Origin of the sequence: Martinezella lusitana (genome assembly GCF_010668395.1) — a bacterium.
Lineage (GTDB): Bacteria > Pseudomonadota > Alphaproteobacteria > Rhizobiales > Rhizobiaceae > Rhizobium > Rhizobium lusitanum_A.
Genome location: NZ_WUEY01000002.1, coordinates 574,086 through 631,756, shown reverse-complemented (window position 1 = coordinate 631,756; position 57,671 = coordinate 574,086). Strand labels below are relative to the sequence as shown.

Sequence of the window (57,671 nt, the reverse complement as noted above, 5' to 3'; positions counted from 1 at the left end):
GCGCGTCAGCGTCGATCTCTGGTCGGGCCATCTGGCCGGCAAGACGACGACACGGCAGATGATTGGCCAGTTCATGCGGCCGCCGTGGTTCCCCGTCGAGCCCGATATCTGTCGCGCCGAGATGAGCTTTCGCGATTTTGCCGCAGGCGACACGCTGAAGCCGCATCCGGGCATCGTCATTCATACGGCGCGGCTGAACCATCCGGGCGGGTGCATCGGCTATCGCATCGAATGGTCCGGCCGGGTCATCGCCATGGTCTACGATACCGAGCACGTAGCCGGGCAACTGGATGAAGCCGCGCTAGCCTTGATGGCCGACGCCGATCTCGCGATCTACGACGCGACCTACCTCGAAGCCGAGATGTCGAAATATCTGGGCTTCGGACATTCCACATGGCAGGAGGGCGTCAAGCTCGCCAAGAAGGCTGGCGCCAAGCGGCTTGCCCTTTTCCATCACGCGCCCGGCCGCACGGACAGCGAGCTCGACGAGATGCAGCGCGACGCGCAGAAGAGCTTTCCCGAAGCGTTCGTCGCCTTTGACGGACAATCGCTGCAGCTCTGAGGGCCCGCCGCGACAAGCCGAAGCTGCGGATCGATGCCGGAGCGGGTCCGCGCTTAACGGAACCGCGGACCCGCTCTATCTCCTTGCTTTTACGCGATTCCAGACGGGAAACCGCCGCTCACTTTTCCCGGAATTGTTCTAATGTACGAACTCTCCGACCGGCCGCCATTCGATGGCGGCATGGCCGGCCGTTTCCTCAAACAGCGTCTCGACGAGACTCCAGGCGAGATCGTCGTGGACGAGATGATGCGTCATCACGCCGATAGGCTCGTCATTGCCGTCGAAGCGGTTCTGAAGTTCTTCCACGAGGCGCCCGATCACTTCGTCATGCGGTAATCCTCCGCGCGCGCCATGCCATCTCATGATGTCGATATGCGTGTTGATGAGACCGATGGGAGCCTGCCTTGCCAGTCCGAAGACGGAAACGGCGCGATAGCCGAAGGGAGCGAGGTGTGGCAGCAGCGCGTCGTCGATCCTGTTCCATGGCGGCACCAGCAACGGAACGAACTGCGAGGGATAAAGCGCCTTCAGCTTGTCGAAGCCGCGGTGAAGCTCGTCAAGCACGACTGCCTGGGGCCTGTGCAGGCCGAGTTCCTGCTTCTTGGTGTCGTCGGGAGCATAGTTCCGGTGTGTCCAGCCATGCACCGTGGCCGTGATGCGGTCTTCGCGGGCCAGCCGTTCGGCCAACGCTTCTCCGGTAGGGCCGGGGATGATCGCCAATGCCATTGGCACATCGAAACGATCGGAAAGCGACAGCAGCCGATCGAGGGCAGGGGTCGGTTCGATAGCGTCGTCATCACGGAACCAGAACTTCGCCTTTCGTCCGGCGTCGCTCCATCGCCGAAGCTCGTCGCGCAAGGGCTGCCATTCGGCCTTATCGCTCATAACAGGTATCTCCCAGATAGTTTCGAAGAATGGTTTCAAGACGCTTCGACGCGGCGGTCAAGGAGCGCTCTTGGTGGACGAAGTCGTAGGCTGCGTCCGCCATCGTCTGCCGTCGGGTCTGATCGTTCAAAAGCTGGGCGATGGCCTGGGCATAGGCATCAAGGTCGCCTTCCGGCGTCAGCAGGCCCGTCCCGCCGGCCATCACCACTTCCGGCACGCCGGCCGTCGCCTGCGCGATCACGGGCAGGCCTGCTGCCTGTGCCTCGAGGTAGGCAAGGCCGTACGCCTCGTTGCAGCCGGGCCAGACATAGAGGCCGGCCGTTGCAAGTTCCCCGGCGATCTCGGCGGTGGAGCGTTCCCCGCGCCAGATGATCCGGCTTTCGCCGAAGGTGGAGAACAGCGACCTTACCTCGGCTCGCATCGGCCCGTCGCCGATGATGGTCAGACTCCAATCCTGATCGCGGATGATATCGAGCGCGCTTGCCAGCATGGCATAGCTCTTGAACTTATCCCCCTTCCTGAGCATGGCGACGGTGATCAGCCGCCGTGGATCCGGCAGGTGGCGTGAGAAGGGCGCAATATCGATGAAGGGCAGGAAGCGCTCGTAGCGGCCATCGGGGATTGCATCCGACAAGCCGATCCGGTCCCGTTCGGTAAAGCACAGGTTGACGGCGGCAAGCCGCACCGCATCGGCAACCAGGCGCTGGTTTTCACCCCAGCCATTGTCGTCATGGCGGCGGGAATAGGAAGCTTCCGCCGTAACATAGGGAATGTTGATCTCGCGGGCGATTCGCGGGCCGATGAGATCGGGCGTCTTGTAATAGGGATGATAGGTGAACCAGAGGTCGGGCGGCTGCTCGCCTTGCCAGCGCTCCCGCAACCGGATGAGTTCCTTCTCGGCCAACAGGGCAATCCCCGCCAGCGATCCCGCCTCGGGCGTCGGCGTGAAACTGCGCAGTTCGGAGGCGATCTCGACCTGATGTCCCGCCATTTTAAGCGCCGCGATGATCTGCCGTGCCATCAGGCGGTCGCCGGACGGGACAGGGTGGCTGGGAGACTTCAAGGGGGCGTAGAAGGCGATCTTCATGCTGCCGGCACACGGTTGACGATTAAGTGATGGCACGAGCCCGAATTGTGAGAGGATTGCCCGAATTCCGACCGGTTGCGTGACAATAAGGTCCCTGCTTCAAAAGGCCGCATTCTCGACAGCATGCGGAGTTGCGGCTAGATGAGTAGGCGATAGCCGTTTTCCCACCTGTTGTGAACGGGCAATATACATTGGGTTTGATGACCAGCGAGGCAAGAAAGCCAATCATTTCCGACCGTCTCGTGCGAAAGTTCCGCCTTGGCTCGGGTCTGGTCGTTTTTTCCTTCGTGATCATGCACCTGGCCAATCATTCTCTCGGGCTGATTTCGATCGGCGTGGCCGAGCGCGCGCAACACTGGTTCCTGGTGGTTTGGCGCAATCCCGTGGGAACTGCGCTTCTTTACGGGGCATTGATCGTCCATATCTCGCTGGTGCTGCGGCTGCTGTATATGCGCCGGACGCTGGTCATGCCTGCGGGCGAGGCCTTCCAGATCGTCACCGGCCTTTTGGTGCCGCTGCTCCTGATCGATCATATCGTCGGCACCCGCGTCGTCCACGAGGTTTACGGCTACCACGACACATACCGGGCCATCGTGCGCACTTTGTGGATAACCTCGCCCGTTATGGGCGTACGTCAGTCGCTCGTGCTTCTGGTCGTATGGCTTCATGGCTGCATCGGCGTTCATTTCTGGCTGCGGTATCGTTCCTGGTACATGACCATCGCCCCTGTCATGCTGGCCTTCGCCATCGTTTTGCCGGTTCTTGCCTTGCTCGGCTTTGCCGCTATGGGCAAGACCGTTGCGCATGAGGCAGCCCAGGAGGATGAGCGCGGCTACCCCGGCGGCTATTACAGCGACGTGCGAAGCTACGGCGAGGCCGGTTCCGCGCCGGGTAACCGGATGACCGAGGCCACATGGCCATATCGGGCCGGGTTCTACGGCGCCTTCAGCCTGTCGATCGTCACTCTCTTTGCCTTTCGGGCGCATCGCAGGCTGCGCGAACGGCAGCACCAGGTCGCCATCCGCTATGCGGGCGGAGAGGTGGTGCATGCGCCGCGCGGCTTCAGCGTCCTCGAGGCAAGCCGCCTCGGCGGCATTCCGCATTACTCCGTCTGCGGGGGCAAGGGCCAATGCTCGACGTGCCGTGTCCAGATCGTCGAAGGCGCCGAAAACCTGCCGCCGCCGGAGCCGATGGAACAGAAGACGCTGAACCGTATCGGTGCCACCCCGGATGTCCGGCTTGCCTGTCAGCTGCGCCCGACGGGCAACATCAGCGTCATCCCCCTCCTGACGCCGATGGCGGAAGCGACGATCCCCGTCTACAGCCAGACCGCCAGCCCCGGCCGCGAACGCGAGATCGTGGTCTTCTTCTGCGATCTGCGCCACTTCACGTCGCTGACGGAATCGCGCCTGCCCTTCGATATCGTCTTCCTGCTCAATCGCTATTTCGCCATCGTCGGCCGCATCATCGAGGAAAATGGCGGCCGGATGGACAAATTCATCGGCGATGGCGCCATGGCGCTCTTCGGTCTTCGCACGACCCCGAAGGAGGCCAACCGCCAGGCGTTGAAAGCAGCCGCCGCGATCATTCAGGAAATCGACAAGCTTAGTGCCGAGCTGGCCGATGAACTGGCCGCCCCCCTCGAAATCGCCATCGGCCTTCACACCGGTTCGGCCGTTGTCGGTTCCATGGGATATGGCAGCGTCAAGAACGTGACGGCGATCGGCGATACCGTCAATGTCGCCAGCCGGCTGGAAAGCGTTGCCAAGGAATTCAACAGCGCGCTCGTCTTTTCCGAGCCGGTCGCACAGCTTTCCGAGGTCGATACCGCCGGTGTCGAAAGCCGCGAGATCGCCGTTCGCGGCCGTGGCGAGCCCTTGCGGGTTTATATCGTTTCGAAGGAGGCGAGCGGCCGTTTCGCCTGACGATCCGGATAGCGAACCGGCGGCGCATCCGCCGATGTTCTCCGTTTGCAACGGCAAGGCCCTCGTGTAGGGATGCTCCTCATGTTCGACCGCAAGTTCCTCTCGAAAAAATACTGGAAACGTGCCTTCCGTAGGAAGCGGGATGCGATCGCCGTGCGCCTGTTCGACACGCGCCTGGGCCGGGACATCCTTGTCAGCGCGCTCGGCCCGCGCGTCAGGACCGTGACGGTGGATTGCGGCGATCATGTCCTGAGCTTCTCGCCGGCTGACTACATCGGCCGCAAGGTCTTTCGCAAAGGTCATTTCGAGCGGGACCACGTCGATCGGCTGCTGGGCGTGCTGCGTGAACGCGGCCTGTTGCGCAAGGGCTCGGCCCTGCTGGAACTCGGCGGCAATATCGGCACGCAGACATGCTATTTTGCTCTCAGCGGCGCCTACGGCCGTCTCGTCACTGTCGAGCCGGATCCGCGCAATTTCCGGCTGTTGTCGATCAACATCGCCGACAACGGCCTGGAGGGGAGAGTGACCGCGGTCAACTGCGCCGCCGGCGATCGCGAAGGGCAGCTCGACTTCTACCTCAATCGTAAAAACCATGGCAAAAGCAGCGCCTTGCGCCAAAGTCCGACTGACGAAAAGATCTCCGTCCCGGTCCGTCCTGTCCCGGATATTCTTCTGCAGGCTGGTGTCGATCCCGCCGATGTCGGGCTGATCTGGATGGATATCGAGGGCTATGAGCCGGTGGCCTGCCGATCGATGGTCGCGCTGATGGCCCGCAAAGTGCCGCTCTACATGGAATTCACGCCGGCCTTCTACGGCAAGGATCAGACCAGAGGCTTCATTGCCGACCTTGCCGCGCACTACAGCGAATGCCTCGCCTTTTTCGAAGATGGTGAGCGGGCCATGAAAGTGATCGAACTGCCCACCGAAGGCGAGCAGTTCGACGTTCTGTTTCTGGGGTGAGGCTGAACCGTTTTATCGGCGGCGATAGATGAAATAGCGTCCTTCCTTGACGCTCGATGGCAGAGGCAGCGCCTGGAGATCGGGGTGATCGAGAGGAAGGCCGCTGACCGCGAGCCCCCCCGATGCCAGCACGCCGGCCATGATCTGAGGCAGCCAGGTCAGCGTCACCGCATCCTTGTCTTCGTAGCCGGTGCCGATATCGGCATGGGCAAGCGAGGCGTTCGCGCCGACGAAGGTCCTGGCCGTATCCTTGATCTCGCCGAGAATGAGATTGTCGGCCGATGGCATGGAGGGGCCGTAGGCATTGGCCGCGCGATCGAATGCGACGATGCGGCGATCCTGGAAGAGCTCGCGCAGATGGTCGAAGGTACGGCCATTGCCGAGACCCAGTTCCAGCACGGGGCCATCGATCGCCCTGACCTCATCGGCAACGGCATTGAGGATGTCGCGTTGTGCGCTCAGGCGGCGAATGAAACTATCCAGGCGGCTCATCGTATCTGAAGTATCCTTGGCGTGTTGTGCCTCTCCGTCAGCGGGAGTAGCACGGCCTGCATCGTGGCGTCGACCGTCGGCTGGCTTTTCGATGCATTTGCTGTAGGGATAGATTGTCGCGGCGCTCACTGAAGGGGGAAACGTCATGGCCGGGCCATCCAGAGATGATTTCTTCCACGGGATTACGGGGTTCACCCGTTTCGAGGGCGTCACCGATGGCGCCAACTATCAGCCTCTGCCGGATGACTGGCTGATTGCGATCGCCGATATTGTCAGCTCGACGAAGGCGATTGCCGCCGGCCACTACAAATCCGTCAACATGGCGGGCGCGAGCGTGATTTCCGCCGTGCTTAACGCCCTGGACAGGGGCGACTATCCCTTTGCCTTCGGCGGGGATGGTGCGTTGGTGGCCATTCCGCCAACGGGAGAGGAGCGGGTTCGCCGGGCGCTTGCCGCCGTTCGCGGCTGGGTGATGGCGGAACTGCATCTCGATCTGCGCACGGCTTTGGTGCCGATGAGCGCTATCCGCGGCGAAGGCCTCGATGTGCGGGTCGCCCGCTTCAGCCCGAGCGACTATGTGTCCTACGCGATGTTTTCCGGCGGCGGGACGAGCTGGGCGGAAAAGCAGATGAAAACAGGGCACTTCATCGTCGAAGCGACGACGATCGACAGCGAGCCGGACCTGACGGGCCTTTCCTGCCGCTGGAATCCGATCAAGGCGCAGAACGGCGAGATCGTTTCCATCATCGCCATTCCCGGCGATGCCGGCAATGGCCCGAAGTTCCGGCAGCTGGTTGCCGATATCATCGCCATTTCCGCCGAACAAAATCGCGACGGCCATCCCGTACCCGTCGAGGGGCCGACGCCGGCGCTCAACTTCGATGGTGTCGACATGGAGGCGCGTGCCGCCGTATCGCCCCCCCATCGCCGGTGGCGCAAGCTCGCCATCGATGCCCAGATTGCGCTTGTCTGGGTGCTCGACAAGTTCGGCGTGAAAACGGCAACCTTTGATGCCAAGATCTACCGGCGAGATCTTGCCGCGAATTCCGATTTCCGCAAATTCGACGATGGCCTGAAAATGACCATCGACGTCGATGCCGCGCATCGCGCCCGCATCGAGGAGCGTTTGCGCCAGGCCGAGGCTGAGGGGATCTGTCGCTACGGGCTGCACCGACAGGATAGCGCGCTGATGACGTGTTTCGTGCCCACTCCGCTCATGCGGGATCATATGCATTTCATCGATGGCGCAAGTGGAGGGTATGCGATGGCGGCCATGGCCTTGCGGCAGAAGAGGCCGCCTGAGCTGGCCGCAGGCGAGTGACTTTTCGGATAGCACCTGCAGCTGGCTACGGGTCGTGGTCTTGATTTTCTCGATCACTGTTATTTTTGCCCATTGTTTCAGCGGCATATGCGCCTTATCTGAAAGAGAACAAAACGAGAGTCGCTGCTTGCTGCGGCTGTCATCTGCTGCATTTCGTGTGCGGGGGCGCGGGAAAACGTAGTCGAATTTTCTGATGTCGATGCTCTCTGGTGAAAGAGGGTGTCGCTGATTTAGCATGATGGTTTCATCCGGCCTTACCGACAGGCCGGAGGTTCTGGAAATGGGCGCCGGCGAAATCATCGGCGTTGCATGGCCGGGACGGGGCATCAGGCACTGCAGGATAGGCCGCGGGGATAATGACTATTCATTCGAATGTTTCTGATATTCTTCTCGATAAAGTGGCGGAATGGTTGACGCAGGCTGCGTTGACCGGCGAAAATCTCGAGACCATCGTTCGAGGCTTCTGCGAGCGCATGGCGGCGACGGGAATGCCGATCGCCCGCGTGCATCTCACCTTTTCCATGCTTCACCCGCTTTATGACGCGCTCGGTTTCACCTGGCGGCGCTCCGGCGGTCTGACGATCGAGGGCTACCGGCATGTGAACGAGAAGCCGGAGCGCTTCATGCAGAGCCCCTACTACTATCTCCTGTCCAATAATCTTCAGCATCTGCGCCGCAGGATCGATGTGGACGGCGCGGTCGAGTTTCCGATCTTCGAGGACCTGCGCAGGGAGAGCGTCACCGACTACATGGCCTTCGTGCAGACCTTCGGCGCAGGCTCGGTCCAGGGCATGATGGGCTCCTGGTCTACAGATAGTATCGGTGGGTTCAGCGAGGATATGATCGGCGCTTTGATGCGCATGCAGAACCATCTGGCAATGGCTGCCAAGATGGCGGTTCTCGGCAGGCTCGCCAACAATATGCTGACCACCTATCTTGGCGGCGACGCCGGAAAGCGTGTGTTGAACGGGCAGATCCGCCGCGGCGACGGCGAGACGATCCGTGCGGCGCTGGTCATGGGCGATATGCGGCAATCGACCGTCTATGCCGAAAAGGAAGGGCGTCAGGCCTATATCGATACGCTGAACGAGTTCTTTGACGCGATCGCAGCCCCGTTCAATCGCAACGGAGGCGAAATCCTGAGCTTTCTCGGTGATGGGTTTCTTGCCGTCTATCCGTGCGGACGGCACAAGGACCCGTCCAAAGTGGCCTGCGAGGCGGCTTTGTCGGCTGTTTTCGAGGCGCAGCGTCGTGTCGTTGCGCTCAACAGCGACCGCCAGTCGCGCAACCTGAGCGAAGTCCGCTATGGAATAGGCCTTCATGTCGGCAACGTCATGTTCGGCAATGTCGGATTGAAGGACCGGTTGACGTTCTCGGCCTTCGGGGCAGCCGTCAACGAGGTGGAACGGCTGCAATCCCTGACCAAGAAATATTCGACCGAGGTCGTCGCGAGCCAGGCATTCTCCAGCTACACCGATTGCGAATGGGGAAAACTCGGCGAAGAGAAGCTGCGTGGCGTGCGCCAGCGCTTTACCGTCGTCTACCCGAAAGCCGCCACCGCGGCCAATGGCGCGATGGAAATCTTTCAGGAAACGGCGGCGGACAGCCTGTCGGAGGCTGAACAGGTCATTCTGTTGCACAGGGACGCCAAGAAGTTCGAAGGGCGTGTTCAAGTCGAAAATCTGACCTCGCGGCCCCTGTCGTCCCCCGGTTCAGCATAGACCGATATATCACTGGAAAGACGACAGTTTTTTTAAAGTCTCTGCATTGCTTTGACCAGCTAGACACCCGTTATGGCCTACGTTAGTGTGCCGCGAAGGCCACAAAGGTCATGTGAGCGGGAAGTAATATGTATGGCGTCAGGGACTGATCTACTGCGTATCGAGGACCTCGACGTCTCGTTCTCCCTTTATGGGGACAAGCTGCGCGTCGTCAAAAATGCCAGTCTGAGAGTGCTTCCCGGCAAGGTCACCGCCCTGGTCGGCGAATCCGGCTCCGGCAAATCGATCATCAGCCAGTCGATCATGGGAATCCTTCCGGCGCCGGCAACGGCGACCGGCCGAATACTGTTCACCGATCCGCTCGACGGCCAGACCACCGATCTTCTTCAGCTGCCGCGTGACGGCGTGGCCATGCGCAGGCTGCGCGGAGCACGCATCGCCAAGATTTTTCAGGAGCCGATGACGTCGCTGTCGCCGCTGCATACGGTGGGAAACCAGATCAGCGAAGCGCTCCGTATCCACAGTCCCGGCATCAGCAAGGCGGAGCAGCGTGAGAAGACCGAGGAAATCCTAAGCCTCGTCGGCTTTCAGGATCCCTTTCACACCTTCGACAGGTATCCTTTCGAACTCTCCGGAGGCATGCGCCAGCGCGCGATGATCGCCATGGCGCTGATCTGCAATCCGGCGCTCCTGATTGCCGACGAACCGACGACGGCGCTTGATGTCACCATCCAGGCTCAGATCCTCGGCCTGTTGCGCAATCTTCAGCAGACCTTCAACATGGCGATGCTCCTCATCACCCATGACCTCGGCGTCGTCGCCAACATGGCAGACGAGGTCGTCGTCATCTATCACGGCGAGATCATGGAGGCGGGGCCGGTCGAAACCATCTTCCGTCAGCCGCAACACCGCTATCTCAAGGCTCTGATGTCGGCGGTGCCGCATTTCGACATGAAGCCCGGCGAGCGATTGAAGTCCCTGCGGGATGTCCCCGTCAATCTCGGCACCTTCTCCGGCAAGAAGAAGCTGATCGGCAACGGTTCGAGCGCTACGGCTTCAGCGCCCGATGTCATGCTGAGCGTGCGCAATCTGACCAAGACCTACACCTCGAAGGCCGGCGGCCTGTTCGGAACGCGGGGTGGCGGAAAGTTCCGCGCGGTCGACGATGTCAGTTTCGATATCCGCCGCGGCGAGTGTCTCGGCCTGGTCGGCGAAAGCGGCTGCGGCAAGACGACGGTGAGCAAGATCCTCATGCGGGCCATCACGGCCGACAGCGGTTCCGTCAGCTTCGATGACGGCAGCGGCAAGATCGACGTCCTCGCCGTCAAGGGCGATGAACTGATGGATCTGCGCACGAAGATACAGATGGTCTTCCAGGATCCGGTCTCGTCGCTTTCGCCACGCATGACGATCCGCAACATTCTGAGCGAGCCGCTGGAGATCCATGGGCACGGCGACAGCGCCGAGCGCAAGGAAAAAGTCAAGGCGCTGATGCAGGCGATCGGCCTCGACAAGCACTATCTGAGCCGCTACCCGCACAGCTTCTCCGGCGGCCAGCGCCAGCGCATCGGCATTGCGCGTGCATTGGCGCTGGGGCCGAAACTTCTCATTCTCGATGAACCGGTCTCGGCCCTCGATGTGTCCGTGCAGGCGCAGATCCTCAATCTGCTCAAGGATCTGCAGAAGGAACTCGGCCTGACCTATCTGTTCATTTCGCATAATCTTGCCGTGGTCGATTACATGGCCGACCGGATTGCCGTCATGGCGCGCGGGCGCATCGTCGAGATCGCGCCGCGGGAAGTCATCCTGCGGGAGCCCGTCCATCCCTATACGCGGTCGCTTCTGGCCGCCGTCCCGTTCCCCGATCTCGACCGGCAGCTCGATTTCTCCGTGTTGAACAGCGAAGGGCCCGCGGCCAAGCAAAAATGGGGGCCGCAATTTGCCGAGGGCGGCGAGGGAGAGCTTGCCTACGCCGATCTGGGCGGCGGACACTTCGTTCGCGCCCGCCGGGGCGTCGATGCCCAGGAGCTGCGGAAATGATCGATCGGCGCACTTTCCTCGGCCTGTTGGCCTCCACCGTTCTGCCTCAGCCTGTTCTGGCGGCTGATGTCGACAACGAGCCGGAATATTTTGCCGAGTGGCTGAGGGCGGGCCAGATGCCGCATCTTGCCAAGCGCCTGCCGAAATTCCCGCGCATCGTCAACGTCGCCGCCATGGGCCGCACGCCCGGCCGGTATGGGGGATCGGTACGCACGATCATCGGCAGCCAGAATGATATCCGCTTCATGACGATCTACGGCTATGCCCGTTTGGTCGGCTATGATCGCATGCTGACGCTGCAGGCGGATATTCTGGAGTCCTGCTCGGCAGTGAACGACATGGTCTTCACCTTCAAGCTGCGCGATGGGCACAGATGGTCGGACGGACACCCGTTTACGGCCGATGATTTCCGCTATTGGTGGGAAGACGTCATCCTCAACAAGCAGCTGACGCCCGGCGGGGGTGCGCTGGAGCTGCGCCCGCATGGCAGCCTGCCGCGCTTCGAGCAGCTGGATGAACTGACGGTGCGTTACTCCTGGGACGATCCCAATCCGGATTTCCTGCCGAGCCTTGCCGCGCCGCAGCCGCTCGTCATCGCTGGCCCCGCGCATTATCTGAAGCAGTTCCATAAGAAATATCAGGACAGCATCCGCCTTTCCTCGCTGATGCAGGAAAACCGGGTGAAGAAATGGCAGGATCTGCACATCAAGATGGGTCGGGCCTATCGGCCGGAAAATCCCAATCTGCCGGTACTCGATCCCTGGCGGAACACGACGGCGCCGCCTGCGGAGCAGTTCGTTTTCGAGCGTAATCCCTATTTCCACCGCGTCGACGAAAATGGGCGGCAGTTGCCCTATATCGACCGCATGATCCTGAATATCAGCTCGTCTTCGATCATTGCCGCCAAGACCGGTGCGGGGGAAAGCGATCTGCAGGCCACCGGCATAGACTTCAACGACTATACCTTCCTGAAGGATGCGGAGAAGCGCTACCCGGTCAAGGTCAACCTCTGGAAAATGGCGCGCGGCTCGCGCATCGCCCTGTTTCCGAACTTGAACAGCGCCGATCCCGTCTGGCGGGACGTCATGCGCGACGTCAGGGTGCGGCGGGCCCTGTCGCTGGCGATCGACCGCCATGAAATCAATATGGCCGTCTTCTACGGCCTCGGAGCGGAGAGCGCCGATACGGTCTTGCCGGACAGTCCGCTCTACAAGCCGGAATATGCTTCGGCGTGGATCGCGCACGACCCGGATCAAGCCAATGCCCTGCTCGATGCCGCCGGTCTCGCGAAACGCGACGAAGATGGCATCCGCATTCTGCCGGACGGGCGGCGAATGGAGATCACCGTTGAGACGCCTGGCGAAAGCACGCTGGATTCCGACGTTCTGGAATTGATCACGGACCATTGGCGCAAGGTCGGCATCGCACTTTTCACCAGAGTATCGCAACGCGATGTCTTCCGTAGCCGCGCCATGGGCGGCCGTATCCTGATGTCGTTGTGGTATGGCCTCGACAACGGAGTGCCGACCGCCGACATGAACCCGGGCGAATTGGCCCCCACCATGGACGACCAGATGCAATGGCCGCTATGGGGAATGTACTATCTCTCGCGCGAGACGCAGGGCGTGGCGCCGGAAGTCTCCGAGGCGGCCGAACTCGTCAAGCTGCTGCGCGAATGGGAAACGGCGGCGTCTTCCTTCGAACGGGCGGATATCTGGCACAAGATGCTGGCCATCTATACCGACCAAGTCTTCTCCATCGGCCTCGTCAACGCGACCCTGCAGCCGATCGTTCATTCGGCGCGCATGCAGAACGTGCCGGAAAAGGCGCTCTACGGCTTCGATCCGACCTGCTATCTCGGTGTCTATATGCCGGATACCTTCTGGATGAAGGGGGATGGGCAGAATGCTTAGATACATCCTCTGGCGCATCGCCGTGATGATCCCGACCTTGATCGTCATTTCGATGCTGGTCTTCACCATCATCCAGCTTCCGCCCGGCGACTTTTTCGAAAGCCAGATCGCCGAACTGCGGGCTCAGGGCGAGACCGCGAACCTTCAGGAAATCGAGAATCTTCGCCACGAATACGGGCTGGACCGACCCTTGCCGATCCAGTATGTCCGCTGGGTCGCCGGCATGCTGCATGGTGATTTCGGCTATTCCTTCGAGTATCAGCTGCCGGTCTCGGATGTCGTCGGCGACCGCCTGTGGCTGACCATCCTCGTATCGATGACGACGATCCTCGTGACGTGGTTGATCGCGTTTCCGATCGGCATCTATTCTGCCACCCATCAATATAGCTGGGGCGACTACGGCCTGACCTTCCTCGGACTGCTCGGCATCGCCATTCCGAACTTCATGCTGGCGCTGATCCTGATGTACTTCGCCAATGTCTGGTTCGGGGTATCGATCGGCCATCTGATGGACCAGAAATATCTGTCGCAGCCGATGAGCTGGGAAAAGGCACAATCGATCCTGTCGCATCTGTGGATCCCGGTCATCATCGTCGGCACAGCCGGCACTGCGGGCATGATCCGCCGCCTTCGCGCCAACCTGCTCGACGAAATGCAAAAGCAATATGTCGTCACGGCTCGCGCCAAGGGACTGCACCCTCTGAAGGCCCTGGTGAAATATCCGCTGCGGATGGCATTGAACTTCTTTGTCGCCGATATCGGCTCGATCCTGCCGTCGATCATCTCCGGTGCCGAAATCACGGCCATCGTGCTGTCGCTGGAGACGACCGGGCCGATGCTGATCAGGGCCCTGCAGAGCCAGGACATGTACCTTGCCGGCTCGTTCCTGATGTTCCTGGCCTTTCTCAACGTCATCGGCGTGCTGATTTCGGATATCGCCCTCGGCTTCCTTGATCCCCGCATCCGCTTGCAAGGCAGGAGCACGAAGTGAACTCACCCCTGCCACGCCCCGGCGCGCCCCTGGAGCACTATGTCTCGAATGCGGATTTCGATCCGGACCAGTTCGAGGCGATGTCTGCCGGTCAGCAACGCTACTACATGGCTTCGCAAAAGAAGCTGATGTGGTGGAAGTTCAAGAAGCATAGACTTGCGCTGGCGTCCGGCATCTTTCTGCTTCTGTGTTACGGGACGATCCTGATTGCGGAATTCCTGGCGCCCTACGGGCTGCATACCCGCAACGTGGACTATATCCATTCGCCGCCGCAGGGGATCCATTTCTTCGACAAGGGCGATTTCGTCGGTCCGTTCGTCTACGGCCGCAAGATGACCCTCGACATCGATACGCTGCGGCGGATCTACGCCGATAATCCCTCCGACGTGCAGCCGATCCGCTTCTTCTGCCGCGGTGACGCCTATCGCTTCTGGGGAGTGGTGGATTCGAACCTTCATCTGGTGTGCCCGGCTGTCGGCGGCCAGATGTATCTGCTGGGAACCGATCGCCTGGGCCGGGATGTGCTTTCGCGCATCATCTACGGCGCGCGCATTTCGCTCACCATCGGGTTGATCGGCATAGCCATCAGCTTCGTGCTCGGCATCGTCATCGGCGGTCTTGCCGGTTATCACGGCGGCCTTTTCGATCTTCTCGTGCAGCGGGTGATCGAGGTGCTGCAGTCGCTGCCGAGCCTGCCTTTGTGGATGGCGCTGGCGGCGATCATGCCCGTGAGCTGGAGCCCGATCATCGTCTATTTCGGCATTACCATCATTCTGGGCATTCTGGACTGGACCGGTCTTGCGCGCGCGGTACGCTCGAAGCTGCTATCCTTGCGCGAGGAAGACTATGTACTCGCCGCTCAGTTGATGGGGGCAAGCACGCCGCGTATCATCGGACGCCACCTTGTTCCCGGCTTCATGTCGCATCTGATCGCCACGGCGACGATTTCGGTCCCCAGCATGATTCTTGGCGAAACTGCGCTGAGTTTTCTCGGATTGGGCCTTCGTCCGCCGATCACGAGCTGGGGAATTTTGTTAACCGAGGCGAGGAGCGTCAGCGTCATCGCCTTTTATCCATGGCTCCTTTTCCCTATGGTGCCGGTGATTTTGGTTATTCTGGCGTTCAACTTTTTAGGAGACGGCTTGCGCGATGCTGCCGATCCCTACAAATAGCAGGGTGAATGGCGAAGACAGGATTGCAATTCGAGAAGCGGACGTGGATGTCGTGTGCCGACAAACCACGTACATGACTTTCATCCCCCAGAGGTTTTGCCCATGAAGCGGCGCTTAGAAGATGCTCGAATCCTCATGTACAGCCACGATACGTTCGGTCTCGGCCATCTCAGGCGATGCCGTACCATCGCGCATGCGCTGGTAGAAGATTACCGCGGGCTGAACGTGCTGATCATCTCCGGCGCAACGATTGCCGGTGCTTTCGACTATCGATCGCGCGTCGATTTCGTCAAGGTGCCGAGCGTCATCAAGCTGCGCGACGGCGAGTATACGTCGATGGCAAGCCACGTTGCTCTGCAAGAGACGCTAAAGATGCGGCAGTCGATCATCCGGCATACGGCGGAGACCTTCCAGCCGGATGTCTTCATCGTCGACAAGGAGCCGATGGGCCTCAAGGGCGAAGTCGAGGAGACGCTGACCTATCTCAAGGCGCGGGGCACGACGCTGGTTTTGGGCATGCGCGACGTCATGGACGCGCCGCACCTGCTGGAAGCGGAGTGGAAGAAGAACAACGTCCTGCAGAAGATCGATCAGTTCTACGATCGCGTCTGGGTCTATGGACCGCCGGATTTCCATGATCCGCTTGTGGGCCTCGACGTACCGGCGGGCGTGCGCCGGAAGATGGAGTTCGTCGGCTTCCTCCAGCGCAGCGTTTCCACTCTGGGAACGAAGTCGGAGCATGTGCCCGACGAGGATTATATTCTGGTGACGACCGGCGGCGGCGGCGATGGCGCCGATCTGGTCAGCGATGTCGTCGGCGCCTTCGAGCAGGACAAGTCCCTGACGCAGAAGACGCTGATCGTCCTCGGCCCCTATATGCCGGCCAAGGAGCGCAGCCAGTTGCTGGAGCGTGCAAGCAAGGTCGACTGTCTGCAGGTGATCGAGTTCGACAACAAGATGGAAGAGCTGATCGCCGGTGCCAAGGCCGTCGTCGCGATGGGCGGCTACAACACCTACTGCGAGATCCTGTCCTTCGACAAGCCGGCGCTGATCATTCCGCGCACGCGTCCGCGCGAAGAGCAGTTGATCCGCGCGCAGCGGGCAAGCGAGCTCGGCCTCGTCGACATGCTGCTGCCGGAAGAGTCCGCCGATCCGAGCAAGCTTGCCGCAGCCCTGAAGCGCCTGGCGCACCGTGCGCCGCCGTCGGCGAGCAGCAGCAACATGCGTCTCGAGGGACTGGTGCATATTTCGCGTACGGTTGGCGAATGGTTCGATGATCGCGAGCGCTACCCGCCGCTATCGATCGTGGCCGAATAGATCGCCGGAACCTGTCGATGCGGAAGAAAATACTGGTGGTCCTGAAAGGCTATCCTCGCCTGTCGGAAACATTCATTGCGCAGGAGCTGCTCGGCCTGGAAAAGGCCGGCTTCGACCTGACGCTGATTTCGATGCGCAAACCCACCGACAAGAAGCGCCATCCGGTCCATGACGAAATCAAGGCGCGTGTCGTCTACCTGCCGGAATACTTGCACGACGAGCCGCTGAGGGTTTTGCGGGCATTCCTTGCCGGCATCGGCAAGCCGGGTTTCAAACCGCTCGTGAAGCAGTTCTGGGCCGACCTGAAACGGGATCTCACCCCGAACCGGGTGCGCCGTTTCGGGCAGGCCCTGGTGCTGGCGCATGAATGGCCCGATGGCGGTGAGTGGCTGCATGCCCATTTCATCCACACGCCAGCCTCGGTGACGGCCTATGCCAGCATCATGACCGGCATTCCCTGGACATGCTCGGCCCATGCCAAGGATATCTGGACCTCGCCGGACTGGGAGCTTTCGGAAAAGCTTGACCGGGCCCGCTGGGCGGTGACCTGCACGCGCACCGGCTTCGAGCACATGCGCGATCTGATCGCCGAGGGCGACAAGGTGCATCTAAGCTATCACGGCCTGGATCTCGATCGCTTCGGCCCCTTCGCCGGTGGACACTCCAATCGCGATGGCACGGACACCTCCGATCCCGCCTTCATTCTCAGCGTCGGGCGTGCCGTGGAGAAGAAGGGATACGATGTGCTGCTGAGGGCGCTTGCGTTGTTGCCCGGCGATCTGCACTGGCGTTTTACCCATATCGGCGGCGGTGACGGCCTGTCGAAATTGAAGGCCCTTGCCGACACGCTTGGCATTGCCGGCCGTATCACCTGGAAAGGCGCACTCGCGCAGGAAGACGTGCTTGCCCACTATCGCCAGGCCGATATTTTCGCGCTTGCCTGCCGGGTAGCGGCCGACGGCGATCGCGACGGCCTGCCGAATGTGCTGGTGGAGGCGTCGAGCCAGCGTCTCGTCTGCGTCTCCACCAATGTCTCCGGCGTCCCCGAACTGCTTGATGATGGCGAAAACGGCCTCGTCGTTCCCTCTGAGAATCCGCAGGCGCTCGCCGCCGCACTGGAATCGACCATTCGCAACCCGGCGCTGCGCCTGAGACTTGGCGAGGCGGCCGAACGGCGGGTGCGTGAGCATTTCGATTATCACGCCAGCATCCGGCAGTTGACGCGGCTGTTCGAGGAGCAGTGGCAAAAGGAAGATCAATGGCGGAAATCCGCATGACGGCTTCGCATTCTTCGCCCTTGCGCGTCTTCTTCTACGTTCAGCATCTGCTCGGCATCGGCCATCTGGCGCGAGCCAGCCGCATTGCCAGCGCCTTGGCAAGCGACGGTTGCCAAGTGACGGTCGTCACAGGCGGCTTGCCGGTGAACGGATTTCCCGGCGCGGACGTGACCTCCGTCACATTGCCGGCCGTGGTTGCCAGCAGCGCCGGTTTTTCGGGCCTTGCCGATCAGTCCGGAAAGCCCGTCGACGAGGAGTTTCTGTCTCGCCGCCGCGACCTGCTGCTCGATGCGTTCCGGCAGGCTGAACCCGATGTCGTTGTCATCGAAGCCTTTCCGTTCGGCCGCAGGCAGATGCGGTTCGAGCTTCTGCCGCTGCTCGACGCCATTGCCAAGACCGATCCGAAGCCGAGGCTTTACACCTCGGTGCGCGATATTCTGCAGCAGCAGAAGAAACCGGGGCGCGACGAAGAGACGGTCAGCCTTCTTCGCGATCACTTCGATGGTGTTCTTGTTCATGGCGATCCGCATTTCGTCCGGCTGGAGGAGACCTTTCCCTTGACCGGAGCGATCGCCGACAAGATCGTCTACACGGGTCTGGTCGCACCGACCTTGCCGCCGGAGCCGACCGAAATCTTCGATATCGTCGTCTCGGCAGGCGGCGGGGCGGTCGGGCGCGACCTCATCCGCGCGGCGCTGAAGGCGGCAGGCCGCGTGGCGACCGATCGCCGCTGGCTGTTGATTGCCGGGCCGAACCTGCCCGAGCAGGATTATGCGGATATCGCCACAGACGCGCCCGGCAATGTCGAGCTTGTTCGCTTCCGCAAGGATTTTCCATCTCTCCTGCGGGGAGCAGCGCTGTCTATTTCGCAAGCCGGCTACAATACGGTCGGAGATCTTCTTGTCGCCGGATGCCGCGCCATTCTGGTTCCCTTCACGGCAGGCGGTGAAACCGAGCAGTCGGTCAGGGCCGAGCGGCTGGAGAAGCTGGGCCTTGCCTTGGCCTTGCCTGAGGCGGGATTGACCGCCGATTTGCTGACCGAGGCCGTGAAGACCGCTTTGTCGCGACCCAAGCCAAACGACACGGACATCGATCTGGGCGGTGCCGCCAGAACATCCGCCATCTTGCGCCAATTCGCATAGGCAGGCACTGCGGCCATCGGAGATGTCCGGTCGCTTTATCCTCCTAGATTCCTGCAATCTTGTGATATAAATCAGGAAATCGATGAATCGGGAGGGGCGTGGATGCAAGACCGGGCCGTGTTCCCGTTCACACATGGGGCCACATATCCGCAACCAAACCTTCCCGCATCCCTGCAACATCGGTGCCGGCGCCTGGCAGGCGCTGGGCGTTGAATTTGAAAGCCTGCAGTAAGCAATGGAAAAAAGCCTAGCGCGTTATATTTGGTCGAATACCCGGCTGGAGCAGATTTGGATACTGCTTGTCGTCGCGGCTTCGATGATCCCATACTTCCTGTCTTTCGACCTGCCGAAGCAGATCGTCAACGGGCCGATCCAGGGCAAGGGTTTCGAGCATCCCGGCGACACGCAGACTTTCATGCATATCGCCCTCGACATTCCGTTGATCGGTCACATCGAGGTGTTTCAGGGCCTGCAGCTCACCCGCGCGTGGATGCTGATTGCGCTCAGCCTCGTGTTCCTGGCGCTGGTCGTGCTCAACGGCCTCTTCAAGCTTTACATCAATACCTACAAGGGCCGCCTTGGAGAGCGGATGTTGCGACGCATCCGCTTCGAGCTGATCGATCGCGTTTTGCGGTTTCCGCCCGCTCATTTCAAGCGCGTGAAGCCGGCGGAAATCGCCACGATGATCAAGGATGAGGTGGAGCCGATGGGCGGCTTCACCGGCGATGCCTTCGTGCAGCCCGCCCTCCTCGGCGGTCAGGCCGTGACCGCGCTCGTTTTCATCATCATGCAGAATTTCTGGCTCGGCATGATTGCCGCGGCCATCGTCGCCGTGCAGGCGATCGTCATTCCCCGCATGCGCAAGCGGCTGCTGGAGCTCGGTCGCCAGCGCCAGCTGACGGCGCGCGAGCTTTCCGGCCGCGTCGGCGAGATCGTCGATGGCATCGGCACCATCCATGCCAACGACACGACGAACCTGGAACGCGCCGATATCGCGCACCGCCTGGGGCTGATCTTCTCGATCCGCTACGATCTGTATCAATGGAAGTTCATGGTGAAGTTCATCAACAACTTCCTCGCACAGGTCACGCCCTTTCTGTTCTACCTGATTGGCGGTTTCCTCGCCCTGCAGGGCCGGCTGGACATCGGTCAGCTTGTTGCAGTCATCAACGCCTACAAGGATTTGCCCGGGCCCCTCAAGGAACTGATCGACTGGGATCAGTCGCGCCAGGACGTTCAGGTCAAGTACAATCAGGTGGTCGAGCAGTTCAGCGTCGATAATCTGATCGATGCCAAGATACAGGTCGTGTCGCATGCGCCGGCGGGGCGCATCACCCATTCCCTCGTCGCGACCAATCTCACCGTCGTCGACGATAGCGGCGCGCGCGTACTCGATCACGTTTCGGTGGAAATCAGTCCTGGAGAAAGGGTAGCGATCGTCGGCGCCAGCGGGGCGGGTGGCGAGTATCTCGCCGAAGCATTCGGGCGTCTCATCTGGGCCGACAGCGGGCGTGTCTCGATCGACGGTCGCGATATTCTGGAATTGCCGGAATCGATGACAGGACGGCGCATCGCCTACGCTTCATCCGAGACATTCTTCTTCCATGGCACCTTGCGCAGCAACCTGCTCTACGCCCTCAAGCACGCCCCGCTCGTCCCTCCGGTCTATACCGAAGATGAGACCAACAAGGCTAAATGGCGCGTAATCGAAGCGAGGCGCGCGGCCAATCCGGAATTCGACCTCAACAGCGATTGGGTCGACTATGCGGCGGCGGGCGCGACGGGGCCGGACGACATCTATTCCGTGATCCGCCCGGTTCTCGATGCCGTCGCCATGTCCCAGGACATCTTCGACATGGCGCTGCGCTCGAATGTCGATGCGGCGGCACATCAGGATCTGACGTCGCGCATCGTCGAATTGCGCCAGGCGTTGCGGCTGCGGCTCGACGAAGAGAAGCTCGAAGATCTCGTCGTTCCCTTTCAGTTCGATGCCTATAACCCACAGGCGACGGTCGGTGAAAATCTGCTGTTCGGCACGTTGAAGCGGCCGCAAATGACCAATCGCAAGCTGGCTGCGCATCCCTACTTCCAGCAGATATTCGCCGAAACCGGGCTCGTGTCCGATTTGTACGATATGGGTCTGGAGATCGCCGAGAACGCGGTCGAGCTCTTCACCGACCTGCCGCCGGATCATCCGTTCTTCCAGCAGCTGACCTTCATGACGGCGGAGGACATCCCCACCTACGAAGCGCTGCTGCAGAAGCTGAACGGCAAGGGCTACGAGGCGGCGGCGGATGACGAGCGGGCGGCCATCATCCGCCTCAGTTTCTCCTATATCGAACCACGCCATCGTTTCGGTCTTTTGACGCAGGTGCTGATGGAAAAGATCGTGCAGGCGCGCGCGAAGTTCTATGAGAATATTCCGGCGGATCTCGCCAGCGTGATCGAGCGCTACGATCCCGAGCGCTTCACCGCTTCCGCGACGTTGATGGACAATGTGCTGTTCGGCCGTATCGCCCATCAGCAGGCCAATGCGCCGGAGCGCATCCATCAGATCATGTATGATGTCTTCGGGCGTCTCGGCATGCATGACAGCGTCCTGTCGATCGGCCTGGATTTCGATGTCGGCTCCGGTGGCAAGCGCCTGACGAACGTGCAGCGCCAGAAGCTCAATCTCGGTCGTGCGCTTCTGAAGCGGGCAGACTATATCATCTGCAATCGTCCGCTGCCGGCGCTCGATCATCGCGTCCAGGATCAGATTGCGAGAGCGATCCTGGGCAAGCTCGACAGCGACGGCTATGCCCCGGCGATCGTCTGGGTGCTGTCCAACCCGAGCTTTGCGGAATTGTTCGACCGCGTTCTGGTCTTTGACCACGGGAGTCTTGTCGAAAGCGGGTCCACTACCGATCTTTTAGAGAAAAACGGTATGTTCAAAGAACTGTTATCGTAATATCCTATCTCGACAGTGGCGTCTGGGGCCGAACACTGGGGGTACCGAAGTTCATGCTTCTGAAGGATGAAGTTGAAATGCTGAAGCGGGTGCCGATTTTTTCGCGCATCGCGCCTGCGAAATTGAAGCTTTTGGCGTTTACGTCGGATCGCGTCAGCTACAATGCTGGCCAAACCCTGTTTCATCAGGGCGATCAGGGCGACGCGGCCTATGTTGTTCTTTCCGGAACTGCTGATATTCTCGTCGATAGCCCAGCCGGCGAAATCAAGGTTGCCGAAGTCGACCTCAATTCCATCGTCGGCGAAATCGCCATCCTTTGCGACGTCTCCCGTACCGCCACCGTAAAAGCCACCTCCAGGCTGGAAGCACTGAAGATCAGCAAGGAGCATTTCCTGAAGCTGCTCAGCGATTTTCCGGAAATGGCCGTCGAAATCATGCGCGTGCTCGCCGACCGCCTCAACCACACGACCTCGGAGCTCACGGCCGTCCGCAGCCGGCTCGATCAGCCGCAGCCTATGTCGACGCATTGAGATCGCGTTACCCGGCGCCTTTGCCTTCAGGCCGTCTTTTCCAAAGACATCGATGCCATTCGCAACGCGATTGAAGGGCCGTGGTTAAACGATCATGTCGAGGGCCAGATCGCCAAGCTGAAAATAGTGAGGCGGCAAGCGCACGGGCTGGCGAACATCGATATTCTCCATGCCCGCCGGGTCGTACCATCCTGCCCAAACATCATCGAAAGTGCGTCTGATCTCCTTTTGGAAGCCGATACGGCTTGAAGAAGGCCCCCCGGGCAGCTCATGGAGTTCCATCTGAAACGATGCCTGCTTTGCGCAGCGCATCGGTAATTTCGCTGCGGGCAACGCCGATCAGTTGTTCCATCGCGTAGCGAGCGGCTTCGGGTCGGCGCATCCTGATCGCTTCCAGCACTTCGTAATGCTTGAGGATCGCCTGCTCGTGAGACTGGCTGGCCCGGTTCGTCAGACGGAAGCTTGCAAGCAGCGCGGCGCGGATGGCGCTGCCGAACTGCCGGAATACCCAGTTGCCGCTCGCATCGATGATGGCCGTATGGAATTCGAGATCGGCGCGGCTCCAGGCTTCGTTGTCGCGTGAATTGGCTTCCACCATATCCTCGAAAGCCTTCGATATCTGCGAGAGCTGCCGCGCTGTGGCATTGGCTGCGGCATGCGCCGCCGCGGCCGGCTCGAGCAACTGGCGCGCATCGATCAACGACGTGTAGAAGGTCTTGTCCGCGCCCGCCGACAGCATGACGTCAAGAACCAGCGGGTCAAGATAGTTCCAGTTCTCCCTCGGCAGGACGGTCGTGCCCGCTCGCGTGCGCGAGCGTACCAGGCCGAGAGCGGAGAGATATTGCATCGCTTCCCGCAGGCTGGTGCGGCTGACGCCAAAGCGCTCGGTCAGCTCCGCTTCATTGGGCAAGGTCGACCCCTCAGCGATTTTTCCCGAGACGATCTTTTCCACCAGATCGTGAAGCAGGGCTTCGCGCACGCTGCGTTTCCCACGCGCTGCGATCGGTTCTCCGTCCTCGGTGAGCGGCTTTCCCATCAACGTCACACTCGTTCCTCCCCATTTCAACCGCGACAAAATTCCGTCACGCGCGGCAATAGTCAAGCATACATTCGCTATAAATAAATACGATTTATTTTTAGGTATGTCGCCATGTTTCTTGGTCAGAAATGCTAATATAGGCAAATTTGCCAAATTTCGTGGAAATAAATCGTATTTAAGTTGACATTTGTATGACGCGCAATATGGTGCGGACATCCGAGGGGAGGCGGCAGCCGCTTCTCGTCGTGTAAGATGACCACGCTTATTGGGAGGAAATGATGAGTTTCGTCACGCGCGCCGCGGCGGCGCTAGCAATTATAGCTGCATCCAGTGCCGTTCCCGCCTTCGCTGATAACAAGGACCTGAAAGTCGGCGCCATCTATATGGATGCGCAGGGCTTCTATGCCGGCGTCCGCAAGGGCATTCAATCGGGTGCGGCGGATGCCGGCCGCAAACTCGACGTTATCGAGACCAACGCCCAGGGCGACGTCAGCAAGGAGTCGTCCTTCATCGACTCGCTGATCTCGGCCGGTGTTCAGGCGATCATCGTCTCGCCTGTCTCGGCCGACGGCTCCTACCGCGCGATCCGGCGCGCGCATGATGCGGGCATTCCGGTCGTCTGCTACAATACCTGCCTCAACGACCAGGACATGAAGGACTATGTCTCCGCCTATGCGGTCGGTGATCCCTACGACTTCGGTCACAAGCTGGGCGATGCCGCCGGCGATTATTTCCTGGCCGAAAAGAAGGATGCGCCGAAGATCGCCGTCCTCAATTGCGAATTCGTCGAAGTCTGCGTAACGCGCCGCAAGGGCTTTGAGGATGCGCTGAAGAAAAAGGTTCCGGGCGCGCAGATCGTCGCGAACCAGGAAGGTGCCATTCTCGACAAGGCGGTCTCGGTCGCAAGCACCATGCTCTCGGCGAACCCGGATATCGATGCATTCTTCGGCGAAGCCGGTGGTGCGACGCTCGGCGCCGCCCGTGCGGTCAAGAGCCAGGGCCGTGTCGGCAAGACAGTCGTTTTCGGCGGCGACATGACGACGGAGATCGCTCAGGAGCTGGCGGACTTCACGGTCATCAAGGCGGTGGTCGATATTTCCGGCCAGGGCCTCGGCAAGCTTGCATTGGCCCAGGCGGTCAAGGCGATCGATGGCAAGGCGCCGGCCGATATCAAGGTGCCCTATGATATCGACCTCTACAAGTCGTCCGAGGATGGCAAGGCCTGGCTTGCGGCGCATGCCGACGGTATCCCGTGAGCAGCCGGTAGTTCCCGGTTTCTAGCGTAACAAGGTTGCCGCTGGATCCATCTGGCGGCATCTTTCCTTTGAGTTGGAGAACTCGATGATTTCTGCAAACCCTTCCAACGCGGTCGGGGGTCAGCGCATCATCGCCTCGGTCCAGGGGGCGACGCGCCGATATCCCGGCGTGCTGGCTCTGGACAACGCGACGTTCGAAGTGGCGGCGGGTGAGGTGAGGGCGCTGCTCGGCAAGAACGGCGCCGGCAAGTCGACGCTGATCCGCATGCTGACCGGCGCCGAGATTCCTGACAGCGGCACGGTGGCGATCGATGGCGCGCCGTTGACACATGCCGGCTCCAGCCGGGCGCAGGAAGCCTTCGAAAAGGGTGTCCGGGTCGTCTATCAGGAATTGAGCCTCGTGCCCGGCATGTCGCTCGCGGAAAACCTCTTCCTCGGCCGCTGGCCACGCAAGGGCGGGATCATCCAATATAGCCAGATGGAAGCCGAAGCCGCCGAGGCGATGGGTCGCCTCGGCCTGGACCTGCCGCCGAGCCGGCTCGTCGCAGGCTTGAGCCCCGCCGAAAGGCAGCTCCTGGAAATAGCCCGCGTGCTGGTCGGCAAGCCGAAGATTGTCATCCTCGACGAACCGACGAGCTCGCTTGCCGCCGCCGAAGCCGAAAAGGTGATGAGCGCCGTCACGCGCATAGCCTCGGAAGGTATTGCGGTGATCTATGTCAGCCACCGCATGAACGAGATCCGGCAGATCGCCCATTCGGCAACCGTGATGCGCGACGGCCGCATCATCGATACGGTTGACGTGAAGGGGGCGCAAACCCGTGAGATCGTGCGCCTGATGCTTGGCTCGGAGGCTTCGCAGGCAGCCGCGCTTCAAACGCGCAGTCGCGACAAGATTGTTCTGGACGTTCGAGACCTGGGGCTGGCGCCGAAACTTTCCTCCGTCTCCTTCCAGCTGAAGGAAGGCGAAGTGCTTGGTATCGCCGGTCTCCTCGGCTCCGGCAGAACGGAATTGCTGCAGGCAATCATGGGCGTGCGGCCCTTCGATCACGGTCATGTCGTGATCGACGGCGCCGAGGTGAAGACGCCGCGCTACAAGCAGATGGTGGCGCGCGGATTCGGCTATACGCCGGAAAGCCGCAAGGAAGAGGGTATCGTACCGCTTCTCGGCGTCGACGAGAATGCGCTGGCAACGAATTTCTCGGCGGTCAGCCGCAACGGCATTCTCTCCAGCCGGCTGATGGCCGAGGCGACGCGCCGGGTCATCGAGCGTCTGCATGTCAAGACCGCAAGAACCGACACGCCGATCGGAACTCTGTCCGGCGGCAACCAGCAGAAGGTCGTCATCGGCCGCTGGGTGCATGCCGGCAGCCGCGTCCTGTTGCTCGACGAGCCGACACGCGGCGTCGATGTCGAAGCCAAGGCGCAGATCTATGCGATCATTCGCGAACTGGCGGCCGACGGCCGCAGCATCATTTTCGTATCCAGCGAAATAGAGGAGCTGCCTCTTGTCTGCGACCGGGTCCTCGTTTTGAGGGACGGGACGCTGCAGGAGGAGTTCACCTTTCCGAATATCGATCAGGACGCCGTCATGGCCGCCTGCATCACCGGACATTGACGGAGGTCTCTCATGTCACTCGATCAGACGGCAAAATCCGCGCCGGCCGCCAAGGCCAGCAAGGGAGGCTTCAGCTTCTCCCAGCATATGAACGAACTCAGCCTGTTCATAGCCATCATCGTTCTCTACGCGGTCTTTACCTCGACCGCGAACGGCTTCCTGTCGTTCAACAACCAGATCAATATCCTGCGGGATGCCGCGACGATCGGTATCGCGGCCTGGGCGGCGACGCTGATCATCATCGCCGGCGAAATCGACGTCAGCGTCGGCCCGATGGTCGCCTTCATCTCGGTCATCCTTGCCTATCTCCTGCAGTGGCATGTGCCGACACCGCTTGCCTTCGCCTTGGCAATCGTCTTCGGCGCCGCGCTCGGCTCGATCGCCGGCATCCTGCGGGCCTATTTCGACGTTCCGTCCTTTGTCGGCACGCTTGGCCTTTGGAGCGCGCTGCGCGGCACGGCACTGTTCATCACCGATGCCCTGCCGGTCTCGATCGGCCGCAACGATATGGTCGATGCGCTGGATCGCTCCGTATTCGGCATTCCGCCGGCTGCCATCATCATGCTGGTGCTTTTCGCGCTGTTTGCCTTCATCAGCCGCAAGACCGCGTTCGGCCGATCTGTATTCGCCATCGGCGGCAATGCGCATGCAGCCTTTCTCAGCGGCATCAGCGTTTCCCGCATTCGCGTCGCACTCTTCGCCATCGCCGGTGCCATGGCGGCAATTTCGGGCATTCTTCTCCTCTCGCGCCTCGGCTCGGGCAATGCGACCGCTGCGACGGGTCTCGAATTCGACGTGATCGCGGCTGTCGTCGTCGGCGGCACGTCGCTCTCCGGCGGGCGAGGCTCGATGCTCGGGACGTTGCTCGGCGTTCTCGTGATCACGCTGATCGGAAACGGTCTCGTCCTGCTCGGCATCAACCCGTTCTTCCAGCAGGTCGTGCGTGGTCTCATCATTGTCGTTGCGGTCCTTGCCAATATCCAGGCGATCAAGCGTAGCGCGTCGCGAAACAAGGGTTGAGACATGACGGTCGTCGCTATCGAGAATGGAGCGCTTTCCCTACGCGTTTCGACGGAAGGCGGTATCGTCCTCGGCTTCTGGCGGGACGGAGAAGGTGGCCGCGTTCCGCTGCTGCGCGAAGCGCCTTCGGATGCTTCCGACGCGCTGTCCTCCGGTTGCTATCCGCTGGTTCCCTTCGGCAATCGCGTGAGAGACAACCGCTTCTCCTTTGGCGGCAAGGATTATTCCTTCGAGCCGAATACGGATTGGGATAGGCACTATCTGCATGGCGAAGGCTGGCGCTCCGCCTGGTCCGTGATCGCGCAAACGGCAAGCGCCGTCGAACTCGCCTTTTCTAACCGTGGCGGCGGAACGCCTTACGTCTATGACGCGAGGCAATCCTTCTCCCTTTCGGATGGAAAGCTCGAGATACGGATGACCGTGGAAAACAAGGGCGATGTCGCCCTGCCTTTCGGCATCGGCTGGCATCCCTATTTCCCGCTGACGCCCGCAACCACCTTGTCAGCACCGGCCAGGAGATTCTGGACGGAAGTCGAGGGGTGGCTCCCGGGAGAGGCGACGGCCATTCCGGACGATCTCGATTTCTCGTCGCCGGCGCCCCTGCCAAACCGCTGGGTGAACAATGGCTTCGAAGACTGGTCGGGAGAGGCGCTGGTTTCCTGGTCGGAGCGCGGAACGCGGCTTCATTTGACGGCGGATCCGCTCTTCAAACACGCTTTCATCTTCGTTTCCGACACGGCATTCGATCCCGCGTTCAAGCGCGATTACTTCTGCTTCGAGCCGATGTCGCATCTGGCGAACGGCCATAACCTCCCCGGACTTGGCGATCTCACCGTACTGGAGCCTGGCGCGAAGTTAACCGGAGCAATCCGTCTTCGCCCGGAAACGATCCCGGTCGCCGACGTTTAATTCATCTTCCCGCAAGGCTGCGGACTTCGGAGCGTAGAATGTCTGACAGAAGTCAGTTCGATTACATCATCGTTGGCGGCGGCAGCGCCGCCTGTGTCGTTGCCTCCGAACTCGTCGGCAAGGGAAAGGCACGCGTTTTGCTGCTGGAGCGCGGCCCCGCGAAGGCCAACCCCATCATGCATTTTCCGGCCGGCTACATGAAATTCCTGGCCAAGGACACCTATCTTGCCATGCACAAGACGAAGCCGCAGCCGCAGCTGGACGGCCGTGGCCCGATCGTGCCGCAGGGCAGGGTTCTTGGCGGCGGCAGCACCGTGAACGCCATGGTCTATATGCGCGGGCAGGCGGCAGACTACGATCGCTGGAACGCGGCAATCACATCGCCCGGCGCCAACAATGACGGCGCCTGGTCCTATTCGGACTTGCTGCCCTATTTCAAGGCGCAGGAGGACAACGACCATCTCGGCGGAGAATTCCATGGCGTCGGCGGTCCGCTCAAGATCTCGCATCTCGGCCATACGAGCGCGATGACGCGCACCTATGTGAAGACGCTTCAGGGCATGGGAATTCCCTACAATCCGGATTTCAATGGCGCCCATCAGTTCGGCGTCGGTTTCATGCAGCATACGATCGACTGGGTCACGCATCGCCGCTGCAGCGCGGTCGATGCCTTCCTGCGACCGGTCATGGACAATCCGCTGCTGACGATCGAGACGGGTGCCACGGTCACCGGCCTCGGAATGGAAGGCGACCGGGTCGCTTCAGTCGATTATGTTCAGAACGGCAGCCGTAAATCGGCCACTGCCGGGAAGGAAGTCATCCTGGCTGCCGGGGCCTATCAGACGCCGAAACTGCTGATGCTTTCCGGCATCGGCCCGGAGGACGAGCTCAGTCGTCATGGCATCAAGACGAGGGTCGCGCTTGCCGGCGTCGGCAAGAACCTCCAGGATCATTACGAATGCCCGGTGGTTGCCACGACCAAAGGCTCCTTCGGATATTATGGCCAGGATCGCGGCTGGCCGATGATCAAGGCCGGTCTGCAATATATGATGTTCAAGACAGGGCCGGTGTCGACGACGGGGGTAGAGACCTGTGCCTTCTACGATCCGGAAGGCAATAACGACGAGCCGACGATCCAGATGTTCTGCGTGCCGACTGTCTATCTGGACCGCGACGTCATGGGAACCGATCCGGGTGACGGCGTCACCATCAACTCGCTGCTCCTGCGACCGAAGGCGCGCGGTTCGGTGACGCTTTCCTCGGCCGATCCTTTCGCCGATCCGATCATCGACACCCAGATCTTTGGCCATCCCGACGACTTGCGCGTGACGATGGCGGGCTTCCGTTTCGCCCGCACCGTGCTTGCCGCTTCGCCGATGCGCGAGCTGATCGACAAGGAGATCTTCCCCGGCGTCGAGGTGACAAGCGACGAGGCGATTGCCGCTCATTGCAAGCGCATGGTCAAGACCGGTTATCATCCTGTCGGCACCTGCAAGATGGGTCACGACGAGGACACCGAGGCTGTGCTCGATGCAACGCTGAAGGTGCGTGGCACACGCGGCCTGCGCGTCGTCGACGCCTCGCTGATGCCCGCCATCGTCAGCGGCAATACCAATGCCGCCGTTCTTGCCGCCGCCGGCAAGGCTGCCGACCTCATTCTTGCGTGACCGGGAGAATATCGATGAAGATCACGAAACTGACGACCTACATCGTTCCGCCGCGCTGGATGTTCCTGAAGATCGAAACCGACGAGGGCATCGTCGGCTGGGGCGAGCCCGTGGTCGAGGGTCGCGCGCTGACGGTGCAGGCGGCCGTCCACGAGCTGGAGGACTACCTGATCGGCAAGGACCCCTTCCTGATCGAGGACCATTGGACCGTCATGTATCGCGCCGGCTTCTATCGCGGCGGCGCCATCCACATGTCGGCGCTCGCCGGCATCGATCAGGCGCTGTGGGACATCAAGGGCAAGGCGCTGGGACAGCCGATCCATTCGCTGCTCGGCGGCCAGGTGCGCGACAGGATCAAGGTCTATTCCTGGATCGGCGGTGACCGCCCTTCCGACGTCGCCAACAATGCCAAGGAGGTTGTCGATCGCGGCTTCAAGGCGATCAAGATGAATGGGGCCGAAGAGCTTCAGATCGTCGACACCTACGAAAAGATCGAAGCCATCATCGCGAATGTTGCCGCCGTGCGGGAGGCCGTCGGTCCCCATGTGGGAATTGGTGCCGATTTCCACGGCCGCGTCCACCGGCCGATGGCCAAGGTGCTTGCCAAGGAGCTGGAACCCTACAAGCTGCTCTTTATCGAGGAACCCGTTCTCTCCGAAAACCGCGAGGCGCTGAAGGAAATCGCCAACCATTGCTCGACGCCGATCGCGCTCGGTGAGCGCCTCTATTCGCGCTGGGACTTCAAGTCGGTCCTGTCCGACGGCTATGTCGATATTCTTCAGCCGGACCTCTCCCATGCCGGCGGCATCACCGAATGCCGCAAGATCGCGGCGATGGCGGAAGCCTATGACGTGGCGCTGGCGCCCCATTGTCCGCTCGGCCCGATCGCCCTTGCCGCCTGCCTGCAGGTCGATGCCGTCAGCTACAACGCCTTCATCCAGGAACAGAGCCTCGGCATCCACTACAACAAGGGCAACGACATTCTCGACTACATCTCCAACAAGGAGGTGTTCCAGTATGCCGACGGTTTCGTGTCGATCCCGCAGGGACCCGGCCTCGGCATCGAGGTGGACGAGGCCTATGTCATCGAGCGCGCCAAGGAAGGCCATCGCTGGCGCAACCCGGTCTGGCGTCACGAAGACGGCAGCGTCGCAGAGTGGTAAAGGGGAGCGGCAACATGTCGGGACGATTGGTTGGCAAGAGAATATTCGTGACGGGTGCCGCCCAAGGCATCGGCCTCGCGATCGCCAAGGCCTTCCTGCGCGAAGGCGCTGCACTTTTCCTGGTCGACAGGGACGCGGCGCTGCTTGCAGAGCAGGGTGAAGCGCTGAAGCAGTCCGGCGGCAAGCTCGGCTATCTGGCCGCTGACATAACCGACGCGAAAATGATCGCATCGGCCGTGGCTCAGGCAGCCGTCGAGATCGGGCCGATCAATGCGCTGGTGAATAATGCCGGCGTGAATGTCTTCTCGGAACCGCTGGAGACCAGCGACGAGGAGTGGAACCGCTGCTTCGATATCAATCTCAAGGGGGCTTGGAACTGCTGCAAGGCGGTGCTGCCCGGCATGATCGAGACGGGAGGCGGCGTGATCCTCAACATCGCCTCGACCCATGCCTTCACCATCATTCCCCACACCTTTCCCTACCCGCTTGCAAAGCACGCATTGCTCGGCATGACGAAGTCCCTCGGGCTTGAATACGCGCCGCGCAATGTCAGGGTGAATGCCCTGGCGCCAGGCTATGTCGCGACGCAGAAGGTCATCGACTACTGGAACGGCTTTCCTGACCCTGCCGCAGCCAGGGCAGAAACCATGAAGCTCCATCCCGGCGGCCGCATCGCATCCCCGGAGGAAATCGCCATGGCCGCCGTCTTCATGATTTCGGACGAGTGCCCCTTCATGAACGCCACCTGCCTGACGATCGACGGTGGCCTCAGCGTTCAGCAGCACCCGGGGTAAGGTTTGCCTCTGTGCTCGGGAGGGGCATTTCAAGCATTCGCTGTAGCGGGGACAATCTGAGCGGAATTGAATATGAGGCGGTACTTGACCTGTGTTACACGCAGATCGCGATACCAGTTGACGAGATCACCCCAGGGATCGTTTATTTTCGACAGGCCGGATACGAAAGCGACGACGGTCCCGATCTCGGTCTTCCCGGTGACCACAAAGTAACCTCCCATCGCGAAGATGCCTGCGTAACCCATCTGCGTCATCAGATTCATCATGAAATTCATTGTGAACTTGATTTTGTAGATGCTCATGTTGATCCGGAAGACATTTCCGATGCGCGACGCCTGAAGGCCATCTGTGTCAATTGCGTGCCCCATCTGGACAATGTCTTCGCTGACATTGCGCATGATGTTGATCTTCTTGCCGACGCGTCGGTTGATCGCCTCCTGCATGAACGGGACGAAGCCACTTTGAGGAAGAAAGATCGTGACGACGATGATCGTCATAAGTGGTTGCAAATAGACGAGGTAGCCGCAAACAGCCGTCAATATCCCGATCTGCAGCAAGGGCTCCGAAATACTCGTGCCGACGAAGCCACCGACGGGCTCAGCTTCGGCCAGGACGATCGAGAGCTGCACACCTTCGCTGGTCATCATGGAGCTTTCCTCTTTCAACGCTCCCGATGTCTCGAATACCTGTAGACGCAGCCACCGGATAGCCGTCTCTCCGATCCAGCTGCTGTAGACGTTGAGGACAAGTTTCACGCTTCCCTCGATCAGAGCCAAAAGCACGTATGCCAGCACCAGAAAGGCGATCGTCCGATAAGAGCCATTGTATGTCGCCGCGTTCACGATCCGTCGCTGTATCTCCAGCGGTATGGTTCCCGCCGTAAAGAGCAGGACGGACAGGATCGCGGTAGCGAGCTGGTGCCATCCCGAAGCCCGAAAAACGAAGCCATACAGCGTTCGGGGAAGTTTGATTTTCCTCGGCAACCGGCCTGACGTCGTGGCTTTTGTATCGTCAGATGTCTTTGGGAAGGTCATTGCGTCGCCGATTTCTCAAGCGCTGTCTGCCGGCCGGTATCGGCAATTGGCTTCACCCATAGAATTCCGATGATCGTGGCGATCATGACGATCAATATGACCAGCAATAGTTTTTGCAATGATATGCTCCTGAACTGCGACGCAACCTGCGCTGTTCGCGGACGTTTTCACGTTCTTGACGCGCGCGCGTTGACCGGCGTCAAAGCCGAAACATCGTTTGTGTGGGAATAGAAGGCTGGTACATTAATCCGTTCGCCGAAGTCGCTCAGTGGTGGAAAAGTTGCTTGAAACGTAGACGGCTACGGCTGCGTCGGTTCCCGGCCTTTTCTTCAGATATCGAGCTTCGAAGCGACCCTCAATTTCGATTGGCTCCGCTCATGAAAGCAATGGTTCTTCAACAAATCGGGAAGCCGTTGGTATGTGTCGAACGCGATGATCCAAGGCCAGGCCCGGGCGAACTGAGGATAAAGGTCGAAGCTTGCGCCGTCTGCCGCACCGATCTTCACGTTGTCGACGGTGATCTCCACGATCCAAAGCTTCCGCTCGTGCCGGGCCATGAGATCGTAGGTATTGTCGATGCCGTGGGCCGCGACATCGAAAGCGCCAAGCTCGGTCGCCGCGTCGGTATTCCCTGGCTTGGTCACACCTGCGGAACATGCGCTTTTTGCCAAATGCAGGCCGAGAACCTGTGTGACCGGCCGCTATTCACCGGTTATACCCGCGACGGCGGTTTCGCGACGCATGTTGTGGCCGATGCGGCTTTTGCGTTCGAACTCGATGCGGACGCCGATCCGATATCGCTCGCGCCGCTTTTGTGTGCGGGATTGATTGGCTGGCGTTCGCTCAAGAAGGCCGGCGACGGCAAGCGCATCGGTCTCTTCGGCTTCGGTGCCGCCGCGCATATCCTCGCCCAGATCTGCATCTGGCAAGGTCGTGATGTCTACGCGTTCACACGCCAAGGCGACCGGGCCGCGCAGCGGTTTGCACTGGAGCTTGGCGCGACATGGGCCGGCTCGTCGGAGGAGAACCCGCCGGTTCCGCTCGACGCAGCCATCATTTTCGCACCCGTAGGCGATCTGGTGCCGTCTGCACTGAAGGCGGTTCGCAAAGGTGGTGTGGTCGTGTGCGGCGGAATTTATATGAGCGATCTACCATCCATGCCCTATGCCATTCTTTGGGGCGAACGCGAGCTGGTTTCGGTCGCCAACTTGACGCGCGCGGACGCCGAAGAGTTTTTCCCCATCACCCGGCTGGCAGGCGTGCGGACCCACACGGCGGCCTATCCGCTGGAAAGAGCCAACGAGGCGCTCGCCGATCTCCGCGCCGGGCATCTTGTCGGTGCGGCGGTCTTGGTGCCGGAGGCAAGCTAGAGCGGCTCCGTACCACCCCCGCCGCATCGTCATCACTGGCGAAAATAGTATCGTTTCACCAGTTCGAGCGTGGCTGCGTAGATTGCCGAGATCGCAATGAGCCCCGCCATCAACGGGATCGGGAGCGGCGTGAAATCGAATATGCCGGCGACCTGCGGAAAATAGGGCAAGCCGAGGGCAATGAGGGCGATGAATACCGTCGACCACAGGAGCAGGGGACCCGGCCTGTCTTTCCAGGCAGCCATGGTTGTCCGGACGATAAGCATGGTCACCAGCTGCGTAATCAGCGATTCCACAAACCAGCCCGTGCGGAACTGGTCCGTCGTCGCATGCATGCCGAAAAGCAGAAATGCGAACGTCACAAAATCGAACAGCGAGCTGACCGGACCGAAGAAAAGCATGAAGCGCTGGATGCTGCGGATGTCCCAGCGCCTCGGGCGCAGCACCTGCTGCGGATCGACCCTGTCCGTTGCAATTGCCATGGATGGAATGTCGGCAAGGAGGTTGTTGAGCAGGATCTGTTTGGCGAGTAGCGGCAGGAACGGCAGGAATAGCGAGGCGATCGCCATGCTGATCATGTTGCCGAAGTTCGCGCTCGTCGCAATTGATATGTATTTCATGGTGTTGGCAAAGGTTCGCCGGCCGTCGTCCACACCGCGGATCAGAACGTTGAGGTCCTGCTGAAGCAATATGAGATCAGCGGCTTCGCGGGCAACATCGACCGCACCATCCACGGAGATGCCGACGTCGGCCTCGTGAAGCGCCGGGGCGTCATTTATGCCGTCGCCCATATAGCCGACCACATGGCCGGAACGGCGGAGCGCCTTTACGATCAGTTCTTTCTGATTGGGATCGATCTCGACGAACAGATCGGTTTTTGGCGCGCGGGCAAACAGGGCATCGCTGCTCATCGACGCCAATTCTTCACCGGTCAGAATCTGCTTTGTACTCAGGCCGATCGTTTCGGCCAGATGCTTGACGATGTAGCGGTTGTCGCCGGATATGATCTTGATGTCGATGCCACGATGTTTCAATCCGGCCATCGCATTCTTGATGCCTGACTTTGGAGGATCGAGAAAAAGCAGAAAGCCCTCGAGGCACAATTCGCATTCGTCATCGACGTCGTAGGACGTCCTGGCTTGAGCGAAGTGCCGGGTCGCGATCGCGATGACCCGAATGCCGTCCTCGCCCCATTTGCGATAACTTGCTTCGATCGCCGTACGCATCCGGTCATCGAGAGGCTCGGCTGCGGTGCCGGCCTTGACCGAAGTGCAGACGGAAAGGATGTTGGCAACCGCGCCCTTGCAGACCATCATCGTATCCTGGCCGGCCTTGTCGACGACGATCGATAGCCGCTTGCGCATGAAATCGTATGGAATCTCGTCCTTCTTCACGAAGTCCTTCAGACGCGCGTCGATCTCGCCGGATAGCAGTATGGCATCATCCAGCGGGTTTTTGAGGCCGGTTTGCAATGAGGCATTGAGGGCGGCGAGCAGATGGACCTCGTCCGAATGTATGCCGTTGGGATCGACGCAATCGTCGAGCTTTATGACGCCTTCCGTCAGCGTGCCGGTCTTGTCCGTGCACAGCAGGTTCATGCTTCCGAGATTTTCAATGGCGTCGAGCCGGCGAATGATGACGCCGCCGCTTGCCATGCCCCGCGCGCCGCGGGCGAGCGTCACGCTGATGATCGCCGGCAGCAGCTCCGGGGTCAGGCCGACGGCCAGTGCCAGAGAAAACAGCAATGAATCAATCAAGGGCCGATGCAGCAGCAGGTTGGCGACCAAGACCGCAATGACGATCATCAACATGATCCGGGTCATCAAATAGCCGAAACGACGTATGCCCCGCGAAAAATCCGTTTCGGGCGTCTGTTTCGCGATTGCGCCGGCGATGGCCGCGTACTCGGTGCGTCCACCCGTGTCGACCGCAACAACGGTTGCCGTGCCGCTGCGAACCGAGGTGCCGGTAAAGACACAGTTGGATCTGGCGGCGATCTGGGCATCGGGCGGGCAGATGCCGGCCATCTTGCTCACCGGGAAAGTCTCGCCTGTAAGGGCGGCCTCGCTGACGCTCAGGTCGCGTGATGAAAGGATTACGCCATCGGCCGGCACGAGACTGCCTGCCGCCAGCCTGATGATGTCGCCCGGGACGATGGTGCTCGCCGGGACGAGGGATTCCATCCCGTTCCTCAGGACCGTTGCGGACAGCGAAATGCTTTGCTTCAGTGCCAGCAGCGCCTTCGTCGCCCCGTATTCCTGGGAAAAGCCGAGCAGGCAGCTCGCGAGCACGATGGCGCTTATGATGATGGCATCGTGTATTTCCCCGACCAGCGACGATACCGTTGCAGCAAAGATTAGAATGAGAACGAGGGGGCTCAGAAATTGCCGTATCAGAATGTGAAGGGCATTCGTATGTTTGGGAGCGCCGATCGTATTCGGACCATGGCTCCCCAATCGGGAAGCTGCCTCTTCCGCCGAAAGACCTGTCGGTCGTGATTCAAGATCGCGGAGCAGAATGTCTTCGGCCTTTGACCAGTAGGCTGAGGCCGGCATCGTCGTATCCCGGGTTGCTGAATCCTGATTTTTAAGCGGAGCGTTCATGTCATTTAACCCTTCAAGAGCAGCCGACACTAGCGGGCGTATGCTCCTGCTTCATTGACACCGGTCAAGAGCCACGATTTGCCGCCATCACCCTATTGCAGCTCGGGCTACGGGCATGGCGCGTAACGCCGCCAGGTAAAACCTGGTCCTGAGTGTCTCTCTCCATTCAACGGAAAGCATCGCGCCATCAGGCCGCGGGATCAGACGGTGAATGCGTCACAGGGTTGAGTGGATCTCCGTTGCTCGGAAAATCGGCGCTTCTCGCTGGATATAATCCCAGAGCCGATTGGAGACCGGCCCCTGTGGCTGGTCGCGGCGGCGAGCCGCGACCAATTCCTCAGTTCTGCCCGGTAGATGGCGGCCGGCAATCGATTGCAGGCGTCCGTCGCCTAGCTCTTCCTCGATCAGGAAGCGGGGCATGTGCCCCCATCCGAGGCCTTGCAGGATGATTTCCTTCTTCATGCCTTGATCGGCCACCATGCATTGCGGCGCGCCTTCGATCATGAAGTAATCCCGTTGCACCGAATGGCGAGCCGTGTCCCGCATCACGCACTGGGTGAGCGTGTACATTTCATTCGGGGTGATGGGCTGTTTGATGCCCTCCGGCAAAAATCCCGGCGCCACGACAGGAATGAACGGCACCTCGCACAGGTCCACCCATTCCACCCGCGCGTCGCTCTTGTCGACCCAATGGAGAATGAGATCGGCTTCACCATCAACAAGCCGCTCCCATGGGCCGCCGACCGCTTCGAAGTGCAAATGCAGACGCGTGCCGGGGCATTGCGCGAAGAAACGCCCCAACATACCCAGCGCCTGTGGGCGCGGGCACAGATCGCCGATCACCACATGGATTTCGCTTTCCTCGCCCATTGACAGCTGGGTGGCGTGGACACGCAGGTTTTCCAACTCGCGCAACAGCGATTGGGCTCGGCGATGAAATGATAGCCCTGCCTCGGTAGCGCGCACGCGATACCCGCTGCGATCCAGAAGAACAAGGTCCAGCTGCCGCTCCAGCTTGGCGATCGCGGCGAAAACCGCCGGGTGCGAGCGATGCAGCATGGCCGCTGCGGGCTGAAAGCCCCCGGATCGGACGACGGCATCGAAGCATTGCAGATCGTGTAGCGTGAACTCGGCCATGTCGGATTTTTCTACAGAGTTTGTCCTATCTTTGTAATATCACTAACGGCAACCCGAAGCTACGTTCCCTCATCGCTACTTCAAAAGGAACGTCTTCCCCCATGAGTGAATTGAATTTCGTAACCATCGGTGATGGCACCGTTATCGCCTATCGTTTTGACGGGGACGTCGGCAAGCCGGTGCTGGTGCTGTCGAATTCCATCGCCACCACATTGCGGATGTGGGATGGCCAGATCGACGAGTTGTCCAAGCATTTCCGCGTGCTGCGCTATGACTTTCGTGGTCATGGCGGATCAAGCACACCGGCCGGCGCCTATTCGCTGGCGCGGCTTGGCCGCGACGTCATCGAGATGCTCGATGCGCTCGGCATCGAGCGCGCCCACTTCCTCGGCCTGTCGCTGGGCGGCATGGTCGGCCAGTGGCTTGGGGTCTGCGCACCTGAGCGCATAAACCGTCTTATCCTCGCCAACACCTCGTCCAATCTCAGCCCGGCAAGCTATATCGACGAGCGCATCGTCGCGACGCTTCGAGCGCCGGACATGGCGGAGAATGCGGAGGCCTTCCTGGCCAACTGGTTTCCCGCTGACATGGTCGCGGCCAATGGGCCCGTCATCGAGGAATTTCGCGCCATGTTGCTGGGTATCGACCGGCAAGGTCTGGCGGGCCTTTTTGCAGCGGTCCGCGATTTCGATTTTCGCCGCATCGTGACGCTGGTCTCGCCGCCGACCCTGGTGATCGCCGGACGCTACGACACGGTAACGGCCCTCAGCCATAGCGAACACATCGCCGCATCCATACAAGGAGCAAAGCTGGTCGTGCTGCCGGCGGTGCATTTGTCAAACGTCGAATACCCGTCCGAGTTCATCGCAAACGTGCTCGATTTTCTTCGGCAATAGACCACGCAGTACAGCGTGGCCGCGCTTCGGTAGGCCGTTTCGGCACGCAAACCTCGCGGCCACGCTCCCGTGGACGTCCCCCCAAGGCATGATGAGCGTGCCTCATCTTATGCTGACGATTTCGAATTTGCCGATCCAGGCGCAAGAAAATAATTGTCTACCAGTTCACTAGACAAAAGCTGCGGAATCGACCGCCGCGTCGTAGCGAAAAGGGCCTGGATTGATATGGGTGCTCCCCGGAAACTGGTGCTTGGTGCATTTCTCCAGACACCGTCCCAGCATACTGCGGGCTGGCGGCACCCGAGAGCCGATGCTGAAGCCAGTTTGGACATTGACGCGCAGATTGCATTTGCGCGCACGGCGGAACGGGGTCTGTTTCACGCGATCTTTATCGCAGACACTTTGCCGTTTCCGATGGTACTCGATCCCGAAGTCCTCAGCTTCAGCTCTCGCGTGGTCGACTTCGAGCCCATGACGTTGCTGTCGGCACTTTCGGTCGCGACGAAACACATAGGCCTGGTTGCGACGCTATCGACCACCTATTTTGAACCCTATGCCGTAGCCCGCCAGTTCGCGTCGCTCGACCACCTTAGCAAAGGAAGGGCGGGTTGGAACGTCGTGACATCTTCGAACGGCGCCGAGGCATTGAACCACAGCCGCGATCGTCATCCCGAGCATTCGCGGCGATACGAGCAGGCAATCGAATTTGTCGATATCGTGAAAGGCCTATGGGACAGCTGGGACGACGACGCCTTCGTTTTCGACAAGGCCTCCGGCAGGTTTTTTCTGCCTGCGCATCTGAACGTCCTCAACCATGTAAGTGAAAGATATAGAGTGCGGGGGCCTCTACCCGTGGCGCGTCCGCCGCAGGGCTATCCGGTCATCGTGCAGGCCGGCTCCTCCGATGCGGGCCGCGCGGCGGCCGCGGGTTTTGCGGACGTCGTCTTTACAGCGCAATCGGATCTTGCCGGCGCGGTCGATTTCTACACGGACATGAAGTCGCGCGCCGCTGCCGTCGGACGCAATCCAGATCATCTTCTGATCCTGCCGGGCGTTACCCCCGTTGTCGCCCCGACGCGCGCCGAAGCTGAGAAAAAATACAGAGAGCTTCAGGAACTCATCCATCCCGTCGCCGGGATGGCCATGCTGTCGGCTGCGGCCGGCACCGATCTTTCTGGATTTTCACCGGAAGACCGGCTCCCGCCGCTGCCGGAAACCAACGGCGACAAGACCCGGCAGGCGCTGCTGGTGGAGCATGCCCAGAAGACGGGCAAAAGCATCCGGGAGCTCTACCGATGGCTGGCCTCCGGCTACAACACCGTCGTCGGGACACCGGCGGACATCGCAGACCAGTTTGAAGAATGGCTCGACAGCCGGGCCGCGGACGGCTTCAACGTTCGCTTTTCCTCGCTTCCCAACGATCTCGACGACTTCGTCGAACTTGTCATTCCCGAGCTTCAGCGGCGCGGCCTGTTCCACAGGGCTTATGAGGGCACGACGCTTCGCGAAAGCCTCGGCCTCCCTCGGCCGCAGAGCCGATATGAAAGCTGAATCCTCTTGAAAGGGTGCGTGAGCGCCGGGTGCGCCGGCCACGAAGCGACGTCGCCCGATATGGCGGCCGTCCTGGCGATTTCCCACCGCCGCCGACCACGGGCGAGCCGGCCGGATGGTGATGCATAGATAGCAAAGTCAACGAAGGAAGAGAGAGACCGATGATAAGGAAGCTGTTCGCACTGGGCGCATGCGTTGCATGGACATTGGGAGCTTTAACGACGTTGGCTTCGGCCGATACAACGCTTCAGAGAATCGCAAACGGAGATGTCGTCAAAGTCGGATTTGCCAACGAAAAGCCCTATAGCTTCAAGCTGCCGGACGGATCGCTCGCCGGGCTTGACTACGAGCTTGCCCGGGCGGTTTTTGCAAAGCTTGGCGCCGGCGGGGTCGAGGGAGTTGCAGTTCAGTTCGGATCGCTCATACCCGGGCTGAAGGCGGAGCACTTCGATGTTATTGCCGCCGGCCTGTTCATCCGCCCGGCAAGATGCGCGGAAATTGCTTTCGCCGAGCCTCATATTAAAATCGCGGATGCCTTTCTCGTTCAGAAAGGCAATCCAAAGAATATTCATAGCCTGGATGATGTCGTGAAGAATCCCGATATCAAGATCGCCACGCTTCAAGGCTCCGCTTCCATCAAGACATACGAGCAGCTCGGCATACCGGACAGCCAGCTTTCGATCTTCCAGGATTTCTCCGAGGACCTTTTCGCCCTCAAGTCAGGCCGCGTCGATATCATCGGAAGCACCATTTTTGCCGCGAACGAAATCGTCCAGGGAGACGGCGGCAAAACCTTGGAGCGCGCAACACCCTTTCTCCAGCCCATAATCGACGGCCAGCCGTCGGTGAACTATCTCGGTTTCGGCTTCCGGAAGGAGGATGCGGATCTCGTTCAGAAATTCAACGAGGCGCTCGCGGATTTTCGGAAGGATGCGGGATATCGGCAAATTCTCGCCAAATACTCCGTGACGGAGGCCGATGTTCCTCCGCGAGACGTAAAGCTTTCGGATCTATGCAAGTGATCCGATCCATCGCCGCGTCCGAAGCGTAGTTGCCGGGAACCATGTTCATGCTCGACCTCCTTCCGTGGTTGCCACTTCTTCTTCAAGGGTTGTTGCGGACAATTCTATTGTTCGCAATAACGGCCGTGCTTGGTAGTGCCCTCGGCCTATTCATAGGTTTGGGGCGGCTGGCGCGGCAACGAACCTGGCGTCGGATCTCGGGTCTATATGTAGAAATATTTCGCGGAGTGCCGCTTTATATCAATCTGTTCTGGCTCTATTTCGTCTTCCCGAGCTTCGGTTTGAGCCTGAGCCTTTGGCAGGCTGCGATTTTTGGATGCACCCTGACGCACGCCGCTTATTTCGCGGAATATGTGCGGGCGGCTGTGCTTGCCGTTCCGTCCGGCCAGCATGATGCGGCGCGGTCTCTCGGCCTGTCGCGGTGGCAGCGTTTCCGGCATGTCATTCTTCCACAGGCCGTCGTTGCGCTTCTTCCGGTGATAGGCAGCGAACTGGTGATGTTGCTGAAGGGCACGGCAATAGCCTCCCTGATCGGCTTTTCGGAACTGACCGGCGAGGCGCACTCCGTCATCGTCAGCACCTATCAATCCGTTCCGGTGCTGCTGGTTGTTTTGTGCGTCTACTATGTCGCAGCGAAGGCTGTCGTCGTTTCGATCGCGCTGTTGGAGCGACATAACGATCCCTGGACGCTTCGTCGGGAAAGGCTTCTCGCATGATCGGAAACGCGCCGAAATCTCCTCGCGGACCGGGGAAGCCATGAGTACGACCTCCCTGTTTCGCCTTGATGTTGCCATCGCGGACCTGCCGTATTTATTGTTGGCTGCGTTAAGAACTGTTCCGATCGCTCTGGCGGCATTTGGGGTTGCCCTTGTCCTCGGCGCTATTCTACTCATGGCCCGGCGCAGCCGTTTGGTGCTCATTTCCTATCCGGCATTTGTTTTTTTTGATTTCATTCGCTCGACGCCGCTGCTTCTGCAGACATACTTCTTCTTCTTCGTATTGCCCGAATTCGATATACGGCTGACAGCCATCGAAACCGGAATCGTCGCCCTCGGGCTTCACTATGCCTGCCATGTATCGGAAGTATATCGCGCCGGCATCGAAACCGTACCTGCCGGACAGTGGGATACCGTGCGGGCTCTCGGTTTCTCACGCTTCGATAGCCTCACGCGACTGATCGTGCCGCAGATCTTACCCTACCTTCTTCCCGCGCTGGGAAATCTGCTTGTCTCCATTTTCAAGGAGACCCCGATCCTCGCCGCTATCGCCGTGGCCGACACGATGTTCGTTGCCATGCAGCGCGCGGCGGAATCGTTTCGATACATCGAGCCGATCACCGTTGCAGGTCTTATCTTCCTCATGATCAGTATTTGCGGATCCGCTGTCGTCAGGCTGGTCGCCAACTTTGCCCAGGATAAATGGTTCAAGCAGGGGTATGCCGATGTCTGAAGCGGCGCCCCCACTTATAAGAATTGCCCGCGTTTCGAAGAGGTTCGGTTCGGTTGCTGTTCTCAACGACCTTGATCTCGAGGTCCGGCCGTTCGAGAACCTTTCGCTTATCGGCCCCAGCGGCGCCGGAAAATCGATGGTATTGCGTATCCTGATGACGCTGGAAAAGATCGACGAAGGTTCGGTGACCATCGATGGACTCAATCTTTGGGGCGATGGCGGTGTCGGTCGCGCCAGCGTGCCGGCATCCGCGAACGACATCAAGGCGGTCCGGCGCCGCGTCGGCATGGTCTTCCAAAGTCTCAACCTCTTTCCTCACATGTCAGCACTTCGCAATGTCGCCGAAGCGCCAGTGCGGGTCCTGAAGTTGCCGAAGGAAGAAGCTTATGCGCGGGCGGCGGAGCTTCTCGACAGGGTGGGGCTGGGGGCTAAACAGGGCAGCTATCCCACGGAGTTGTCCGGCGGGCAGCAACAACGCGTTGCCATCGCCAGAGCCCTGGCCATGCGCCCAAAGATCCTGCTGTTCGATGAAGTGACGTCTGCGCTCGATCCTGAAACGGTGGGCGAGGTGCTAGGGGTCATTCGTGAAGTGGCGCGGGGACATTCTCTGACGACAATCAGCGTGACCCACCAATTGAAGCTCGCCGGAGAGATATCCGATCGAATTTGCTTTCTGGAGAGCGGCAGGATTGTAGAGGAAGGGCCGCCGGATCAGATATTGTATGCTCCCGTCAATGGCAGGACGCGTGCCTTCGTGGAGGCCCTGCTCTAGCATTGAAAGACCAGCGCTCCGGTGTCCCCTAAACTATCATGCGGGCGAGCCTTGAGGCGACATGATACGGTTGGAAACGGCTGCAGTCTTTCTCGCTATCCGGAATGCCGGGGAGTGTTGTTCAGGACTTGACGACAGTTCACGACGCATGGCGCATTGCACCTTGCTTCGCGTCGAAAAAGATCAGGGATGAAGGGCGTTCAGCGTGACGCGTGCGGCATATTCCGCTTGCTGCCAAAAATCGGTTTTCAAACGGAGGGATTGTCCTCTGTAATCTTCGAAAATTGCTGCTCAATTTATTTGTCCACTATTTTTATAGATTTCTATATGGACGAGTTTGTCGAAGTTAACAAAATCGAATTCCTCATCAGAGGATGAAGAGGATTCATCATGAAGCTAAATCAAATGCCACCGATGGCCGCAGTCAGGGCATTCGAAGCCGTGGCGCGGCATGCGAGCTTCAAGGCAGCGGCCGGCGAGCTGATGGTGACACCCACTGCCATCAGCCACCAGGTCCGGCAGCTGGAAGAGTTCCTGGGCGTGCGGGTGCTTAATCGGTCTCCGCGACTGGTCGAATTGACTGCCGCTGGAAAGGTATTGTTCGACGCGGCCACCATCGGTCTCGGCGAAATAACGCGAGCGGCGGCGGAAATCCGTTACCCTGGGCCGACAAAGGCGTTGACGCTGTCGTCAACAATCAGCTTTCTGAGCCAGTGGCTGGTGCCGCGTCTTGCCGAGATACAACGGATTATTCCCGATGTGACGCTGCGATTGCATGCGTCCGACGGCATGGTCGATCTCGATGGGGGAGTCGTCGACGTTGCGGTTCGATACGGCAGGGGGCCTTATCCCGGGTTCGACAGCACCAGGCTGGTACAGGACGTATTTACAGTTGTGTGCAGCCCAAAACTCGGCGTTTCCGGTGTCGACGATCTGATACGTTGTCGTTTCATACATGTGGACGGGCAGACGGTCCCGTACCCGTCTCCCGATTGGGCGCGATGGTGCCACCATGCGGGCGTCGCCGGTTTGGATTTGTCTGCCGGACTTCGCTTCACGAGCAGTTTGCACGCAGTTCAAGCCGCCATCGCAGGCCAAGGCGTGGCGATTGTCAGCCGCGTGCTCGTTGTTGATGCGCTCTCCGCAGGTATTCTGGTCGAGCCGCTGGCGACGGTGTTGCCTGGCGAAGCGTATCATTTCGTAACGGGCAGAGCGGTTGAGCGTTCAGCGGAGGTCTCCACTCTGAGGGAATGGCTGAAAACGAGCCTGATGACGCCAGGTTCGCCGATCTTTTGAGAGGAAACTCAACCGACCTTCGCGGAGCTGCTGTCGAAGACCTGGCATGACGCGACCCGTGGCCGGCACGAAGCATATTTCGGATGACACGGCGGTATTTCACACGCGGCGAAGGTAGGCGGCGCGGCGGCATTGTCGTGCCTTCTATAAAGTCTATAATTTTTATAGACTACTTTGGACTTTGGTGGATATAAGTGTGCGGCACATTCGTTGTGGTCCCGGTTAGGCCGGGAGGCGTTGAACTGATGATTGAAGGGCAAAGCGGCAATGGCAACCTTGAATGAATACCTCGCGCAGAAGCGCGCAGCTCTGCTGAACCGGCGTGCACGCGTAAAGTCGGGAGAGTTGAGCGCGGCTACGCTAAAGGCCAGCGCGACCGCCGAAGGGCGCAGCGGCGTGCGCCGCATCAGAATTCGGGATTTTCAGGTTATTTCAGACAGCCCGCCCGACTTCGCCGGCTACAATCTGGGTCCATCGTCCCCCGAATTGCTGCTGGGCGCGCTTTCGAGCTGTTTGACGCATACCTACCTGATCCATGCTTCCGACCAAGGCGTGCCGCTGGAATCTCTCCAAGCCGAAGTCTCCGCCACGATCGATCCGCGCGCAGGTGCGGAAGGACATGAAGACGTGCCGGTCTACCCCCAGGACATCACCTACCTGGTTACGCTGGTATCGCCCGCGAGCGCCGATGACATCGCGCGGCTGCAGGCGACGGTGGAGAAACTCTGCCCAATCCTCAATCTCCTGAAACGTGGTAACGAGGTGCGCGGGCAAGTCGATCATCAGCAGCCCGGCCGTCAGGAAGCGGGTGCCGGATCGTGATGGGCTCCCATGCCCTGATGGTGAAAGGATAGCCGTGTCCGGGAACCAACGACCACCGCGTTGATGATGGATGCTTCAAGGCCTTCGCCGGCCCGGAAGTCATCGCCCTGAAAGCCGCGCCCTCGCGAGTTTTTTTGCCGGCAGATTGGCCGGGGATTTCGAGCGCTTGACCGTCCGATCGCGTAGGCCGAGATCGGACGGTCAGATGATATATTCCGGTTCCGACAAGGTCTGATCCATGGTGATCCCCGGAAGATTGGAGTGCCGCCTTCCGATCGGCTTAGCCGGAATGCCGACTACCGAGGTGTATGGGGCGACGGCATCGACAACGACGCTGCCTGCCCCGACCTTGGCACCGATGCCGATCTCGATATTGCCGAGGATTTTCGCTCCGGCTCCGATGAGCGCGCCGCGGCGCACCTTCGGGTGACGATCGCCGGTTTCCTTGCCTGTCCCGCCCAAGGTGACGTTCTGCAATATCGACACGTCGTCTTCGACGACTGCCGTTTCACCGATGACCAGGCCGCTTCCGTGGTCGAGCATGATGCTCTTGCCCATCTTTGCGGCGGGATGGATATCGACGCCGAAAACTTCCGAAATCCGGCTCTGGACATGACGCGCCAGGTGGACTCGATCGTGATGCCAAAGCCAGTGCGCGACACGCTGGCCCTGCAGTGCCACAAAGCCCTTGAAGTATAGGAACGGTGTCAGAATTTCCGTGTTCGAGGGATCCCGGTCCTTGATTGCGATCAGGTCCGCGGCGGCGTCGGACACGATACTCTCATCGTTGATGAATGCCTGCGCGATCACGGACATCAGCTCGTCATGGTCCAGGTCGTGATTTGCCAGTTTCAGGGCAATTCTCTGTGCCAGGGCCTGGGCGAAACTCGCATGATACAGCACCGCGGAATTCAAGGCGCGATTGAGAACCGCATCATTTGCGGAGGCGTCGGCCGCCTCGGCGCAAAGAGCTCTCCATATTGTGGCGACCTGCGAGGAGCGCGTTGGCTCGGCCGATAGATTGCCCCGGCCGACAAGCAGACCCGTCATGAGCTTCCCTTTCCTCGGCACGCCATGTCGCAACGTAGAGGCATGGACGTTTGCATCCGTCGTCACGGATATTTTATACGGGCGCGGCGCGAAGCCGATTTCATATTCCGCTCTTTTTACCGGTGGAGAGGGAATTTATTTCTACGTTCCCGGCCGACCATGGATTTCGACGTTGATGCGTTGGCAGCGGCATCCCGCAGGGGATGTCGTCCTTTTCGCGCAAACGGAGGCGAGAAACGACTTTCACAAGAATGGCGCTTGCTGCGAGAGGATTAATTTCTATAATTTTAGTGTGGATCCGTCCAATCGATGGGTCAAAGCGGGCCGGCCTGGTCCGATGCAGAAGGAGCCGACACATGACTCTTCTCTCACCGCGTTTTTCAAGTTCGCAAAGCGAAGATATCGACCATCTTGCAAAGATTGCGATTATCGGAAGAGGCTTCACCGGCATCATGACGGCAATCGCCCTTTTCAAGGGCATCGAATGTCCGTTCCATCTGGTGATGTTCGATCCGAGGCCAAAGATAGATATTGGCGAGGCCGTCAATCAATCGTCCGCGACCGTCTTGACCAGTCGCGTTCGCGACCTCTCCATCGATCCGGCGGTGCGGAACGATTTTCGGCAATGGCTTGAAAAAGATGACGCCTGGCGTCATCGGCTGGGGTCTGATTTCGTCGACATCGAAGACTCGTTCGTCCCCGGCGAGACCTTCCGCACCTATGTATATGGTCGCTTTTCCGAAGCCTTGACGAAGCGGCCCGACGTTGTCGTCCAGTTCTTATCGGAGAGCGTGACCGCGATCGATCGGCATCCCCAGGCGGGTCTTTCGATCGCTTTTGGCGCCGGACAGCGAAAGCGTTTCGATGCCGTTTTCCTGGCGAGCGGATATGGCTTGCGCGACAGCTCCGACGAAGCGGCGACGCCGAACGCGGCGCGAACCGCCGTGGTCATTGGCGGCGGCGTTCAGGCCGTCGACAAAGCATTGATATTGCTTTCGGAGGGGAAGGTTTCCCATGTCAGCCTGATTTCGGAATCGGGTTTTCTGCCTCAATCTCACGCCAACGCCGCAGTCGGAGCCGTCTTTACGGATCAACCGATACCTCGAACCCTGCGCGGTGCATTCCGCTTTCTGCGTCAGGCGGCAATGCGGGCTGATGCGCAAGGTCTCGGATGGCAAGGCATCATGAACGGATTTCGCTCGAATGCGCGTGATCTGTGGGAGGGGCTGACGCCGCAGGAGCGGGGGCGGTTCAAACGTCACGTCCAGGCCGTTTACGAAAGCCACCGCAACCGGCTGCCGCCCGAGCATTATCGGCGATTGCATCATGCGATAGAAACCGGGGCGATCACGGTCAGGAAAGCAAAGGTGGATCGCATAGCAACAAACGGCGTGCTGCTTTCAACGCCAGCCGGATTCGAAGTGCTTGGTTCGGATATGACCATCGACTGCCGCTTTCGGCCGTCCGGCGCCGACAACCCGCTTGTTCGGTCCATCGTCAGCGACGGTTTGGCGAAGAGCGATGAGCTCGGTATCGGGATCGTCGTGGACGAATGTGGGCAGACCAGCAATGCACGGAGTTCCTGCCGAGGGCTGTTCGCCATGGGGCCGCTTGGCCTGGGCAGCATTCCCGATATCGATCTGGTTCCTCAGATTGTCTTGCAAAGTCATGCGGCCGCGGCGTCACTCAATGGCTGGCTTGGCGAGGCTGCTCGGGAAGCGGTCGGAAAAACGAGCACAGTTCCGGGCTGAGCGCAGGATCCTCGACGTGTCGGCTGCCGCATGGCTGACATTCGTGCCGTGGCGCTATCGGCTTGATGCGGTCGGGCAAACACCGTATCTCGATTGTCATGGCAGCCGGAAAAGAAGTGATGGATAAATTGACGACGCCTTCAGCAGGGCGAGATGGACGTGATGCGGATCGAGCTTTCGAGGCTATTCTCGCGGAGATCATCTCCGGCGTTCTGCCCGCCGGCATCAAGCTGAACGAGCCGGACCTGTCGCGCCGCCATGGCGTCAAGCGGGGCCCGCTCCGGGAAGCCATCCGGCGGCTGCAGGGCCGCAATCTTATCAGCTACACACCGAATCTCGGCGCGCGGATCGTCACGCATTCCGCCAACGATATCCTGCAGATGTATGAGGTCCGCGAGGCGCTGGAGAGCATGGCCGCGCGGTTGTGCGCCGAGCATCTGAGCGACCTGGAGATCGCCGAGCTGCGGGCTGCCGCGAGAGAGGGGCCATTTCCGGAGGGATTGCGGCCACGGGAACTGGAGGATCACAAGAGCTTCCACCAGCAGATTGTGGCGCGCTGCGGCAATGCGATGATCGCCAGGGTGCTCGATGAGAGCTTCTACCAGCTTTTGCGCCTGTGGCGCAGCAACCACCCATGGCTTCGCCATAGTGACGAGCACAGCCGTACCGATCACATGCGCATCGCCGAGGCGATCTTCTATCGGGATGGCGACAGCGCCGAGCTGCTGATGCGCAACCATATCCGCCGCCTGCGGCTGATCCTGGCCGACCGGGTCCGCAAGGGCGGTTTCGGAAGCTGACAAATCGCCCGAGTCAGAAGAAAAATCTGTAGAGCACTATAAAGACGGCCGCGCCGATCGCCAGCAGGGGAATCGGGCCGGAGCGCGTCCTCGACGAGAGGACTGCGGTCAATATCGCGACCAGCCAGGCAATGTATTGTCCGACCGCGTGCTGCAGCAGAGCCGCCGTGCTGCTGATGATCAGCCCGGCGGCGATGGGCGCAAGGCCGATCGCGACGGCTCTGGTCCAGATGGCGGAACGATGCGCGTGCCATAGCCTGGCGACGCTGTAGGTCAGGACGCTGGAAGGCAGGAAGATCGCCAGCGATGCCGCGATCGCGCCGGCAACGCCCGCGACATGCCAGCCGATGAGGGTGACGATGAGCGTCGCCGGCCCAGGTGCGACGCGTGACAAAGCGAAGATCTCGTTGAAGCCCTCGACCGTGAACCAGCCATGCTCGACGCTCAGCCGCTGAAGGTCGCCGACGATGCTCAGGCCGCCGCCGATCGTCATCAACGATAGCGGCGCCAGTTTCATCAGCAGCAGAAGAACGGAATCATCTTTGTTCACGGCGGAGCTTCCAATAGGCCAAGCCGATATTGAGCGGCCCCAGCAGGCAGACGATGAAGACCAGCGGCACCTGCGCAAGGCTGGCAACGATCGTTGCGGCGAAGACCAGCAGCGAGAGAATATCGGCCAGCGCGTGACGCGCGGCACGAATGCCCATGTTGAGCGAGAAACCGAGTGCCGCGGCGGCAACGCCGGCGAGCAATTGCGTCACCAGCGGTATGCCGCTGATGCGATGGATGAAGGCGCTTGCCGCAACAATGATGATGGCCGGCGGCAGGATCGAGCCAAACACGGCGACGATGGCGCCGATCGTGCCGCGCAGGCTGTAGCCCAGCCAGAGGCTGAGATTGACGACATTGACGCCCGGCAGCGTCTGCGCCAGCGCCAGTCCTTCGAGGAAATCCGCCTCCGCCACCCATTGCTTGGCCACCACGAATTCGACGCGGATCATCGCGCTGACGGCACCGCCGAAGCTGGAGACGCTGATCTTGGCACAGGAGGAGAACAGCTGCCAAAGGGTCGGCGGCGAAGTCGGCGCGGCGGCAGCGGCCGGGGGATATGCCTTTTCTGTCATTTGGCCTCGATCGGGTTCCGTCCGGCGATGAGCCGCATCGCCGTCAGGGCAATGATGCTCAGAACGACGATAATCAGAGCCATGGCTGCCGCAAGCTCGATTGCGCCGGTTTCTACATAATCCAGCACTTGCGTGGACATGACCTCGGTTCCCGGCTGCGAGAGGATCGCCGACATGGAAAGCTCGCGCAACGCGACCGCAAAGACAAGCAGGGCGGCAGACCACGCGCTGGTCTTGAGAAGCGGCAGGCTGATGTGCAGCATGGTGACGCCCCAGCTTGCGCCGACCACACGCGCGGCTTCTTCGAGTTCCACCGAAAGCTGCTTGAAGGCCGAACGGAAGAACACGAAGGCGACCGGCAGGTTCTTGGCGACATAGGCAATGCCGATGATCGTGAACGTGCCATAGAGGAGGTTGATGTAGCCCAGCATGATGGCGACGGCGAAGGCGACGGCCGGAAATCCGTAAGTGACCATGATTACGACGCTCACCACGCCCCGGCCGATGATGGTCGAGCGCTCGACGAACCAGGCGCAGACGAGGCCGATGGTGACGCAGGCAAAGGACGTCGCGGACGCCAGGAGAAAGCTGTGCGAGATTGTTGGAAATGTCGATCGGCTGGGATTGGCGATCATTTCGAAGTTGCGGAAGGTCATGTTCGCCCAGGTCAGCGGCAAGCCGAAGGCCTTCAGCAGGGCAAGCGCGACGAGCGCCAGCAGCGGCAGCAGCGCCGTTACGAAAATGACGGCGAGACAGAGGAGAAAGGCCGGCCAGCGGGCGCGGCCAAGCCGCTCGGGTGCCGCCGCGCCAAGCTTGCCGGAGATCGTCCGATAGCGATTGGCGCCGGTCAGCCTGCGCTGCAGGGCGAGACAGAGAAGCGTGACGAGCACGATCGGCAGGGAGGCCGCCGCCGCCAGCTCGAGATGCGGCGGAAAGGATAGCATGGCGTAGATCTTCGTGGTGAGCACAGAGAAATTCGCCATGGTGCCGATCGCCATCGGCGCACCGAAGGACGAAATGGAGTCCAGCAGGACGAGCATGGTGCCGGAGACGATTGCGGGAGTGACGAGCGGCAGCGTGATCGATGCCATCACGCGGAACCGTCCCGCGCCCAGCACCCGGGCGGCCTGCTCCTGGCTGGGATCGATATTGGCGAGCGCCGTCGAGACCGCGAAGAAGATCAGCGGAAAGAGATGGGACGCCTCGACGAACACCAGCCCGCCGAAGCTGACGATATCGAGCAGCGGCCCATCGATGCCGAGAAACTGCCGGGCGGCCTTGTTGAGATAACCCGAATTCGGCGAGGCGAGGAAGATCCATGCAATCACGGTGACGAAGGATGGAATGACGAAGGCAAGCGCCACACCGACGCGGACGAACGCCTTGCAGGGCATGTCGGTTCGCGTCACCAGCCACGCCATGGGCAGAGCGATGATGTTCGCCCCCAGGCAGACCAGCAGAGCGAGGCTGATCGTATTGAGGCAGGCCTTCGCCATGCCCGGCTGACTGAAAGCGGTGAACAGGGTTTTAATGGAAAAAGAGCCGTCCTTGTCCGTCAGGCCGAATTTCACAAGCAGGCCGATGGGATAGACGATCAGCGCGCAGAGCAGGATGGCGACAGCAAGCATTATCGCCAGCTTGACCGGCTCGTTGCCCCAGCTGCGGATCGTCCTGATCGCTTTCAGACTGATCATCCTCGATGGCATGCGTTCCAGGCTCGAAACCAAGGTCACGGGACCGCCCATATTGCTTCGGGATTGGCGGTTACGGCAACCCGGCTGCCACGCGCGGCGATAAGGCGGTTGCGGCTTCTGGCGCGAATGCGGCCACCGGGGATATGAAGGGTCGTCTCGTAGCAATCGCCGAGGAATGTGACGTCCTGCAGCGTTGCGGCAAAACCGTCTCCGTGCGCCGCCAACGTCAGGTCTTCCGGCCTTAGCACGACGGCGGCGCGATCGCCGATCCTGCCCGTCATAACGAAGTCGCGGTCTGCCTGGGCCAGGAACGTGCCGCAATGCTCCGTCTCGATGCGGAGGCGACATGCGCTCTCGTCCCTGGCGACGATGCGGCCTTCCAGAAGATTGGCGGCACCGACGAAGGAGGCGACGAAGCGCGAGCGCGGCTGACGATAGATGTCTTCGGGGCTGGCAAACTGCTCGATCCGCCCGGCGTTCATGACCGCGATCCGGTCGGCAAGGGCCAGAGCCTCCTGCTGATCGTGCGTCACGTAAAGCATGGTTATTCCCTTTTCCGAATGCAGTCGCTGCAGCTCGCCCCGAAGCTCTTCCCGCAGCCCGGCATCGAGGTTGGACAGCGGCTCGTCGAAGAGGAGCAGATTCGGCTGCATGACGACGGCGCGCGCCAAGGCGACGCGTTGCTGCTGGCCACCGCTCAAGTCCGCGGGGAAGCGGTCGGCATGGGTATCAAGCTGCACCAGTTCCAATACCTGACGCACCCTGTCCCTTACCGTGTTGCGATCATGGCCGGCGATCTTCAGGCCGAAGGCGATGTTGTCGTGGACCGATTTATGCGGCCATACGGCATAGCTCTGAAACACCATGCCGAGCTGCCGGCGCTCGGTCGGAGCCGAGGTGCCGTTGCCCGCCGTCAATCTGCCCTCGATACGGATCTCGCCTTCGTCGGGGTCGATGAACCCCGCGACCATGCGCAATGTCGTCGTCTTGCCGCAGCCGCTTGGGCCGAGCAGGACGACGCATTCGCCGGCATTGACCGCGAGATCGATGCCGTTGACCACGGATCTGCCACCCAATCGCTTGCCGAGCCTGCTGAGGAGCAGGCTCGGATGGGTGGCTTGCGCTTCTCTTGCTGCCAACGCCATGTCATTCGCGTCCGAAGGTTTTGGCAAATCGCTTGAGGAATGTGTCGGCGGCCGCGTCATCGGACAATTCGTCGAGGTCGACATTGAAGGGCTTGAAGCTGACGAGCTGGGGAAGGCCGGCAACCGATTTTGACTCCGAGTTTGTCGGCCAGTATTTGCCGGCATCGGCCTGGATCGCCTGTCCTTCGGCGCTGGTGAGGACCTCCAGCAGAAGCCTCGCCGCTGCGGGATGCGGTGCGCCCGTCAGGATGCCGCTCGGCTGCTCCGTCACCAGCGTTCCGTCATTGAGGCCGTAGAAATCGACCGTCTGGCCCTTTTCCTTCGAAACGATTACGTTGAAGGAGGAAATGGTCGGCGTTACGGACCGCTCGCCGGAAGCCAGTGCGCGCACGACCTCGGCATTGCCACGCACGAAGAGGACGTTCTGTTTCGCGAGCTTTTCGAGATAGGGCCAGTCGATCTTGCCGGCCTGCAACATGGCCAGGAAGAAGGTGCGGTTGTTGCCGGCCGTGGCCGGATCGGCCAGGACGATCTTTCCCTTCCACTTCGGATCGAGGAAATCCGCGAAACTCTTTGGCAGGTCGTTCTTGTCGGTGATGGCGCTGCTGCTGTAGGCGGCCGGCAGCAGGTAAACGCCGGACGAATAATAGGCGCCGTCCTTGTCGGCATAGTCGCCGAGCTTGTCGAAAGAGCTGACCTTATAGGGCTGATAACGCCCTTCCTTCTTCCATTGAACGGCCACATAGGGCTGCGTCATGGTCACGACGTCGGCGCGCACGACACCGGCGGCCTTCTCTGCTTCCACCTGGGTAATGAGTTCCGGGGCCTTCTTCCCGACAATCGTCAGCTGGATGTCGGGGAAGTTCTGGCTCCAGAGTTCGTTCAACCGCTCTGCCTCTTCGGTACGGGCGGCGGTGTAGTAGACCACCTCCGTTTCGTTCTTCGATTTCGCCTCCTTGTACAGCTGCGCGAAGATCGGCTCGTTCAGCTTCCGGTCCTCTGCATGGGCGGGTGCGAAGGCGAGGGCGGAGAAAAGGACGCCCGAAAGCGTGGCGGCGAGAGCGGTAAGTTTCATGGCAAAGGATCCCTGAAAAGCGATGAGGCATTCATCAATTTATAGTCTACTTAGTCAATAGAGATTATTTCCAAATATCTCACGATCGTTGACACATTTTTCTATTTAGAGGTTTTCAGGCCGCCATATGTGGCGATGTCCCGCTCTTCTCCATCAAATGTGTTGACACTTTTTGTGGTGAAGCCTATCTCACGGGCATCCATCGGCGAGCGTTTCGTCGTACTAGCAAAACTGGAGCCCTGCACATGGTGTCAGAAAACACGATACTGAAAGAGCGGCCGGAGATTTCGGTCTATTGGAAGCCCGGATGCTCGAGCTGCCTGAAGACGAAGGAATATGTTGAGGAGCTCGGATACGAATTCGAATCCGTCAATGTGCTTGAGGACGAAGGCGCCATGGAGGAAATCCTGGCATCGGGTCTGCGGAGCATCCCGGCCGTCCGTCTCGGAACCAGATTCGTCTACTCGCAGAACCTCGATGACGTCGCAAATCTTCTCGGCGTTTCGCGCGATCACAAACGTCTCGGCAACGACGAGCTCTTCGCTCGCTGGGATCTTATCCTTGCGAAGGCGCGCAGGATCGTCGACAAATTCGATGAAGAGCATCTGCGCGAACGCGTCATCCCCGTGCGTGACCGGTCCATCAGGGAGCTTGCCGTCCATATCGGTCAGATCGTCCACGCCTTCGTCCGCCAGATGGAAGACGGGCTGATCGAGATCAAGCCGGTGCATGCCTACGTCGATCCGGCGATCGTCACCAAGGCCGACATCATCGCCCATCTCGAAAAGACGCATGGCGAGCTGCAGGCCTGGAAGGCAAAGGGCGGCCATCTTGCCATTCCCGAGCGTCTCAAGACCTACTACGGAGACCAGCCGTCCAGCCAGGTGGTGGAGCGCGGTGTCTGGCATTGCACGCAGCACTCCCGCCAGCTCGACATCATCGCCGCCGGCCGTCTCGGCGCAGAGCTGGAAATCGGGCCGGAGCTCTATGCCGGTCTTCCGCTGCCCAAGCGTCTTTGGGTCTGAATAGGCGGCGGCCTGAAAGCGAACAGGAGAGGCACGGCGAGCGTCGTGCCTCCGCGCAACGGCAAAGAGCGTAAAAGGCACGTCATCACCGATCTAGCCGGGAATGACGAGAGAGATGTTTGCGCACTTGCCGGCCCGGCACTCTGAGGCGTTCCATCCGTACTCCGCTTTGATCTCCCGAAGCCTATTCACCGGAGTTGTGCATGCTTTACCTCTCGAACGCGGACGTCGATGCGCTGCTTGATATGAAGGCATGCATCGAAAGCTTCGAGCTTGCCTATCGTGCGGCCTTCGAGGGAACGGCGGTCAACGGCCGGCGCTCGGACATGATCACGGCGACGCAGCGGGAGGACGGCGGCGTTTATTCCCTGAAGATGGTCGGCGGCATTGTGCCGGCCAGCGGCATCGGCGCGGTGCGGATCAATTCCGATATCCTCAGCTTCCCCTCGGCGGGCGGACGGACCCGCAAGGTGAAGGTGCCGGCGGCACCGGGCGACCGCTGGGTCGGCCTGATCCTGCTGTTCAGCACCGTGACCGGGGAGCCGCTGGCCATTCTGCCGGACGGCGTGCTGCAGCGCATGCGCGTTGGCGCCTCCAGCGGGCTTGCGCTTCGCCATATGGCCCGCGGGGACGCCTCGCGGCTTGCCATCCTTGGTTCCGGCTGGCAGGCCCATGCCCAGGCCATGGCGGCCGCCGCGGTCCGGCCCCTGTCGGAGATACGCATCTTCAGCCCCAATCCCGACAATGCACGGGCCTTCGCTGCCGCCCTCGAAGGACGGTTGAACATTCCGGCCAGAGCCTTCGTCGCGCCGGAAGAGGCGGTGCGGACGGCGGATATCGTGCTCTGCGCCACCAACAGCCTGCAGGCGGTTTTCCAGGCAAGCTGGGTGGAGCCCGGAATGCATATCGGCTCCATCCGCGATGGGGAGATCGCTCCGGAGGCTCTATTGAAAGCCGGCAGGATCATCGTCCACGATCCCGGCAATATGGGTAGCGACCACCTTGTCGTCGCCAAGGGGCTGACCCACAAAGAAGGCAGCAAGCAGATCAATTCCGATCCAAGGCTGGCGAAGATCGCGGCTGCCCCATCGCTTGCCGAACTGGTGGCAGGTGCGGCGTCGGGCCGGCAATCGGCTGACGAGATCACCTGCTTCCTGAATTTCCACGGCCTCGGCTATCAGTTTGCCGCCGCCGGAGCGGTGCTTCTCGACAGGGCGCGGCAAGCCGGACTGGGCCATCGACTGCCGTCGGAATGGTTCACGCAGGATGTGCATTCCTGACTGGCCCATCCCGCTTTTCCTCGTTTCAATCTGGAAGGTATCTCGTGTCGACCGATGAATTCGTCTTGATGGCGCCGGGCGCCTCGCTTGCCGAGCGTATTTCCGCCTCGCTCACTTCTTTCCGTCTGGAGGACGTCCCTGGCCGGGCCGAGGAGGTTGCCGTCAACGATTTGATCGACATGGCCGGACTTTGCGTCGCGGCCCGCAATTCCGATTATATTCGCGCGATCGTCGAGGCCAGCGACGGCATCGGCAATTGCACGGCGATCGGCCATGCTGGCGGTTTCGACGCGGCTGCGGCCGCGCTCATCAACGGCACTGCAACCCATGGCGAGGATTTCGACGATACGCTCGAAGGCGCCCCGATCCGTGTCGGCGCCATGGTGCTGCCGGCGGTCCTCGCCGCCGCGCAACGATATCGCCGCAGCGGTGCCGATACCCTGAGAGGCATCCTGGCCGGACTGGAAATGATCTGCAGGTTCAACAGCGTGGTTCCGGGCGCCATCCACAAGGCGGGCTTCCACCCCGTCGGCGTCATCGGCGCCTTGGGTGCGGCGGCAGGCGCTGGCGTCACGCTCGGCCTCGATGCCCGGCAACTGACGAACGCCTTCGGCATTGCCGGCAGCATGGCGTCCGGTATCGGGGAGTTTCTGACCGAAGGCGCCTGGACCAAGCGCCTTCATCCGGGCTGGGCCGCGCAGTCCGGCTATCGCGCCGCCCTCCTGGGGCGCTCCGGCTATTTCGGACCGCGCACCGTCTTCGAGGGGCCGAGAAACATCTTCAAGGTCTTCAGCAGGGGAGCCGCGCCGGATTACGAGGCTCTGACCGAAGGCATCGGCACCGAATGGCTGATGGAAAAGATCGCCTTCAAGCCCTATGCCTGCGGCACGATGATCCATCCCTTCATCGACTGCATGCTCAGGCTGCGGGCAACGGACGTCAAGGCCGAGGATATCGTTTCGATCGTCTCCGAGACCGGGGAGGGGTTGGTGGACCGCCTCTGGGAACCCCTGCCGACCAAACACAG

50 protein-coding genes (2 of these 50 cut by a window edge) are annotated in these 57,671 nt (G+C 60.5%); 35 read left to right on the top strand and 15 right to left on the bottom strand.

Annotation, left to right across the window (positions count from 1 at the left end):
* Window positions 1–562 carry the 3' portion of an MBL fold metallo-hydrolase gene (locus tag GR212_RS06810; protein WP_163985691.1) on the top strand. The gene continues 269 nt to the left of window position 1, outside the view, so the window shows 562 of its 831 coding nt (coding positions 270–831); its start codon lies beyond the left edge, outside the window; its stop codon occupies window positions 560–562.
* Between the two features lie 138 nt (window positions 563–700).
* On the opposite strand, the gene GR212_RS06805 is transcribed toward GR212_RS06810, so the two are convergent.
* Complete coding sequence (locus GR212_RS06805; protein WP_163985690.1) at window positions 701–1,447, bottom strand: polysaccharide deacetylase family protein; 747 nt, start codon at window positions 1,445–1,447, stop codon at window positions 701–703.
* Window positions 1,437–2,534, bottom strand: coding sequence for a glycosyltransferase family 4 protein (locus tag GR212_RS06800; RefSeq protein ID WP_163985689.1), 1,098 nt, complete (start codon window positions 2,532–2,534; stop codon window positions 1,437–1,439). The genes GR212_RS06805 and GR212_RS06800 overlap by 11 nt, the downstream gene beginning before the upstream one ends.
* 200 nt (window positions 2,535–2,734) lie before the next feature.
* Between GR212_RS06800 and GR212_RS06795 the strand changes: the two genes are divergently transcribed.
* Both GR212_RS06795 and GR212_RS06790 read left to right on the top strand, forming a co-directional pair.
* A complete protein-coding gene (locus tag GR212_RS06795) occupies window positions 2,735–4,459 on the top strand; it encodes an adenylate/guanylate cyclase domain-containing protein (RefSeq protein WP_163985688.1) in 1,725 nt (574 codons plus the stop codon).
* An 81-nt stretch (window positions 4,460–4,540) separates the two neighbouring features.
* Window positions 4,541–5,419: an FkbM family methyltransferase gene (locus GR212_RS06790; RefSeq protein WP_163985687.1), complete on the top strand. Its 879-nt coding sequence runs from the start codon at window positions 4,541–4,543 to the stop codon at window positions 5,417–5,419.
* Between the two features lie 12 nt (window positions 5,420–5,431).
* Here the strand turns inward: GR212_RS06790 and GR212_RS06785 are convergent, their stop codons facing one another.
* The gene (locus GR212_RS06785; RefSeq protein WP_163985686.1) at window positions 5,432–5,911 is read right to left on the bottom strand and encodes a class I SAM-dependent methyltransferase; all 480 of its coding nucleotides are present in this window, start codon (window positions 5,909–5,911) and stop codon (window positions 5,432–5,434) included.
* A gap of 145 nt (window positions 5,912–6,056) precedes the next feature.
* On the opposite strand from GR212_RS06785, the gene GR212_RS06780 reads away from it, so the two are divergent.
* The 11 genes from GR212_RS06780 to GR212_RS06730 all read left to right on the top strand — a co-directional run bounded on the left by GR212_RS06780 (window position 6,057) and on the right by GR212_RS06730 (window position 22,285).
* The gene (locus GR212_RS06780) at window positions 6,057–7,232 is read left to right on the top strand and encodes a DUF3095 domain-containing protein (RefSeq protein ID WP_163985685.1); all 1,176 of its coding nucleotides are present in this window, start codon (window positions 6,057–6,059) and stop codon (window positions 7,230–7,232) included.
* Window positions 7,233–7,588: 356 nt separating this feature from the next.
* Window positions 7,589–8,953 (top strand): adenylate/guanylate cyclase domain-containing protein, encoded by a 1,365-nt coding sequence (locus tag GR212_RS06775; protein WP_163985684.1) that lies wholly within the window; start codon window positions 7,589–7,591, stop codon window positions 8,951–8,953.
* Between the two features lie 132 nt (window positions 8,954–9,085).
* Window positions 9,086–10,993 (top strand): ABC transporter ATP-binding protein, encoded by a 1,908-nt coding sequence (locus GR212_RS06770; protein ID WP_163985683.1) that lies wholly within the window; start codon window positions 9,086–9,088, stop codon window positions 10,991–10,993.
* Window positions 10,990–12,906 (top strand): ABC transporter substrate-binding protein, encoded by a 1,917-nt coding sequence (locus tag GR212_RS06765; protein ID WP_163985682.1) that lies wholly within the window; start codon window positions 10,990–10,992, stop codon window positions 12,904–12,906. The genes GR212_RS06770 and GR212_RS06765 overlap by 4 nt, the downstream gene beginning before the upstream one ends.
* Complete coding sequence (locus tag GR212_RS06760) at window positions 12,899–13,897, top strand: ABC transporter permease (RefSeq protein WP_163985681.1); 999 nt, start codon at window positions 12,899–12,901, stop codon at window positions 13,895–13,897. Before GR212_RS06765 ends, GR212_RS06760 begins: the two co-directional genes overlap by 8 nt.
* On the top strand, window positions 13,894–15,069 hold the full coding sequence (locus GR212_RS06755; protein WP_163985680.1) for an ABC transporter permease subunit: 1,176 nt from the start codon (window positions 13,894–13,896) through the stop codon (window positions 15,067–15,069). Before GR212_RS06760 ends, GR212_RS06755 begins: the two co-directional genes overlap by 4 nt.
* A gap of 102 nt (window positions 15,070–15,171) precedes the next feature.
* Window positions 15,172–16,386: a glycosyltransferase family protein gene (locus GR212_RS06750; RefSeq protein WP_163985679.1), complete on the top strand. Its 1,215-nt coding sequence runs from the start codon at window positions 15,172–15,174 to the stop codon at window positions 16,384–16,386.
* An 11-nt stretch (window positions 16,387–16,397) separates the two neighbouring features.
* Entirely contained in the window at window positions 16,398–17,663 is a 1,266-nt protein-coding gene (locus GR212_RS06745) for a glycosyltransferase family 4 protein (RefSeq protein WP_204326304.1), read from the top strand.
* Window positions 17,660–18,805, top strand: a complete 1,146-nt coding sequence (locus tag GR212_RS06740) for a glycosyltransferase family protein (protein ID WP_163985677.1) — start codon at window positions 17,660–17,662, stop codon at window positions 18,803–18,805. The genes GR212_RS06745 and GR212_RS06740 overlap by 4 nt, the downstream gene beginning before the upstream one ends.
* 235 nt (window positions 18,806–19,040) lie before the next feature.
* Window positions 19,041–21,755, top strand: a complete 2,715-nt coding sequence (locus GR212_RS06735; RefSeq protein WP_163985676.1) for an ABC transporter transmembrane domain-containing protein — start codon at window positions 19,041–19,043, stop codon at window positions 21,753–21,755.
* 53 nt (window positions 21,756–21,808) lie between these two features.
* The gene (locus GR212_RS06730; RefSeq protein WP_112798757.1) at window positions 21,809–22,285 is read left to right on the top strand and encodes a cyclic nucleotide-binding domain-containing protein; all 477 of its coding nucleotides are present in this window, start codon (window positions 21,809–21,811) and stop codon (window positions 22,283–22,285) included.
* A gap of 84 nt (window positions 22,286–22,369) precedes the next feature.
* Here the strand turns inward: GR212_RS06730 and GR212_RS06725 are convergent, their stop codons facing one another.
* A complete protein-coding gene (locus GR212_RS06725) occupies window positions 22,370–22,567 on the bottom strand; it encodes a hypothetical protein (protein ID WP_163985675.1) in 198 nt (65 codons plus the stop codon).
* Window positions 22,554–23,321, bottom strand: a complete 768-nt coding sequence (locus GR212_RS06720; RefSeq protein ID WP_163985747.1) for a FadR/GntR family transcriptional regulator — start codon at window positions 23,319–23,321, stop codon at window positions 22,554–22,556. The genes GR212_RS06725 and GR212_RS06720 overlap by 14 nt, the downstream gene beginning before the upstream one ends.
* A gap of 278 nt (window positions 23,322–23,599) precedes the next feature.
* Here GR212_RS06720 and GR212_RS06715 point away from each other — a divergent pair, with 278 nt between their 5' ends.
* The 7 genes from GR212_RS06715 (at window position 23,600) to GR212_RS06685 (ending at window position 31,748) form a co-directional block, all read left to right on the top strand.
* Window positions 23,600–24,580, top strand: a complete 981-nt coding sequence (locus tag GR212_RS06715) for a substrate-binding domain-containing protein (RefSeq protein WP_246725697.1) — start codon at window positions 23,600–23,602, stop codon at window positions 24,578–24,580.
* An 85-nt stretch (window positions 24,581–24,665) separates the two neighbouring features.
* Window positions 24,666–26,195, top strand: a complete 1,530-nt coding sequence (locus GR212_RS06710) for a sugar ABC transporter ATP-binding protein (RefSeq protein ID WP_163985674.1) — start codon at window positions 24,666–24,668, stop codon at window positions 26,193–26,195.
* Window positions 26,196–26,207: 12 nt separating this feature from the next.
* Window positions 26,208–27,215 carry an ABC transporter permease gene (locus GR212_RS06705; protein ID WP_163985673.1) on the top strand — a complete coding sequence of 336 codons (1,008 nt, stop codon included), beginning with the start codon at window positions 26,208–26,210 and terminating at the stop codon, window positions 27,213–27,215.
* 3 nt (window positions 27,216–27,218) lie between these two features.
* Window positions 27,219–28,124: an aldose 1-epimerase gene (locus tag GR212_RS06700; protein WP_163985672.1), complete on the top strand. Its 906-nt coding sequence runs from the start codon at window positions 27,219–27,221 to the stop codon at window positions 28,122–28,124.
* 38 nt (window positions 28,125–28,162) lie between these two features.
* Window positions 28,163–29,791, top strand: a complete 1,629-nt coding sequence (locus GR212_RS06695; protein ID WP_163985671.1) for a GMC family oxidoreductase — start codon at window positions 28,163–28,165, stop codon at window positions 29,789–29,791.
* 14 nt (window positions 29,792–29,805) lie between these two features.
* Window positions 29,806–30,954, top strand: a complete 1,149-nt coding sequence (gene dgoD, locus GR212_RS06690; RefSeq protein WP_163985670.1) for a galactonate dehydratase — start codon at window positions 29,806–29,808, stop codon at window positions 30,952–30,954.
* 14 nt (window positions 30,955–30,968) lie between these two features.
* Window positions 30,969–31,748, top strand: a complete 780-nt coding sequence (locus tag GR212_RS06685) for an SDR family oxidoreductase (RefSeq protein WP_163985669.1) — start codon at window positions 30,969–30,971, stop codon at window positions 31,746–31,748.
* A 29-nt stretch (window positions 31,749–31,777) separates the two neighbouring features.
* On the opposite strand, the gene GR212_RS06680 is transcribed toward GR212_RS06685, so the two are convergent.
* Complete coding sequence (locus GR212_RS06680) at window positions 31,778–32,782, bottom strand: ABC transporter transmembrane domain-containing protein (protein ID WP_163985668.1); 1,005 nt, start codon at window positions 32,780–32,782, stop codon at window positions 31,778–31,780.
* Window positions 32,779–32,901, bottom strand: a complete 123-nt coding sequence (locus GR212_RS37505) for a hypothetical protein (protein WP_281411020.1) — start codon at window positions 32,899–32,901, stop codon at window positions 32,779–32,781. Before GR212_RS37505 ends, GR212_RS06680 begins: the two co-directional genes overlap by 4 nt.
* Before the next feature lie 258 nt (window positions 32,902–33,159).
* On the opposite strand from GR212_RS37505, the gene GR212_RS06675 reads away from it, so the two are divergent.
* Window positions 33,160–34,152 (top strand): zinc-dependent alcohol dehydrogenase family protein, encoded by a 993-nt coding sequence (locus GR212_RS06675; protein WP_163985745.1) that lies wholly within the window; start codon window positions 33,160–33,162, stop codon window positions 34,150–34,152.
* Window positions 34,153–34,184: 32 nt separating this feature from the next.
* Here the strand turns inward: GR212_RS06675 and mgtA are convergent, their stop codons facing one another.
* The gene (mgtA, locus tag GR212_RS06670; RefSeq protein WP_163985667.1) at window positions 34,185–36,707 is read right to left on the bottom strand and encodes a magnesium-translocating P-type ATPase; all 2,523 of its coding nucleotides are present in this window, start codon (window positions 36,705–36,707) and stop codon (window positions 34,185–34,187) included.
* A gap of 264 nt (window positions 36,708–36,971) precedes the next feature.
* The gene (locus GR212_RS06665; protein ID WP_163985666.1) at window positions 36,972–37,892 is read right to left on the bottom strand and encodes a LysR family transcriptional regulator; all 921 of its coding nucleotides are present in this window, start codon (window positions 37,890–37,892) and stop codon (window positions 36,972–36,974) included.
* A 101-nt stretch (window positions 37,893–37,993) separates the two neighbouring features.
* Here GR212_RS06665 and GR212_RS06660 point away from each other — a divergent pair, with 101 nt between their 5' ends.
* From GR212_RS06660 to GR212_RS06625, 8 genes are all read left to right on the top strand, one after another.
* Window positions 37,994–38,788 carry an alpha/beta fold hydrolase gene (locus GR212_RS06660; protein WP_163985665.1) on the top strand — a complete coding sequence of 265 codons (795 nt, stop codon included), beginning with the start codon at window positions 37,994–37,996 and terminating at the stop codon, window positions 38,786–38,788.
* Between the two features lie 225 nt (window positions 38,789–39,013).
* The gene (locus tag GR212_RS06655) at window positions 39,014–40,339 is read left to right on the top strand and encodes an LLM class flavin-dependent oxidoreductase (RefSeq protein ID WP_163985664.1); all 1,326 of its coding nucleotides are present in this window, start codon (window positions 39,014–39,016) and stop codon (window positions 40,337–40,339) included.
* Between the two features lie 161 nt (window positions 40,340–40,500).
* Window positions 40,501–41,361 (top strand): ectoine/hydroxyectoine ABC transporter substrate-binding protein EhuB, encoded by an 861-nt coding sequence (gene ehuB, locus GR212_RS06650; protein ID WP_163985663.1) that lies wholly within the window; start codon window positions 40,501–40,503, stop codon window positions 41,359–41,361.
* 41 nt (window positions 41,362–41,402) lie between these two features.
* Entirely contained in the window at window positions 41,403–42,077 is a 675-nt protein-coding gene (locus tag GR212_RS06645) for an amino acid ABC transporter permease (protein WP_348643449.1), read from the top strand.
* Window positions 42,078–42,117: 40 nt separating this feature from the next.
* Complete coding sequence (gene ehuD, locus GR212_RS06640) at window positions 42,118–42,810, top strand: ectoine/hydroxyectoine ABC transporter permease subunit EhuD (RefSeq protein WP_163985661.1); 693 nt, start codon at window positions 42,118–42,120, stop codon at window positions 42,808–42,810.
* Entirely contained in the window at window positions 42,803–43,582 is a 780-nt protein-coding gene (locus GR212_RS06635; RefSeq protein WP_163985660.1) for an amino acid ABC transporter ATP-binding protein, read from the top strand. Before ehuD ends, GR212_RS06635 begins: the two co-directional genes overlap by 8 nt.
* Before the next feature lie 390 nt (window positions 43,583–43,972).
* Window positions 43,973–44,878, top strand: coding sequence for a LysR substrate-binding domain-containing protein (locus tag GR212_RS06630; protein WP_163985659.1), 906 nt, complete (start codon window positions 43,973–43,975; stop codon window positions 44,876–44,878).
* 267 nt (window positions 44,879–45,145) lie between these two features.
* Entirely contained in the window at window positions 45,146–45,700 is a 555-nt protein-coding gene (locus GR212_RS06625; protein WP_163985658.1) for an OsmC family protein, read from the top strand.
* A 201-nt stretch (window positions 45,701–45,901) separates the two neighbouring features.
* Here GR212_RS06625 and cysE read toward each other — a convergent pair whose 3' ends face one another.
* Entirely contained in the window at window positions 45,902–46,750 is an 849-nt protein-coding gene (gene cysE, locus GR212_RS06620) for a serine O-acetyltransferase (protein ID WP_163985657.1), read from the bottom strand.
* A 251-nt stretch (window positions 46,751–47,001) separates the two neighbouring features.
* On the opposite strand from cysE, the gene GR212_RS06615 reads away from it, so the two are divergent.
* Together GR212_RS06615 and GR212_RS06610 are read left to right on the top strand one after the other, a co-directional pair.
* The gene (locus GR212_RS06615) at window positions 47,002–48,501 is read left to right on the top strand and encodes an FAD/NAD(P)-binding protein (RefSeq protein WP_246725696.1); all 1,500 of its coding nucleotides are present in this window, start codon (window positions 47,002–47,004) and stop codon (window positions 48,499–48,501) included.
* Between the two features lie 119 nt (window positions 48,502–48,620).
* The gene (locus tag GR212_RS06610) at window positions 48,621–49,301 is read left to right on the top strand and encodes a GntR family transcriptional regulator (protein WP_163985656.1); all 681 of its coding nucleotides are present in this window, start codon (window positions 48,621–48,623) and stop codon (window positions 49,299–49,301) included.
* Between the two features lie 13 nt (window positions 49,302–49,314).
* Here GR212_RS06610 and GR212_RS06605 read toward each other — a convergent pair whose 3' ends face one another.
* From GR212_RS06605 to GR212_RS06585, 5 genes are read right to left on the bottom strand one after another with little or no spacing between them, the layout of a single operon-like run.
* Window positions 49,315–49,851 carry a chromate transporter gene (locus tag GR212_RS06605; RefSeq protein WP_204326282.1) on the bottom strand — a complete coding sequence of 179 codons (537 nt, stop codon included), beginning with the start codon at window positions 49,849–49,851 and terminating at the stop codon, window positions 49,315–49,317.
* Window positions 49,838–50,425, bottom strand: coding sequence for a chromate transporter (locus GR212_RS06600; protein ID WP_163985655.1), 588 nt, complete (start codon window positions 50,423–50,425; stop codon window positions 49,838–49,840). The genes GR212_RS06605 and GR212_RS06600 overlap by 14 nt, the downstream gene beginning before the upstream one ends.
* On the bottom strand, window positions 50,422–52,158 hold the full coding sequence (locus GR212_RS06595) for an ABC transporter permease subunit (RefSeq protein WP_163985654.1): 1,737 nt from the start codon (window positions 52,156–52,158) through the stop codon (window positions 50,422–50,424). Before GR212_RS06595 ends, GR212_RS06600 begins: the two co-directional genes overlap by 4 nt.
* Window positions 52,155–53,264, bottom strand: a complete 1,110-nt coding sequence (locus GR212_RS06590; RefSeq protein ID WP_163985653.1) for an ABC transporter ATP-binding protein — start codon at window positions 53,262–53,264, stop codon at window positions 52,155–52,157. Before GR212_RS06590 ends, GR212_RS06595 begins: the two co-directional genes overlap by 4 nt.
* A 1-nt stretch (window position 53,265) precedes the next feature.
* On the bottom strand, window positions 53,266–54,339 hold the full coding sequence (locus GR212_RS06585) for an ABC transporter substrate-binding protein (protein WP_163985652.1): 1,074 nt from the start codon (window positions 54,337–54,339) through the stop codon (window positions 53,266–53,268).
* A gap of 245 nt (window positions 54,340–54,584) precedes the next feature.
* Here GR212_RS06585 and GR212_RS06580 point away from each other — a divergent pair, with 245 nt between their 5' ends.
* The 3 genes from GR212_RS06580 to GR212_RS06570 form a co-directional block, all read left to right on the top strand.
* Window positions 54,585–55,364 (top strand): glutaredoxin, encoded by a 780-nt coding sequence (locus GR212_RS06580; RefSeq protein WP_163985651.1) that lies wholly within the window; start codon window positions 54,585–54,587, stop codon window positions 55,362–55,364.
* A 203-nt stretch (window positions 55,365–55,567) separates the two neighbouring features.
* Window positions 55,568–56,644, top strand: a complete 1,077-nt coding sequence (locus GR212_RS06575; protein ID WP_163985650.1) for an ornithine cyclodeaminase family protein — start codon at window positions 55,568–55,570, stop codon at window positions 56,642–56,644.
* A 44-nt stretch (window positions 56,645–56,688) separates the two neighbouring features.
* Window positions 56,689–57,671, top strand: the 5' portion of a protein-coding gene (locus tag GR212_RS06570) for an MmgE/PrpD family protein (protein ID WP_204326281.1). The gene runs 412 nt beyond the window's last position; only the first 983 of its 1,395 coding nucleotides appear in the window; it begins with the start codon at window positions 56,689–56,691; the stop codon falls past the right edge of the window.

Excerpts from the sequence above, each read along its gene's own strand:
- GR212_RS06805 (WP_163985690.1), bottom strand. The coding sequence starts at position 1,447 with ATGAGCGATAAGGCCGAATGGCAGCCCTTGCGCGACGAGCTTCGGCGA.
- GR212_RS06800 (WP_163985689.1), bottom strand. The coding sequence starts at position 2,534 with ATGAAGATCGCCTTCTACGCCCCCTTGAAGTCTCCCAGCCACCCTGTC.
- GR212_RS06795 (WP_163985688.1), top strand. The coding sequence starts at position 2,735 with ATGACCAGCGAGGCAAGAAAGCCAATCATTTCCGACCGTCTCGTGCGA.
- GR212_RS06790 (WP_163985687.1), top strand. The coding sequence starts at position 4,541 with ATGTTCGACCGCAAGTTCCTCTCGAAAAAATACTGGAAACGTGCCTTC.
- GR212_RS06785 (WP_163985686.1), bottom strand. The coding sequence starts at position 5,911 with ATGAGCCGCCTGGATAGTTTCATTCGCCGCCTGAGCGCACAACGCGAC.
- GR212_RS06780 (WP_163985685.1), top strand. The coding sequence starts at position 6,057 with ATGGCCGGGCCATCCAGAGATGATTTCTTCCACGGGATTACGGGGTTC.
- GR212_RS06775 (WP_163985684.1), top strand. The coding sequence starts at position 7,589 with ATGACTATTCATTCGAATGTTTCTGATATTCTTCTCGATAAAGTGGCG.
- GR212_RS06770 (WP_163985683.1), top strand. The coding sequence starts at position 9,086 with ATGGCGTCAGGGACTGATCTACTGCGTATCGAGGACCTCGACGTCTCG.
- GR212_RS06765 (WP_163985682.1), top strand. The coding sequence starts at position 10,990 with ATGATCGATCGGCGCACTTTCCTCGGCCTGTTGGCCTCCACCGTTCTG.
- GR212_RS06760 (WP_163985681.1), top strand. The coding sequence starts at position 12,899 with ATGCTTAGATACATCCTCTGGCGCATCGCCGTGATGATCCCGACCTTG.
- GR212_RS06750 (WP_163985679.1), top strand. The coding sequence starts at position 15,172 with ATGAAGCGGCGCTTAGAAGATGCTCGAATCCTCATGTACAGCCACGAT.
- GR212_RS06740 (WP_163985677.1), top strand. The coding sequence starts at position 17,660 with ATGACGGCTTCGCATTCTTCGCCCTTGCGCGTCTTCTTCTACGTTCAG.
- GR212_RS06735 (WP_163985676.1), top strand. The coding sequence starts at position 19,041 with ATGGAAAAAAGCCTAGCGCGTTATATTTGGTCGAATACCCGGCTGGAG.
- GR212_RS06730 (WP_112798757.1), top strand. The coding sequence starts at position 21,809 with ATGCTTCTGAAGGATGAAGTTGAAATGCTGAAGCGGGTGCCGATTTTT.
- GR212_RS06725 (WP_163985675.1), bottom strand. The coding sequence starts at position 22,567 with ATGGAACTCCATGAGCTGCCCGGGGGGCCTTCTTCAAGCCGTATCGGC.
- GR212_RS06720 (WP_163985747.1), bottom strand. The coding sequence starts at position 23,321 with ATGGGAAAGCCGCTCACCGAGGACGGAGAACCGATCGCAGCGCGTGGG.
- GR212_RS06715 (WP_246725697.1), top strand. The coding sequence starts at position 23,600 with ATGATGAGTTTCGTCACGCGCGCCGCGGCGGCGCTAGCAATTATAGCT.
- GR212_RS06710 (WP_163985674.1), top strand. The coding sequence starts at position 24,666 with ATGATTTCTGCAAACCCTTCCAACGCGGTCGGGGGTCAGCGCATCATC.
- GR212_RS06705 (WP_163985673.1), top strand. The coding sequence starts at position 26,208 with ATGTCACTCGATCAGACGGCAAAATCCGCGCCGGCCGCCAAGGCCAGC.
- GR212_RS06700 (WP_163985672.1), top strand. The coding sequence starts at position 27,219 with ATGACGGTCGTCGCTATCGAGAATGGAGCGCTTTCCCTACGCGTTTCG.
- GR212_RS06695 (WP_163985671.1), top strand. The coding sequence starts at position 28,163 with ATGTCTGACAGAAGTCAGTTCGATTACATCATCGTTGGCGGCGGCAGC.
- dgoD (WP_163985670.1), top strand. The coding sequence starts at position 29,806 with ATGAAGATCACGAAACTGACGACCTACATCGTTCCGCCGCGCTGGATG.
- GR212_RS06685 (WP_163985669.1), top strand. The coding sequence starts at position 30,969 with ATGTCGGGACGATTGGTTGGCAAGAGAATATTCGTGACGGGTGCCGCC.
- GR212_RS06680 (WP_163985668.1), bottom strand. The coding sequence starts at position 32,782 with ATGACCTTCCCAAAGACATCTGACGATACAAAAGCCACGACGTCAGGC.
- GR212_RS06675 (WP_163985745.1), top strand. The coding sequence starts at position 33,160 with ATGAAAGCAATGGTTCTTCAACAAATCGGGAAGCCGTTGGTATGTGTC.
- mgtA (WP_163985667.1), bottom strand. The coding sequence starts at position 36,707 with ATGCCGGCCTCAGCCTACTGGTCAAAGGCCGAAGACATTCTGCTCCGC.
- GR212_RS06665 (WP_163985666.1), bottom strand. The coding sequence starts at position 37,892 with ATGGCCGAGTTCACGCTACACGATCTGCAATGCTTCGATGCCGTCGTC.
- GR212_RS06660 (WP_163985665.1), top strand. The coding sequence starts at position 37,994 with ATGAGTGAATTGAATTTCGTAACCATCGGTGATGGCACCGTTATCGCC.
- GR212_RS06655 (WP_163985664.1), top strand. The coding sequence starts at position 39,014 with ATGGGTGCTCCCCGGAAACTGGTGCTTGGTGCATTTCTCCAGACACCG.
- ehuB (WP_163985663.1), top strand. The coding sequence starts at position 40,501 with ATGATAAGGAAGCTGTTCGCACTGGGCGCATGCGTTGCATGGACATTG.
- GR212_RS06645 (WP_348643449.1), top strand. The coding sequence starts at position 41,403 with ATGTTCATGCTCGACCTCCTTCCGTGGTTGCCACTTCTTCTTCAAGGG.
- ehuD (WP_163985661.1), top strand. The coding sequence starts at position 42,118 with ATGAGTACGACCTCCCTGTTTCGCCTTGATGTTGCCATCGCGGACCTG.
- GR212_RS06635 (WP_163985660.1), top strand. The coding sequence starts at position 42,803 with ATGTCTGAAGCGGCGCCCCCACTTATAAGAATTGCCCGCGTTTCGAAG.
- GR212_RS06630 (WP_163985659.1), top strand. The coding sequence starts at position 43,973 with ATGAAGCTAAATCAAATGCCACCGATGGCCGCAGTCAGGGCATTCGAA.
- GR212_RS06625 (WP_163985658.1), top strand. The coding sequence starts at position 45,146 with ATGGCAACCTTGAATGAATACCTCGCGCAGAAGCGCGCAGCTCTGCTG.
- cysE (WP_163985657.1), bottom strand. The coding sequence starts at position 46,750 with ATGACGGGTCTGCTTGTCGGCCGGGGCAATCTATCGGCCGAGCCAACG.
- GR212_RS06615 (WP_246725696.1), top strand. The coding sequence starts at position 47,002 with ATGGCGCTTGCTGCGAGAGGATTAATTTCTATAATTTTAGTGTGGATC.
- GR212_RS06610 (WP_163985656.1), top strand. The coding sequence starts at position 48,621 with ATGGATAAATTGACGACGCCTTCAGCAGGGCGAGATGGACGTGATGCG.
- GR212_RS06600 (WP_163985655.1), bottom strand. The coding sequence starts at position 50,425 with ATGACAGAAAAGGCATATCCCCCGGCCGCTGCCGCCGCGCCGACTTCG.
- GR212_RS06590 (WP_163985653.1), bottom strand. The coding sequence starts at position 53,264 with ATGGCGTTGGCAGCAAGAGAAGCGCAAGCCACCCATCCGAGCCTGCTC.
- GR212_RS06585 (WP_163985652.1), bottom strand. The coding sequence starts at position 54,339 with ATGAAACTTACCGCTCTCGCCGCCACGCTTTCGGGCGTCCTTTTCTCC.
- GR212_RS06580 (WP_163985651.1), top strand. The coding sequence starts at position 54,585 with ATGGTGTCAGAAAACACGATACTGAAAGAGCGGCCGGAGATTTCGGTC.
- GR212_RS06575 (WP_163985650.1), top strand. The coding sequence starts at position 55,568 with ATGCTTTACCTCTCGAACGCGGACGTCGATGCGCTGCTTGATATGAAG.